The following is a 57,671-nucleotide window of genomic DNA, read 5'->3' as shown; positions in this document are numbered from 1 at the left end:
GATCCCAGGGCTCGCCGGCAAAGCGCGCCGCCAGGAAGTCCACCAGCAGGCGCAATGCCAGCGGCTGGTGCTGGCGCGACAGGTAGATGGCATGGATGCCCATCACCTCGGGCTGGTAGTCGGGCAGCAGCGGCACCAGCCGGCCCGTGTGCAGATCATCGCCCAGGTAGTAGGTCGGCAGCATGCCCACGCCGGCGCCGGCCAGCACCGCGCGGCGCAGCACGGCGGTCTCGTTGGTGTGCAGGCTCCAGTTCACCGGCACGGTGATGAGCTCGCTGCCGCGCAGGAAGCGGTACTGCCGGCCGATGCCGAAGGCGTGCGCCACGCAGCGGTGCTGGCGCAGCTCGTCTGCCGTGCGCGGCGTGCCGTGCTGCTGCAGATAGCCCGGCGACGCGCACAGCATGGAGCGGCAGCGTGCCAGCGGGCGGGCAATCATGGCCGGGTCCAGGGTGTTGGTGATGCGCACGGCCAGGTCCACCCGCTCGGCCACCAGGTCGGCCGTCTTGTCGGCCACCGACAGCATCACCTCCACCTGGGGGTGCTGCTGCTGGAAGTCCACCAGCGCGCTCGTCAGCTGGGCCTCGGCGAACGAGCCCGGCGTCGTGATGCGCAGCAGGCCGGCGGGCTCGCGGCTGCGCTCGGCGGCCAGGTGCTGGGTCTCCAGCGCCAGGTCCAGCAGCTGCCGGCAGGCGGGCAGGGTGGCGCTGCCGGCATCCGTCAGGCTGACGCGGCGCGTCGTGCGGTGCAGCAGCCGCGCGCCAAACCAGTCCTCGGCCGCCGCCAGATAGCGGCTGACCATGGCGGTGGACATCTCCAGGTGCTCGGCCGCCTGGGTCAGGCTGGCCCGGTCAGCCACCTCCACGAAGACGCGCAAAGCAGTCAGGCGATCCATGTGTGTCCCGAATTGCGACGGATAGTGAAATAAACAGTCAACCGAAGCGAACTTTATCAACCATATCGCAAAACCTAGAGTTCGCTCCACACCCTGCCGACGGCAGTCCACCTCACCCCGGAGATGCTCATGTTCCCTCTCAGCCAACTCGCCCGCCGCCTGTTTCCCGCCCTGGCCCTGGGCATGGTTGCCACCGGCGGCGCTCAGGCGCAGGCCCCGCTGGCCGTCAAGGTCTACAACGCCGATGGCAACAGCTTCCACGTCAACGCCGTCGTCGTCAGCGGCAAGACCGAGGCCCTGGTCATCGACAGCGGCTTCACTCGCGCCGATGCGCTACGCGTGGCCGCCAACGTGCTGGACAGCGGCAAGACGCTGAAGATCATCTTCATCAGCAACGCCGACCCCGACTACTACTTCGGCGCCGAGACGCTGAAGAGCGTCTTCCCCCAGGCCCGCGTGCTGACCACGCCCGCCGTGCGCGAGAAGATCCAGGCCAAGCTGGCAGGCAAGCTCGCCTTCTGGTCGCCCAAGATGGGCGCCAACGCACCCCAGCAGCCCATCGTGCCCGAGGCGCTGCAGGGCAACAGCCTGACCGTGGACGGCGAGACCATCGATGTGCGCGGCACCACCGGCGTGCTGGCCCACCGGCCTTACGTGTGGATCCCGTCCATCAAGACCGTCGCTGGCAACATCGCCATCTTCGGCAACCTGCATGTCTGGACGGCCGACACCCAGAAGCCCGCAGAGCGCCAGGCCTGGTTCGCCCAGCTCGACGAGATCGAGGCGCTCAAGCCCGCCACCGTCGTGCCCGGCCACATGGCCGCCGGCACCGCTCTGGACGCCAGCGCCATCCGCTACACCCGCGACTACCTGCACCGCTTCGACACCGAGGCCGCCAAGGCCAAGACCGGCGCCGAACTCATCGAGGCCATGAAGCAGGCCTACCCCCAGGCAGGCCTGGGGCTGGCGTTGGACATCGGCGCCAAGGTCAACAAGGGCGAAATGGCCTGGTGAGCACCATGACGAGCCCTGTCCTCCACTACATCTACGACCCCCTGTGCGGCTGGTGCTGGGGCGCCGCGCCGCTGGTGCGCGCGGCCCGCGCCGTGCTGCCGGTGCGGCTGCATGCCGGCGGCATGATGGCCGGCGCTCAGCGCCAGCCCGTCACGCCCGAGCTGCGCGCCTTCGTGCTGATTCACGACCAGCGCATCGCCGAGGCCACTGGCCAGCCCTTCGGCGACGCCTACCGCGATGGCCTGCTGCGCGACCCACAGGCCGTGTTCGACTCCGAGCCGCCCACGGCCGCCATCCTCGCTGCCGACGCCCTCGGCGGCCGCGGCCTGGACCTGCTGGCCGAGCTGCAGGCCGCGCACTACGTGCAAGGGCGGCGCATCGCCGAGCCGGCCGTGCTGGTCGAGCTGGCAGGCGCCATCGGCCTGACCGAGGCCGATTTCGAGGCCGAACTGGCCCGCCAGAGCGCCGGCCCGGTGCAGGCCCACATCCAACAGACCCGCGCCTTCATGGCGCGTGCTGGTGCGCGAGGCTTCCCGAGCTTCCTGCTCGAAACCGCCGCGGGTCTGACCCGGGTGGACGCAGCCGCCCACCTGGGCCGGCCACAGGGTTTCGCGGCCGCGCTGCAGGGTCTGGCTGCCCAGCCGCCGGCTGAGCCGGGCGGAACGGCGGCGCTGTGCGATGCCGACGGGTGCGCGCTATGAAAAGCAACCTGCAGATCGTGTCCGACCACTACGCCGCCTCGGCGCGCGGCGACGTCACGGCCATGATGGCCGACATGGCACCCGACGTGGCCTGGACGGAGATGGCCGGCTTCCCCTGTGCCGGCACCTGGGTGGGCCCGGAAGCAGTGGCCCGCCACGTCTTTGGCGTGCTGGGCCGCGACTGGGACGGCTACCGCTTCACGCTGGAGCAGCTCATCGACGGCGGCGAGCAGGTGGTGGGCATCGGCCACTACAGCGGCCGATGCCGCGCCACGGGCAAGGACTTGCACGCGCGCGTGGCGCATGTGTGGCGGCTGGCGCAGGGGCGGGTCGTCGCGTTCGAGCAGTTCACCGACACCTTGCTGGTGGCGAGGGCGATGGAGGTGTGAGGCGCGCAGCGGCGCCGTCCTCGGTGCGGCCTAGCGCCGGAACTTGCCGCTCTGGTCGATGATGGCCAGGTCCACATAGTCCAGGCCGCTGTGGTCCTTGGGGCCGTAGCCCACCTCGATGCCGCCCACGTCGAAGCGGCCCATGTTCTCCAGCGCATCGCGCAGGCTCTGGCGGGTGGGCTGCTTGCCGGCGCGCTTCAGGCCTTCCACCAGCACCTTGGCCGACACATAGCCCTCGACGACGGTGGGCGTCAGGTCCACGCCGGCCTTCTGGGCGGCCTCGGAGATCTCCTTGATGATGGGCTTGGCGATCGAGCGCTCATAGGGGAACACCTGGCTGACGATGACGCCGTAGCCGATGTCGCCCAGGTCCTTGATGAAGCCCATCGAGGCGTTGTTGGACAGGGTCACCAGCTGCGCATTCGAGCCCGCGGCGCGCACCGCCTTCATGCCCGCCACGACGGCCGTGCCTGAGCCGATGAACATCACCGCCTGCGGCTGCTTCTCCAGCAGCTTGGGCACGATGGCGCTGAAGTCGGGCTTGGCGCGGTCGTACTTCTCGTGGGCCACGGGCTTCTTGTTGGTCTTGTTGAGGCCGGCCATGGCGCCCTGCACGGCGTCGTCGCCAAAGGAGTCGTCCACCTGCACGATGGCGATGCGCTCCATGCCGATCAGGCTCAGGTGCTCGATGGCCCGCTCGGCCTCGCGCTGGTAGGTGGCGCGCACATTGAACAGCCAGGGGTGCACGGGCTTGTGCAGCACCATGGCGCCCGTGGACGGCCCCACCAGCGGCACCTTGTGCTCGGTCAGCAGCGGCATGATGGCCTGGGTGTGGGGCGTGCCGCGGTTCAGGAACAGCGAGATGACGCCCTGGTCGATCAACTGCTTGGCATTGGTGACGGCGATCTTGGGGTCGAACTTGTCGTCCAGCGACACCAGCGTGATCTTCTGGCCATTGACGCCGCCGCTGGCGTTCACGATGTCCAGGTAGAGCTTGGCGCCCTTGGTTGCCTCACCCACGCTGGCCGCCACCTGGCCGGTGTGGCCGGCGGTCTGGCCGATGGTGAGGTCGGCGTGGGCGAGGGTGGTGGCGAGGGCGGCTGTTGCCGTGACGGCGATGGCGAAAAGGCGGCTGGCCTGCTGCCGAAGTGTGGTCATGGTTTGTCTCCTGGCTGCCCCTGGCTGCGGCGGGCTCTGGTTGTTGGCGGCCTGCGCGCGGGAGCGCTCATTCAAGCATGTGCGGGCGGCGCTTTGGAGGTTGCCGCGATGTGGATAGTGCTTATGTCGCAGGAGCACCTTGTCGCGTGAGGCCCAGCCGGGAGTTCGCCCCGGCGGGCGACCTACTTTCTTGGACGCCCAAGAAAGTAGGCAAAGAAGCCGCCCCGGTTCCGCCGCCCCTCGCGGTGCGAGGGGTTCCCTGCGCTTCTCGGTCGCCGAGGCCCGCGCAAAACTCCCGCCGCTACGCTCTGGTCAAACAGTTGCGCGGAGTCAGTTCACGAAGCGTGCTGCGCACGCGCCTCGACGCCCTGCGATGCTCGGCGGCTCCAAAGGGGTAGGGCGAAAGCAGCCAACAGCCGAATACAAAGCCAAGGGCCGGTCGAGGCGACCGGCCCTTTGGTACCCTGGTACTTTAGATTTAAGACCTGACCCCGATCCGCGCTATGCAGTCCAACTGCTGTCAATCAATCGCCTCTAGTAGTTCAGCAATTGTTCCTTGTCGCCGGAGTTTGTCCGTGCTCAATTCGTTCAATGCGAGCACGGCGTTTACGCATTCAATTAGCACATCATTCACAGCCTGAGATTGGGTCTTAAAGACGCTAATTATCTTGTTGGCGTACAACTCCGCTTTTTTGGCATTGAGGCTTGGTATGTTTTTTCCGGCCAGCTTTGCTGCAACTAGGGGCAGAACATGCCATTTGTACTTGCGCACGGCGCTGGTGATTGCGCTGCTTGATGTGAGTACATGAATTCTGTATATAACAAGTGCACTTGCATAATAAAGGATTGCTTTGTTGCTCTCGGAGAAAAGCTGAGTCTCCAGTTGCTCATACATGGCCTGCGGATATTTGAAGGCCAAGTCTGGTCGCCGCAAATACATAGCCGCGAATGCGCGAGCAACCGTATCCAAATCAATGACCCTTAAAGCTGGAACGCTTTTCCCAACGTATTGTCGGAGTCTTCGCTCAAAATAGAGTCGGCCGTCTTCCCCTTCATAGGTGTTGAAATAGTTTTCAATCTCTCTGGCCATCGGGCTCAACGACAAGAACTGGCGCCCCTCCACTTGACTCTGTGAGTTCGTGGCTCTCACTAGGTCCGCATAGACATCTTCGTCCTCGGCTTCCACAACTTTGACCGTAATCATCATGTCGCTGCTAATGGAATTTCTGTTCTCAAACAGAACGTGCGACGTCTGGCATCCATTAACAATCTGTGGATCTCTAATGAATAACTTATTTGTCCGCACGACAACGTCTGGGCTGACGATGGTAATGCCGTTGTTTAAGACTGGAAACCTTGATCTCTTTAGTGGGTCTGCGATGGTTCGGGCAATTGAGGAATTAACATCGTTGCTTTCGCCTAGATAATGCCGGACATTGTCTTCGAAGAGTTGGGAGCGGATGTTTCCGTCATTCGAAACCAACAGCTTGTCCACGAACTCGCTTGCCTTGATTACGGCAAGGTATGACTCTTCGATTCCATCAATTTGCGGCAGGCCCGCATGAGAGTGCATTTCAAGATTCACCTCAATGCTGCTATAGGAAGCAACCCATTCCCTAATGAGTAGTTCGGCATTGGCAAACTCCAATGTGATGCTATTGAAGCACTTTGTCCTCTCGAGTTCATTTTTGGCGTTGCTCAGAGCCGAATTTTGGGGTTGTTGAGGTGTGTTGTTCCCCGCGGTGACAAAGAATGCCTTTATGTTGGGGCGGCCATTCCGGATTTTTGATACGTTTGCTATAACTACGTCCAATGCTTCGCGTGCATCTTTTTGTATTTGATTTGCAGCGCCGTAAGTTTCTTCTGAGATTAATCTAAGAATTGATTCCTTGAATTTTAGAAAGTCGCCAAGATCAATTGACGATGACGTTTTGGATTGAATGCAAACAAGCTGAACGTCGTTGTTCTTTCGGTCATTTGATAGCGCAGCGCTAGCCTCTTGCGCTCCCACGACGAGTTCTTCGTTAATAATAATGGCGACGCCGTCCGTTCCATCATCATCTTCACCTGTAGTGACTAATTCGACGTCAAGTCTTTTCGCAACCAGCGACTGCAAAATCGCAAAGTTGGCAAACTTTTCGAATCGAACGCTCTCCTCTTCAGATTCGATGGCTTGTTCCCTGGAAAATTGATCTAAATGAGCTTTGATTATTCTGTCCACACGTCTACCCTTTCGGTCTGAATAGTCAGCGGGGCCCCTGGTTTAAGGTCGGGAGCTAGACGCTGTTACATGATGATCTGAGAACGGTGGTGCGTGTCTAATTGGTGTTTGCACTGGGACGGGCCGTTAAATCATCGACATGTCAGTCGATCGAATCAAGAGGACGTCATGTGCATTACGGCGTAAAGGGCGCGCCGTTTGTCTTGTCGCTTTTGTCTCCCTGACTCCTCACAATCCCCACGCCACCCCAGCCGGACGATGCAACCTCCTTCGATCCCCACCCCGCCCCAGGACGCCCCCTCGGCTTCCCCCGCCTTCCTCTCCGCCGGCGGCGAAATGGGCGCACTGATGCGGGCGCACGACTGGGCTGCATCGCCGCTCGGCCCGCCCCAATCTTGGCCGCAGCCCCTGCGCGCCATGGTGCGATTGATGCTGAACACCGGCCACCCGATGTACATCTGGTGGGGTGACGAGAACGCCTGCCTCTACAACGACGCCTACCGCGAATGCATAGGCCCCGAGCGCCACCCGGGCTCGCTGGGCCGGCCGGCGCGTGAGGTGTGGGAGGAGATCTGGCCCATCATCGGCCCGCAGATCGAGCAGGTGCGCGCCGGCCGCGGCGCGACGTGGAATGTGAACCACCTGGTGCCGATCACGCGGCATGGCCGGCGCGAGGACGTGTACTGGACCTACAGCTACAGCCCCATCGACGACGAGGACAGCCCGCACGGCATCGGCGGCGTGCTGGTGGTGTGCACCGAGACGACCGAGCAGGTGCTGGCCAACCAGCGCATGGCCGCGGAGCGCGACCAACTGGGGCAGCTGTTCGAGCAGGCGCCGTCCTTCATGACGCTGCTCAGCGGCCCGCATCACCGCTTCGAGATCGCCAACCCGAGCTATCTGAAGCTGGTGGGCGGCCGCAACGTGGTGGGCAAGACGCTGGCCGAGGCGCTGCCGGAAGCGGTGGAGCAGGGCTACCAGGCCCTGTTGGACAGCGTCTACGCGAGCGGCGAGGCCTATATCGCCAAGGGCGCGAAATTCAGCTACCAGGGCAGCCCGGGCGCGCCCGGCGCCGAGCGCTTCGTGGACTTTGTCTACCAGCCGATCAAGGGCCGCGACGGCAGCGTGACGGGCATCTTCGTCGAGGGCGCGGACGTGACGGACCGCGAGACGGCCGATGCCGCGCTGCGGGCCAGCGAGGCCAAGTACCGCGAGCTGGCGCAGGCGCTGGCCCGGTCCAACCAGGCCAAGGACGAGTTCCTGGCGACGCTGGCGCACGAGCTGCGCAACCCGCTGGCAGCCATCCGCAATGCGCTGACGCTGCAGCGCCGCGCGCGGCACGACGAGCGCATCCTCGAGTCCAGCGGCGACATCATCGAGCGCCAGATGGCGCAGATGGTGCACCTCATCGACGACCTGATGGACCTGTCGCGGCTGACGCGCGGCAGCGTGGAGTTGAAACGCGAGCCGCTGTCGCTGATGGACGTGGTGCGGCAGGCCGTCGAGGCCAGCCATGCGGGCGTCGAGCAGGCCGGGCACCGCCTGGTGGCGCGTCTGCCCGAGCGCGATTGCGTGGTGGAGGCCGACGAGACGCGCCTCATCCAGGTGCTGTCCAACCTGATCAACAACGCCGCCAAGTTCACGCCGCATGGCGGCCACATCGAGGTCAGCCTGCAGGGCGAGGCCGAGGTGGCGGTGCTGTCGGTGCGCGATGACGGCATCGGCATCGCGCCCGGCATGCTGGAGAGCGTGTTCGACATGTTCGCCCAGGTGCAGCGCTCCCACGACCATGTGGGCGGCGGCCTGGGCATTGGCCTGACGCTGGTGCGGCAGCTGGTGGAGCGGCACGGTGGCAGCGTCGAGGCCCACAGCGCCGGCCTGGGCCGGGGCAGCGAGTTCGTCGTGCGGCTGCCGCTGGCCGGGCAGGCGGTGCTGGCGCCCCAGCCCGCCGATACGGTGCAGGCGAGCTTTGCGGGCACGGGCCTGCGGGTGCTGGTGGCCGACGACAACGCCGACGCGGCGGAAAGCCTGTCGGCGCTGCTGGCCCTGTGCGGCAACGAGGTGAGAACCGCCGTGGACGGCCTCTCGGCGCTGGCGATCGCGCAGGAGTTCCAGCCCCAGGCCATGCTGGTGGACATCGCCATGCCGGGGCTGACCGGCCACGAGCTGTGCCGCAAGGTGCGCGAGACGCCCTGGGGGCGCGGCGTGCTGATGATCGCGGCCAGCGGCTGGGGCCAGCAGAACGACCGGCAGCGGTCCATCGAGGCCGGCTTCGACCACCATCTCGTCAAGCCGGTGGACTACGCCGCGGTGGACGCGCTGCTGGCCGCCAAGGCCGGCCGCGCGCCGGGCTGAGGGCGCGGGCCCGCCGCCTACTTCACGGTGACGGAGAAGTTCTTCGACCCGAAGTTCATGCCGCCCGATGACGACGTGATCTCGAAGCCGTACTGCACGTCACCCACGACCAGGTCGGCCATCCACCCGAGGTTCCTCAGGTAGTTGAGGACGGCCAGCACGTCGATCGTCGTGTTGTTCGTCTTCGTGGTGCGCAGGAAGGAATAGACCATGTTGGCGCCGTTGTTGCCGCGGTAGACATTCCAGGTGGCGCCGCCCACGTTGACGTTGGTGTAGACGGGGATGGCGCAGCCCTGCGCGGTCCAGTTGTAGGAGATGGGCTTGACGTTGCCGCAGCCACCGGCCGTGCCGGTGTAGTTGAGCCACAGCATGATCTCGTGGGCGTTGTTGCCCACCCAGATGTCGAACGCCGACTCCCAGGCGCCGCCAGAGGGCGTGGTGGCGGAGATGGTGGACGACAGTTGCGACAGCGAGCTGATGGTGCGGTTGACCGTGTAGCCGATGTGCGGGTACGACTTGATCCCGCCGGTGTTGGGTTGGTCGGACCACACGCCCCAATCGGCATTCGTGTTGGCCCAGATCGTCTGCGCGCCGGCGGCCACGCCACCGCAGGGCGACCAGACGTCGTTGTTGAAGGTGTACTTGCCGTAGGTCCAGGTGGCGAACAGGTTGGTGGCTGAACAGGACGCCGTGGCAGGCGAGGAGGCGGCCCAGGTGGCGGCTCGGGCGCTCGTGGATGCGAGAGCCAGGGCGACGAAGGCGGCTGCGCCCAACGCGCGGTGAATTGATTTCATATGTCTCCGTTATGGTTGAAAGGGGTCATCGCCCGCGACCGCAGCCGTTGTGGATGGCAGCGTTGTCATGGGCGAATTAATTCGAGCCCCGAACAATTAGTTCGACCATCGGGCTTACCCGACCCCACCGAACCAGGCCGCCGGCGTGGCTTCATGCGCCACGAGGCGCACGGCGAGGGCTTGTGTGACTACCAGCTGCCCTGGAAAGAGTTCGGGCTGAACCGGCTGTCGCGGGTGATCACGCCCATGTCGACGAACTCGAAGTCCGAGGCGTGCAGGGTCTTGAGGTTGGAAATGGTGGCGTCCTGCCACTGCGCGCTGGGCTCACCCTGCACATAGAGGTCGGAGCCGATGTCGGCCACGTACAGGCCATAGCGCTGCATGGCCACCGCGAGGGCCTTGGCCTGGGCGCTCCAGGAGGCCGGCGGCACGAAGCTGGCCTTCAGGCGCAGCACCGCGCCAAAGGGCACGCCGCCCGCCGTGTCGCCGCCCGCGTGGTGGCGTGCCGGCCAGACATGGCTGCGGGCCAGCACGCTGTCGCGCAGCGTCACGCGCAGGGCATGGCGGATGTCGCCCGCGCTGGCTTCGGCGGCGCGCGCCAGCAGCGGCAGCATGGGCAGGCCCGCGGCGTCGCCTGAAGTCCAGGTGTCGGGCCGCATGTCGTTGCTCTTCAGGTTCCAGGCGGCCGTCGAGTAGCTGTACCACTGGCCATTGAGCTGGTAGCTGGCGTAGCTCTCCCACAGCCTGCAGATGCCTTGCTCGACGATGAGGACGTGGCGGTCGCCGCATTGCCGGGCGTCGTTGCAGGCGCCGGCCTCGGCCTTGATGAGGTTGTCGCGCGGGAAGGGGAAGCGGCGGTAGGGCTCGCTGAACGTCGTGCAGTTGCGCACGAGGGCGTAGTTGTCATCGCCAGCGGGTACTGCGCAGTCGCTCTCGTCGGGCGCGCTGTCGCCGCTGCCGGCGCGCGGGTCGGTGGGGTTGAAGGAGACCAGGGGCCAATACGTGGTGGCGATGGTGCCGTCGACGACGTTGTACGGAATGCCGTAGTAGTCGGCCGGCTGCTGCGGGTTGTCGTTCGTGCCCCAGTCGGGGTGGAAGGCGCGCGTGCCGCCGATGCTGGCGATCCACGTCGCGCTGCTGGCATGCACCGGGAAGCGCTGCGCGTCGTCGATGCGCGTGTTGAACACCGCCGTGGCTGGGAAGACATCGCAGCTGGCGATCTGCGGCGCGGCGCCAGGCGCGGGGGCGGGAGTGGGTGCCGGTGAAGGCGCGGGCGTGGGAGCAGGTGTGGGCTCCGGTGCGGGGGCCGACGCCGGGGGAGACGGAGCTGGCGCTGGAGCGGGCGCGGGTGCAGCCGAGCCGCCGCCGCCGCCGCAGGCCGTCAGGCCGATGGATGCGGCCAGCAGCAGGAGAGGGCCGGTGTTCTTGTTGAGGATGTTTTGCATTCGCCAACAAGTTACAACTTCCCGGCCGGGCGAGCTGCAATGGATGGTGACAAGTGCGGCCCGCCCGGGTCAGCAGGCTGTAGGCTGCCAGCGCATCTCAGGGCGCGCTACTGGCGGTCGAGGCCGGCATCGCGGCCAGGAACTGCTCTCTCAGCACGCCGGCCGAATCCTTGCGCCACGCTGCAAACACCGCCGACGCCTCGATGGCCTCAAGCAGCGGCCTGAACACCGCCCCCTGCACGCCCGCGCGCTGGAAGGCCGCCGGCACGATGCTCACGCCCAGGCCCTGGGACACCAGCGACACGACGGACAGCCAATGCCGGCCCTCGTGCTGCAGCCGCGGGTAGAAGCCGTGCTGGCGGCAGATCTCGACGATGCGCGCGTGGTAGTCGGGCGAGCCCTTGCGGGAGAACAGGATGAAGGGCTGGTCGCTCAGCGTGGCCAGCGGGATCTTCTTCAGTTTGGCGCTGGGATGGTTGGCCGGCAGGCAGGCGAGGAAGGGTTCGCTGTACAGCGGTTGTGAGGTGAGGGCGGGCGGCAGGCGGTCGGTGTGGACGAGGCCGAGGTCGAGTTCTTCACCCAGCAGCGCGTCGATCTGGTCCTGCGAGTTCAGCTCCACGACGACGACCTCGACCTTGGGGTGGCCGGCCTGGAAGGCCTGCAGCCAGGCGGACAGGCCGTTGAACAGCGTAGAGCCGACAAAGCCCAGGCGCAACCGCCCCACCTCGCCGGCCTGCACCTCGCGGGCGAGGGCGCAGGCGTCCTCGGCGCGGTCGAGCAGGGCTTGCGCGCTGCTGCGGAAGGTGTCGCCCGCGGGCGTGAGGCGCACGCCCTTGCTGTCGCGGTCGAAGAGGCGGGCGCCGACGCTGGCCTCCAGTTGCTGGATGGCGACCGACAGCGGCGGCTGGGAGATGGCCAGGCGCTGGGCGGCGCGGCCGTAGTGCAGCTCCTCGGCCAGCGCGATGAAGTAGCGCAGATGGCGGAACTCCAGTGAGCGGGCGGTGTCCCTTGTCTTTGCGATAGGCATGGCGAATCGTCGAAGTCGTTTCTTGAATTGGACACGAATCGCGCTCGGAGGAATACTGGGCGCCATACGCGCCCTGGCTCATCGCCTGGCCGAACCCAATCAACGAGGACACCACCATGGCCACCAAGGCAAGCTTCCACTGGGACGACCCGCTGCTGCTGAACGAGCAGCTCACCGACGATGAACGCATGGTGCGCGACGCCGCCGCGGCCTATTGCACCGACCGCCTGCGCCCGCGCGTGCTGGAGGCCTTCCGCAACGAGAAGACCGACGCCAGCATCTTCCGCGAGATGGGCGAACTGGGCCTGCTGGGCCCGACCATCCCCGCCGAGTACGGYGGCGCCGGCCTGAACTATGTGAGCTACGGCCTGATCGCCCGCGAGGTGGAACGCGTGGACTCGGGCTACCGCTCGATGATGAGCGTGCAGTCGTCCCTCGTGATGGTGCCCATCAACGAGTTCGGCAACGAGGCCACCAAGCAGAAGTACCTGCCCAAGCTGGCCAGCGGCGAGTGGATCGGCTGCTTCGGCCTGACCGAGCCCAACCACGGCTCCGACCCCGGCTCCATGATCACCCGCGCCCGCAAGGTCGACGGCGGCTACGAGCTGACGGGCAGCAAGATGTGGATCACCAACAGCCCCATCGCCGACGTGTTCGTCGTCTGGGCCAAGGATGATGGCGGCCAGATCCGTGGCTTCGTGCTGGAGAAGGGTGCCAAGGGCTTGAGCGCCCCAGCCATCCACGGCAAGGTCGGTCTGCGCGCCTCCATCACCGGCGAGATCGTCATGGACAAGGTGTTCTGCCCCGAAGAGAACGCCTTCCCTGAAGTTCGTGGGTTGAAAGGGCCATTTACCTGCCTGAACAGCGCCCGCTACGGCATCGCCTGGGGCGCGCTGGGTGCGGCCGAGGACTGCTGGCACACCGCCCGCCAGTACACGATGGACCGCAAGCAGTTCGGCAAGCCGCTGGCCGCCAACCAGCTGGTGCAGAAGAAGCTGGCCGACATGCAGACCGAGATCACGCTGGGCCTGCAGGGCTGCCTGCGCCTGGGCCGCATGAAGGACGAGGGCACGGCTGCCGTGGAGATCACGTCCATCATGAAGCGCAACAGCTGCGGCAAGAGCCTGGACATCGCCCGCATGGCGCGCGACATGCTCGGCGGCAACGGCATCTCCGACGAGTTCGGCATCGCCCGCCATCTGGTCAACCTCGAAGTCGTCAACACCTACGAGGGCACGCATGACATCCATGCGCTGATCCTGGGGCGTGCGATCACGGGGATCGCGGCATTCTGATGACTTTGCGGGATGGACCTGGCTGTCAGGCCAGCTCCGTCCCCAACCGATTCAGCGGGTTACTTGAGGCAGGGGCGGCGGCGCGAGGCATGCTGACGGTCTTCCAACCTAGGAGACCGCGATGACGACCCGCCGCAACGCCCTGCTCGCCGCCGCCACGCTGCCTGCTGCTGCCGGAACGGCCTCCGCGGCCTCAGCGGCCTCCTGGCCGAGTGCCGATGAGATCGCCAAGCGCGTGGCCGAGGTGTCGGCCACCGAGACGGCCTTTGCCGCGGCGTTCGCGGCGCGCGATCTCGCGGCCTTCCGCAGCTTCCTGGCGGCGGACACCGTCTGGATGGGCAAGGAACCCCTGTATGGGCCCGATGCTGTCATGAAGGCCTGGAACGCCTGGCTGACGGCGCCCAAGCCGCCCTTCAGCTGGGGGCCCGACCTGGCCCTGGTGCTGCCCAGCGGCGACCTGGCCCGCACCACCGGCCCGGTCAAAGACCCCGAGGGCAAGCAGGTCGGCCGCTTCCAGTCGACCTGGCGGCGCAAGGCGGCCGGCGGGTGGGAGATCGTGTTCGACTTCGGGACTTGAGCGTTGAAGCTCAGCGCTGCCTGGTGAGCTGAATCTCGAACAGCTTCGGCCACAGCTTGCCCGTCACGAACAGGCGCTTCTTCTTCGCGTCGTAGGCGATGCCGTTGAGCACGGCATCCGGGCTGCTGCGCAGGTTGTCGGGCAGCAGGCCGCCCAGGTCGATCCAGCCGGTCACGCGGCCGGTCTTGGGGTCGATGCGGGCGATGCGGTCGGTCTGCCAGATGTTGGCCAGCACCTCGCCCTCCACCCATTCCAGCTCGTTGATCTGGTCGACAGGCTTGCCGTCGGCCGTCACGCGCACGCGGCGCAGCTCCTTGAAGGTCAGCGGGTCGAGGAAGCGCAGCTCGGGGCTGCCGTCGCTCATGACCAGCTCCTTGTCGTTGTGCGTCAGCCCCCAACCCTCGCCGGGGTAGCTGAATTTGCGCCAGAGCTTGAAGGTCTTGAGGTCGAGCACATAGGCGGTCTGCTCGGTCCAGGTGATGCCGATCAGGCGGTCGCCCCATTGCGAGATGCCTTCGCCGAAGACGTCTTGCGGCAGGTCGACCTGCTGAACCACCTTGCCGGTCTCCAGTTCGACCTTGCGGATGCTGGAGCGGCCGCGCAGGCCGGTGCCTTCGAACAGGAAGCCGTCGTGGAAGAAGAGCCCTTGGGTGAAGGCGTCGGCGTCGTGCGGGTAGGTCTTGATGACCTTGAAGCCCTGCACGGGCGTGGCGGCGAAGACGGGCGCGGCGAGTGCGGTAGCCAGCAGGACGAGGGCGGCGCGGCGCGGCAGGAGAGACGAGAGATGAACACGCATGGTCGTCAGCCTAGCCGAAGCCAAAGAGACGGAGCTTTCAGCAGCAGTTCTTTGCTTTCGTCGTTTACGCGCCGCCGAGCGACTTGAACAGGGCCGCTTGCCTGACCCACTGCTGCAGGCGCAGGCCGATGCGGGTCTGCTCGGCGTCGAGCACGGTGCTGCGGATCTGCAGCCAGTCGGCGCGCGAGATGGCACCGACTTCGTAGCGCAGCTTGGCCAGGCGTTCGTTCTCCACCGCTTCCTTCAGGCGGCCGGCATTGGCCTGCAGCTGCTGGGCCGAGCGCTCGGCCTCGATGCGCTGGGTCTCGATGTCGGCCAGCGCCTTCTGCAGCGTGTCGCGCAGGGCCAGGGCCGCGCTGTCGAGTTCGGTGCGGGCACCGTCGCGCTGCAGATTGAGGCGCTGCCAGTCGATCAGCGGCACGGCGAGGTTGGCGGCGAAGGAGGCCAGCGGCTGCGACAGCCAGTCGCTCGCCCTGGTGCCGCCCGTGCTCATGCCGGCGGAGAAGCTCAGGCGCGGGTAGCGCTCGGCCTCGCTGACGCGCAGGCGCGCCAGGGCCGTGTCCACGCCGAGGCGGGCGCGCTGCACATCGGGCCGCTGGGCCAGCACGTCGGCGGGCTCGGCCAGGCGCCAGCGCGGGGGCGCGTTGCCGGGCAGGGCGGCCTCGGGTGAGGGGCCGGGCAGGGCTTCGTCGAGCAGCAGGGCCAGGCGCTGGCGCTGCAGGAGCTGATCGGCGGCGAGGTCGGCCAGGCGCGTTTCGGCGGCCTGCACGTTGACGGCGATCTTGTCGAGCTCGATGGGCAGCAGCTTGCCCTCGCGCACACGCGCACGGGTCAGCTCCAGCGTCTCGCGGGTCAGCGCGAGCTGGTCCTCGGCCAGAGGGCGCTGTGCGCGGATGGCGGCCAGCGTCCAGTAGGCCTCGGCGACCTGGCTGCGGATGAGCAGGCGGGCCGCGGCGATGTCGGTGCGTGCGGCTTCGGCCTGGGCGCGCTGGGCGGCGGTGGTCTGGGCCAGGCGGTCCCACAGGTCGAGCTCGTAGCCGATGCCGACGGAAGCGCCGTAACTGCGGCTCCAGCCGGTGGACGTGGTGACGGGCACCGTGACGCCGCCGATGTCGACATTGCGCGTGCTGCTCTGCGTCTCGAGAGGGCGGCTGGCGTTGGCCGACACGCCGGCGCTCGGCAACCAGCGCAGGGCGCTCTGCTCGGCCAGCAGCTCGGCCTGGCGCCAGCTGTACGCGGCGCGGGCGATGTCGCGATTGGCCTCCAGCGCGCGCGCCTGCAGCGCGGCGAGCTGGGGGTCGAGCAGGCCGGCCCAGTCGGGCGTGGCGTCGCCGCTGGCGAGGCTCCAGGCCACGGGTGTGGCGACTTCGGGAGCCTTGACGGTCGGGCCAAGCGCGCAGCCGGCGAGCAGCAGCGCGGTGGCCAGGGTGATGGCGGTCAGTTTCATGTCTTGCTCACTCTCGGGCCAGCGCGTCCACGGGGCTCAGGGCTGCCGCACGCCGGGCCGGCAACGTGCCGAACACCAGGCCCACGCCGCTGGACACGGCAAAGGCCACGCCCAGGGCCGCCCAGCTGATGACGACATGCAGATGCTGCTGGGCCGCGTTGACGGCCTGCGCCGCCAGCCAGCTCAGGAACACGCCCACCAGGCCGCCCAGGATGCACAGCACGATGGCTTCGATGAGGAATTGCAGCCGCACATCGCCCTGGCGCGCGCCCACGGCCATGCGGATGCCGATCTCGCGGGTGCGCTCGGACACCGACACCAGCATGATGTTCATGACGCCCACGCCGCCCACCAGCAGCGAGATGGCCGCGACGCCGGCGAACAAGGCCGCCATCGCGCTCGTCACGCTCTGGAACTTGCGGAACTCTTCTTCGCCGTTCCAGGTGCCGAAGTCCTCGCGGCCGTGCAGGGCCTTCAAGCGGTGGATGATCTGCTCGCGCACCTGCTGGGGCGGCACGGTCAGGTCCAGCAGCACGTCGAAGTTGTCGACGTCGGGGCGGGCGTCCAGCTTGCGCGAGAAGGTGGTGTGGGGCAGGTAGAGCTGGCCCAGCCAGCTGCCGAAGCTGAAGGCGCCACCTTCGGGTGCCACGACGCCGACGACGGTGAAGGGCAGGGCGGCCGTGGGCGGTGGTGGTGCGCCGGGCAGGGCCTGCTGGGCCGCGTCGGGCGCCATGCCCGGGTTGATGAAGACGAGCTGGCCCAGCGGCGACTCGCCCTTCTTGAACAACGCGTCGCGCGATTTCTCGTCCAGCACGACGACCTGGCTGCGCGTCTCGTAGTCGATCGTGCTGAGGTAGCGGCCCTGCACGATCTTGAGCTTGCGCGCCTTCAGCGTGGACGGGTCGCCGCCGATGGCCTCCAGCATCGCGTCGCGCGACTGGTGGCGGGCAGTGAGCTGGATCTGGCGATTCAGCGTGATGCTCTTGACGCCGGTGAGGGCGCGCAGCGAGTCGATCTCGTGCGGCCGGAAGGGCTGGGGCACGGCGCCTGGCGGCAGGCTGGGGTTGCCGCGCCAGACCGGGATGCGGCCGGAGATCAGGCTGCTGAGGTCGGTCTCGATGGACGCTCTCGCGGCCGTGGTCAGCGCCACGATGCTGACGACGGAGGCGATGCCGATGCTGATGCCGAGCATGGACAGGGCCGTGCGCAGGCGGTTGCCCTTGAGGGCCAGCAGCGCCGTGGCGACGGCTTCGCGCCATTGCACCTGCAGGCGGCGCAGTCTTCCACCCTCCTTGACCGGCGGCGCGTCGCTGGGCAGTTCGGTGGGCGCGACATGGCCGGCCGGTGTGCCGTTGTCGGCGACGACCTTGCCGTCCTTCAGCTCGATGACGCGGCGCGCATGGGCGGCGACGGCGGCATCGTGGGTGACCAGGATGATGGTGTGGCCGCGCTGGTTCAGCTCTTCCAGCAGGCGCAGCATCTCTGCGCCGGAGGCCGAGTCCAGCGCGCCGGTAGGCTCGTCGGCCAGGATGATCTGGCCGCCATTCATCAGCGCGCGGGCGATGGAGACGCGCTGCTGCTGGCCGCCCGACAGTTCGTTGGGCCGGTGGTGCAGGCGCTCGCCCAGGCCCAGGCGCTCCAGCAGCGCGCGGGCACGCTCGCCACGCGCGCCGGTGCCGACGCCCGCGTACACGGCGGGCAGGGCGGCGTTGGCGCGCGCGTCCAGGTGGGGCAGCAGGTGGTAGCGCTGGAAGATGAAGCCGAAGCGCTCGCGGCGCAACGCGGCGAGCTGGTCGGGGCCGAGGGTGCTGGCGTCCCTGCCGTCGATGACGAAGCTGCCGCTGGTGGGGTTGTCCAGGCAGCCGAGCACATTCATCAGCGTGCTCTTGCCCGAGCCCGACTGGCCCATGATGGCGACGAATTCGCCGGCCTCGATGTCGAGGCTGACGCCGTCCAGCGCAGGCACGTCGATTTCGCCGAGCTGGTAGTGGCGGGCGACGTCTTTGAGTTGGATCAGAGGCATGGGATTGCCTCCGCTGCGGTGGTGTTTATGGTGAGGCCCATGCCGGGACGTCGCCCCGGCGGGCGACCTTCTTTCTGAGCGACCAAAAAGAAGGCAAAAAGTCGCCCCCGATCCGCCCGGCCCTTAGCTTCGCAGCGGGCTGCCCTGCGGTACTCAGGCCTCGAGGCCCCGCGCAAAACTCCCGCCGCTACGCTCTGGTCAAACAGTTGCGCGGAGTCAGTTCTTGAAGCTCGCTGCGCTCGCGGCCTCAAGGCCCTGCGTTCCTCGGCGTGCTCAAAGGGGGGGTGAGTGAACAGCCGGCACCAGCCGGCTTTCGGGTTTGGCTGTTGGCTGTTCGGCTGTTTGGGGGCTCCCCTTCTAAACCGCCGAGAAGCGCAGGAGCCCGGGGCGCGAGCGTAGCGAGCCTCAAGCTCTGACTTCGCGCCCCTTTGTCTGAACGGAGCGTAGCGAAGTGAGTTGGGCGCGGCCCCGGGTTCCGAGCATCGCAGGGCAGCCCGAAGGGCCGGTTTTGCAGGGGTGATTTCTTTGCTTACTTTCTTGTTCGCACAAGAAAGTGAGTCGGCCGCCGGGACGAAATCCCGGCTGGGCCTGGGCGTCAAGCCGCCGTCAGCCGAAGCAACGATGCCCATGTCAGTTGCTTGCTGCGCTGCTGGCGGATGCGGCGGCATCCGCCGCACTCGGCGGCGCCAGCAGCACCTTCTCACCGGCCTTCAGGCCTTCCAGCACCTGCACCTTGGCGCCGTCCTGCAGGCCGACCCTGACCTGGCGCGGCGTCTGCTTGTTGGCAGCGTCCAGCACCGTCACCGTGAAGCGACCGTCCTTGCCGCGCTCGCCCAGCGCGACGACCGGCATGGCCAACACCTGCTTGACCGAGCCGGTCTCGATGTCGACCTGCACCGTCATGTCGCTGAACAGCGAGCGGTCGCGGTTGTCGACCTCGAAGAGCACGTTGTAGAAGACGGCATTGCCGGCGCGCTCGGGCACGGGCTGGATGACGCGGATCTTGCCTTCGTAGCGCTTGCCTTCGCCCGACAGCGTCGAGAAGCGCGCCGTCTGGCCCACCTTGATGGCCTGGATGTCGGCCTCGGGCACCTTGGTGCGCACGGTGATGGTGTCGAGATCGGCCAGCGTCAGGATGACGGGCGTGATCTGCACGGAGATCAGCGTCTGGCCCACCTGCACCGGCAGGTTGACGACGGTGCCGGTCATGGGCGCCGTGATGCGGGTGTAGGAGAGGTTGACCTTGCGCTTGTCCAGTTCGGCCTGCAGGCGCGTCAGGTTGGCGGCCTGGCCGCGCAGGTCGGCTTCGATCTTGGCGAGTTCAAACTCGGCCTTCTCGGCCTCGTTGCCCGACGTGGCCTGGCCTGCCAGCAGGCGCTGCTGGCGCTTGAGCTCGCGGCGGGCGGCGTCGGCGTCGACGCGGCGGCTGTCGATGGAGGCGCTGGCCTGGACCACGGCGGCTTCGGCCTGCGCCACGTCACTGCGCGCCAGCTCGGGGTCGAGGCTGACGAGGAGGTCGCCCTTCTTGACCTGCTGGCCCAGCTCGATGTGGATGGTCTGGACCTGGCCGCTGACCTGGGCGCCGACGTCGACCTTGGTCTTGGCCTGCAGCACACCGGCGGCCTGCACGCTCTGCGTGACGTCAGCGAGGGCGACGACGCCGCTGGGTGGCGGGGGCGGTGCAGGCGGCGTGCGCGTGAACCACCAGGCCGCGCCACCGGCGGCGAGCACGGCGATGACGATCAGGCGCACGCGCCAGCGTTTCAGAAACGAAGCTTTCTTCATGTCCCTCCCAGGACTTCGGGGTCTTTTCTTTCGCCCCTTCTGGCCGGCGTCGGCGTGATGGGTCGGCTAGCGTAGCAGTCGAACGGAGCCCAAAGGCTCCACTTCAGTCATCGTCGTGAGTGAAGGGCGGTTTGGCAAAAGTCATGTGGGGTCAGGACTTGCGCCCTTCAATGCCCTTCATCAACGGCTGTGCGACGTCAGTCGCGCCAGCGGCGAAGCCATGCTGACGCCGGGTGCGGCCGTGCTGGCGCCGCGGCCGGGCTTGGCGTCGTCGTCCTCGCCACCCGCCGTCAGTGCGGCGATGCTCTCCGGGTTGCGGCGCATGGCCACGCCCACGGCGAGGATGTCGATGACCAGCAGGTGCAGGATGCGGCTGACCATGGGCAGGTGGGTGGCGATGTCCTCGATGTGGTCGACGATCAGCGTCGCATCGGCCTTCTTGGCCAGCGGGCTCTGGCTGGCCGTGATGGCCACCACCTTGGCGCCACGCTCCTGCGCCTTCTCGACGACCGAGAGCAGTTCCGGCAGGCGGCCGCCGCTGCTGATGACGACGGCCACGTCGCCCTCGCGCAGCACGTCGGCCGCGAGCAGTTGCAGGCGCGGGTCGGTGTAGGCGCCGCAGGGCATGCCGAAACGCAGGAACTTGAACTGCGCGTCCAGCGCCACGACGCCGTAATGGCCCAGCGCGAAGAACTCGATGCGGCCGGCGCCCAGCAGCATGTCGATGGCGCGGTCGATGGTGTCGCGGTTCAGGTGGCTGCGCACCTGCAGGATGGCGCTGGCGGTGTTGCCCAGCACCTTGGCGCCCAGCTCCAGCATGGAGTCGTTGGTGTTGACCTGGGTGTGGGTGACGGGCACCGTGCCGGTCAGGCCCGAGGCCAGGCGCAGCTTGAAGTCCGACAGGCCCTCGCAGCCGAGCGAGCGGCAGAAGCGGATGACGGTCGGTTGGCTGACGCCGGCGGCGCGGGCGATCTCGGCGATGGGGTCGTTCAGCACCGAGCGCGGCTGGGCCAGCACCAGGTCGGCCACGCGCAGTTCGGCGGGCGAAAGCTCGCTGCGGGCGCGGCGGATCTGGCCCAGGATGGCCGAGCCGGGCGAGGCCTGCAGATTGCGCAGCTGGTTCTCGAGGATGGCCGAGGCGCCCTTGAAGGTGGCGTGCTCGGCGGTGATGACGAAGGTCGGGATGGCCGACACGTAGTCGCGAAAGCGCCCCTTGTCCTCGAAACGCTCGCGGAAGGGGCTGCGGTCGAAATACTCGCCCAGGCGCGGCACGATGCCACCGCCGATATAGATGCCGCCGAGCGAACCGAGCGTGACAGCCAGGTTGGCCGCCGCCGTGCCGAGCAGGCCGCAGAAGACCTCCAGCGTCTCCAGGCAGAGGGCGTCGCCGTCTTCCAGCGCGCGCTGGGTGATGGCGGGGGCGAGCAGGGCTTCCGCGTTGGCGACGCCATTGCGGTCGGCCAGGGCCTTGTAGATCAGCTCCAGGCCGGGGCCGGAGATCAGGCGCTCGTAGGAGACATGACCTGCGATGGGGTCCAGCGTCTTCCAGGCGAATTTCAGGATGTCCATCTCGCGTTCGTCGCGAGGGCCGAAGTTGACGTGGCCGCCCTCGGTGCCCAGCGCGATCCAGCCTTCACCGGCCGGGATCAGCCCGGACACGCCCAGGCCGGTGCCGGCGCCCAACAGGCCGATGACGCTGGGCCGCCTCGCCTGGCCGCCGCCGACCTGGTGCACATCGACCTCCGCCAGCCGGGGCAGGGCCATGGCCAGCGCGGTGAAGTCGTTGACGACGACGAGGGTGTCCAGGCTGAGGCGCTGGCGCATCTCGTCGATGGAGAACTGCCAGTGGTAGTTGGTCATGCGCACCCGGTCGCCCTCGACCGGGTTGGCGATGGCGATGGCTGCGTGGGCAATCTGCTGCGGGCCACCGTCCTGCCAGCTCAGGCCGGCCAGGTAGGCGCGCACGGCGGCGTGGAAATCGGCGTGGTCGGCGCAGCGCAATGAAGCCATCTGCGTGAATTCGCCCGGGCCGATCTCCAGTGCGAAGCGGGCATAGGTGCCGCCAATATCGGCAAGCAGGCGGGGGCTGTCGAAACGGGGCATGGGCGCTGGCTGACCTGGAAAAGGGGACGGGCGATTATTCAGCAGGCCCAAAGGCCCTCACGACAGGCACGCCCCAGGGTAGGGCGGGCCTGCTCCAAAACTGGTTGTAGCTTCACTACAGCCCCTCGGCAATCGAGTTTCCCCAGGGCGAGGTGCGGGTTGTCGATATTTGAAAGCGTTTTCGTCGCCGTAAATCGAAACCTGGGGTGAGCTTGTATTGTCGTTTGTATGTAGTTTTGCTACCGTCCGCCGCGACCGTCATTTCATCTTTTTGAGCCCTGTGTTTGCCATTGCCCGACTCCTGAATATCCGCAGACTTTCGCCCTTCCTTGTTTCGGGAGTTCTCGCATGAGCGCCGCCTACCCCTGGCTGGTGGCCGATGTGGGCGGCACCAACGCCCGTTTCGGCACGGTGGCCGGCCCGGGTGCGCCGGTGGAAGACGTGCGGGTGCTGTCGGTGGCGGGCCATGCCGGCCCGGCCGCGGCGGTGCGTGCCTATCTGGAAGGCCAGCCCGCCGGCCAGGCCAAGCCGCAGAGCGCGGCCTTCGCGCTGGCGACGGCGCTGGATGGCGACCACATCGAGCTGACCAACGGCGCCTGGAGCTTCTCGCGCGCTGGCACGCAGGCCGAGCTGGGCCTGAAGACGCTGCTCTGCCTGAATGACTTCGAGGCCCAGGCCCTGTCGCTGCYGCGCTTGCGGTCTGACCAGCTCCGCGCCTGGGGCGCGCCGCCGCCGGCGACGGGTGATGTGGCCGTCGGCACCGTCATGGCCGTCATCGGCCCGGGCACCGGCCTGGGTGTGGGTGGTGTCGTGCGGGCGCCGGGCCGCTGGCTGGCGCTGCCGGGCGAGGGCGGCCATGCCACGCTGGCGCCGGCCGACGATTTCGAGAGCGCCGTGCTGAGCCACGCGCGCCGCGAGTTCCCGCATGTGTCGGCCGAGCGCTTCCTGTCGGGCATCGGCCTGCCGGTGCTGTGCCGCTGTGTCGCCGCCGCGCTGGGGCAAGGCGAGGACGTCAGCGCCTTGCCGACCGAGCAGATCGTGGCCCGCGGCCTGTCGGGCGAGTCGCCGGCCTGCTCGCGCACGCTGGATGTGTTCTGCGCCATGCTCGGTGGCTTTGCCGGCAGCGTCGCGCTGACGCTGGGTTCGCGCGGTGGCGTCTTCATCGGTGGCGGCATCGTGCCGCGCCTGGGCGAGCGTTTCTTCCAGTCGGAATTCCGCAGCCGTTTCGAGGCCAAGGGCCGCTTCCAGTCCTTCCTGGCGGGCATCCCCACGGCCCTCATCACCGACACGCTGGCAGCCCTCTCCGGCGCCTCGCTGGCGCTCGAGCAGGCCGACGCCTGATCCGCCGCGCGCGGGTCCGCGCGCCGGCTTTCTCCTCCCGTCCCGACGCCACGCCGGCCGCATTCGCGGCCGGTGCGCCTGCGCCTGGCCCGCTCTCGCCATGCATACCAGTGGGCGGCCTGGAGGCTTCGCTGGGGCTGTCGTGCGCATTTCGTCACGCTGCCCGACCCTGTTGTTAACCCCTAAGTTGATGGTGTAGTTGCGCTACAAGTTTTGACTTCTGATGAGGTTGCCAAACAGGGAGGTTGGCCAGAAGTATCAATTCCATGCTGGTTTACCCGTGGATTTGGGTCGAAATCAGGTCGCTTCTGCGCAACGTCTAGGGTTTACGCAGGTGCGGAAAAAAATCTAGTTTTGATACAAACACGGTCGAGACGTTGGGTTCTCGCCCACGAGACGCAGGCCGCTCACCCCGGCAGCGCCGTTCGGGCCAACCGTTTTCCAATGAACTAGAGGAGACATTCATGACCATGAGCCAAGACAAGCGCGGGTCGGGCACCGCGGCGTCCTTCCGCATCAATCCGGTCGCCATCGGCTGCACCCTGCTGATCGCCGCCACCGGCGCGATGGCACAGCAGCCCGCCGCCCCGCAATCGCTGGAGACGGTGGTCGTCACCGGCATTCGCAAGGGCATCGAGGACGCGATTTCCGTCAAGAAGAACAACGACTCCATCGTCGAAGCCATCTCGGCCGAAGACATCGGCAAGCTGCCGGATGCGAGCGTTGCGGAATCGGTGTCGCGCCTGCCCGGTGTGACCTCGCAGCGCAACAAGTCCACCGGCAAGGCCAGCAACGTCAGCGTGCGCGGCATGTCGCCCGACTTCAACGGCGCGCTGCTGAACGGCCGCGAGCAGGCGTCCAGCGGCGACAGCCGTGGCGTCGAGTTCGACCTCTACCCGGCCGAGCTGCTGGGCTCGGTGGTCATCTACAAGACGCCTGACGCTCAACTGGTCGGCCAGGGTCTGGCCTCCACCATCGACCTGCGCACCGCACGCCCGCTGGACTTCGGCAAGCGCGTCGTCGCCGTGAACTACCGCAAGCAGCGCACGGGCGTGGCATCGGGCGCCGGCGAGGGCACGGGCGACCGCGCTTCGCTGTCCTACGTGGACCAGTTCTTTGACCGCACCGTCGGCGTGGCACTGGGCTTCGTGCGCTTCAAGGAAGAGGGCGCGGACCAGCAGAAGTTCAACTCCTGGGGTGGCTGGAACGTCGATGACTGGGTCACGACCAACGGCACGGGCTCGCCGCTGATGCGCGCCGATGCCTGCGCCAAGCAGACCGGCGTGGTTTGCGGCACCACCAAGTACAAGGTGCAGGGCGGCTTCACGGCAGACACCGAGAGCAGCACGGCCGAGCGCGATGGCGCCATGGCCACCTTCCAGTTCAAGCCGAACAAGAACTTCGAATCCACGCTGGACTTCTTCCGCTCCAAGGGCACCTTCGGCCTGAAGAAGACCGGCCTGGAAGGCGCCATCGGCGGCGACGAGAACGGCGCCTACGACCCGGCAGGCCGGATCACCAACTACACGCTGGGCAACGGCTTCGTGACGGCCGGCACGCTGTCCAACTACAAGGGCGTGGTGCGCAACCACGTCGAGGGCGGCGACGACAAGCTGACGTCCTGGGGCTGGAACAACAAGCTCCGCGTTGCCGACTGGACGCTGGTGGCCGACGTGGCCCAGTCCAAGGTGACTCGCGACAGCTCGCGCTACGAGACCACGGCCGGCCAGCCTGGCCCGCTGAACAACCCCAACCTGGGCTCCATCAGCTGGACCGGTTTCGACGGCGGCAACTTCACCGACGTGAAGTACTCGACCAGCCTGAACTATGGCGACCGCGCCGTGGCCAAGTTGACCGACGTCGACGGCTGGAGCGGTGGCGCAGCCTCGCCGCAGGCCGGCTACGTGGCCTTGCCGCACGTGGAGGACAAGGTCAATGCCCTGCGCTTCGCGGCCAAGACCGAGCTGGGCTGGGGCCCGCTCGCGGCCGCCGAGGTTGGCGTCAACTACACCAAGCGCGACAAGACCCGCACGACCCAGGAAGGCCGTCTGGTCATCAAGGGCGGCAACCCCTACGGCGTGGCAGACGTGCCCGGATCGGCCACCTCGCTGGCCGGCACCACCGGCCTGAGCGTGGTGTCCTGGGACCCCAAGGGTTCGCTGGGCAGCATCTATGAGCTGGGCCAGAAGATCGACGCCGACATCCTGAACAAGGACTGGACGGTGCGCGAGAAAGTGACCACGGGCTACGTCAAGGGTGACCTGGATGGCGAGCTGTTCGGCCTGAACTACCGCGGCAACGTCGGCCTGCAGGTCGTCAACGCCGACCAGCAATCCACCGGCTTCAACGTCGACCGCGCCAGCTGCACCGGCAACACGGCCGCCACCTGCCCGGGCGCCACCGTCGGCCGCGGCACGAGCTACACCGACGTGCTGCCCAGCCTGAACGTGGGCTTCGATCTTGGCAATGACCAGGTCGTGCGCCTGGCCGCGGCCAAGGTGCTGTCGCGCCCCAACATGGGCGACATGCGCGCCAGCCTGGGCTTCAGCCTGAACAACTCCGGCACCCAGGTGCTGACCGGCAGCGGCGGCAATCCCGACCTGAAGCCCTTCAAGGCAACGGCCCTGGACGTCTCCTACGAGAAGTACTTCGGCAAGAAGGGCTACTTCAGCGCCGCGGGCTTCTACAAGAAGCTGGATACCTACATCCTGCGCGTGCCGACGGTGTTCGACTTCAAGCCCTATGTCGGCCCGACGACGCCGCTGCCCACGACCGGCCCGAATGCAGGTTCGACGGTCGGCCTGCTGGACCAGCCGATCAACGGCAACGGCGGCAACATCAAGGGCATCGAACTGGCGTTGAACGTGCCGCTGTCGATGGTCAGCTCCTGGCTGGACGGCTTCGGTATCCAGGTGAACCACTCGAGCACCAGCAGCTCGGTGCAACTGCCGACCTCGGGCTTCTCGACCGAGAGCGTGACGCCGATCAGCATCCCGCTGCCGGGCCTGTCCAAGAAGGTGACCAACCTGCGCTTCTACTACGAGGCCCATGGTTTCCAGATCGCGGTCGCCCAACGCAAGCGTTCGGACTTCCTCGGCGAGGTCAGCGACTTCCAGGACAACCGTCAGCTCACCTTCATCAAGGGCGAGTCCATCGTCGACCTGCAGATCTCCTACGAGTTCGACTATGGCTGGCTGAAGGGCCTGTCGCTGCTGGCTCAGGGCAACAACATGACGAACTCGAAGTTCCAGCGTTATTCGTCGTCGCCCAACGAGATCACCGAAACCATCAAGTACGGCAAGACCTACCTCTTCGGCGTGAACTACAAGTTCTGATGCCGGCCCCGGGTTCGGCCTCCTTCGCCGAACCCTGGGAGATGGGTTAGAACCAAGGCCCCGCAGCGTCCGCGCCGGCGGGGCCTCTTTCATTTCAGATACAGCCCAGCATGTCCGAACCCCTGATCCAAGACGTCGTCATCGTTGGCGGCGGCACCGCCGGCTGGATGGCCGCCGCGGCCCTGTCCACCGTGCTGCGCGGCCGCTACCGCATCCGTGTCGTCGAGTCCGACGAGATCGGCATCGTCGGCGTCGGCGAAGCGACCATCCCGATGATCCAGCGCTTCAACCGCGTCGTCGGCATCGACGAGAACGAGTTCGTGCGCGAGACGCAGGGCAGCTTCAAGCTCGGCATCGAGTTCGTGAACTGGGGCAAGCTGGGCGACCGCTACATGCACGGCTTCGGCCGTCTCGGCCAGGACCTCTGGACCGTGCCCTTCGACCAGTACTGGCACCGCATGCGGGCCCAGGGCAAGGCGCAGGCGCTGGAGCGCTACTCCATCACGCGCATGGCCAGCCAGGCCAACAAGTTCATGCCGGCGCGCACCGACATCGGCAACTCACCGCTGGCGGACATCACCTATGCCTACCACTTCGATGCAAGCCTCTATGCACGCTACCTGCGCCGCATCAGCGAAAGCCGCGGCGTGCAGCGCACCGAAGGCAAGATCACCCACGCCACGCGGCGCAGCGAGGGCGCGCATGCCGGTCATGTCGATGCCGTCGTGCTCGAAAGCGGCGAGCGCATCGAGGGCGACCTCTTCATCGACTGCTCGGGCTTCCGCGGCCTGCTGATCGAGCAGACGCTGCAGACCGGCTTCGAGGACTGGACCCACTGGCTGCCCTGCGACCGCGCGCTGGCCGTGCCCTGCGAATCGGCGCCGGTGCTGACGCCCTACACGCGCGCGACGGCGCATGGCGCCGGCTGGCAGTGGCGCATCCCGCTGCAGAACCGCATCGGCAACGGCCATGTCTATTGCAGCAGCTACATCAGCGACGACGAGGCGGCCGCCACGCTGCTGGCCAACCTGGACGGCAAGCCCCTGGCCGACCCGCGCCCCATCCGCTTCAAGACCGGCATGCGCAAGCTGGCCTGGAACCAGAACGTCGTGGCCATCGGCCTGTCCAGCGGTTTCCTGGAGCCGCTGGAGTCGACCTCCATCCACCTGATCCAGTCCGCCGTCCAGCAGCTGATCGACTTCTTCCCGGATCGCGGCTTCAGCGCCACCGACATCGCCGAGTTCAACCGCAGCAGCCGCTTCCACTACGAGCGCATCCGCGACTTCATCATCCTGCACTACCACCTGAACCAGCGTGACGACGCCGAGTTCTGGAAGGCCTGCGCCCACATGGACGTGCCGCAGACCTTGAAGCAGAAGATGGACCTCTTCCGCAGCCATGGCCGCGTCGTGCGCACCGACAACGAGCTCTTCACCGAGGTCGGCTGGTTGCAGGTCATGGAAGGGCAGAACCTGCTGCCGCGGAACCATCACCCGCTGGCCGCCCTGCAAAGCGACGCGGAGACGCACGAATACCTGGAAAGCGTGCGCGACGTCATCGCCAAATGCGTGGCCGTCATGCCCGACCATGCGGCTTATATCGCCCAGAACTGCGCGGCCAAGCCGATGTGAACTCCCGAAAGAGACCCCCATGCCTGATCGCCGCACCGTGCTGACCGCAGCCGCCTCCCTCGCCCTGCCCGCCATGAGCGCCCCCACCGCCGCCCCTGCCAAAGACATGCCCCATCTGCCCTGGTCCCGCCAGGCCGTCATCTACCAGATCAATGTGCGCCAGTTCTCGCCCGAGGGCACGTTCAAGGCGGTGCAGTCGGACCTGCAGCGGCTGAAAAGACTGGGCGTGGACATCCTGTGGCTGATGCCCATCCAACCCATCGGCAAGCTCAACCGCAAGGGCACGCTGGGCAGCTATTACTCGATCAGCGACTACACGGCCGTGAATCCGGAGTTCGGCACGCTGGCCGACGCCAAGGCGCTGGTGAGCGCGGCGCATCAGCTGGGCTTCAAGGTCATCCTCGACTGGGTCGCCAACCACACCGCCTGGGACCATGGCTGGGCCACGGCGCACAAGGATTGGTACAAGCTCAACGCCAAGGGCGAGATCTATCCCGTCACCTTCAACGAAGGCCAGCCGGGCGAGGAGCATTGGGACGACGTCGTCGCGCTGAACTACAAGAGCGCGGGCCTGCGCACCGCGATGATCGACGCGATGAAGTTCTGGGTGCGCGAGACCGGCCTCGACGGCTTTCGCTGCGACGTGGCCAGCCTGGTGCCGACCGAGTTCTGGGTGCGCGCCCGCAAGGAGCTGGACGCCATCAAGCCGATGTTCATGCTGGCCGAGTCCGATGCCGTCGACCTGCACACCAGCGGCGCCTTCGACATGACCTATTCCTGGGACCTGGCCGACCAGGTGTTCAAGAAGATCGGCAAGGGAGAGGCGGGTGCGCCACTGTTGCGCGAGTGGCTGGCCAAGCAGCAGAGCCCGGCAAATGGCTACCCGCAGCATGCCTACCGCATGCGCTTCACGAGCAACCACGACTTCAACTCCTGGCACGGCACCGACGCCGATCTCTACGGCGACGCCTACCCGGCGCTGGCGGTGCTGAGCTTCACGCTGCCCGGCATGCCGCTGATCTACAACGGCCAGGAGTCGCGACTCACGAAGAAGCTGGAGTTCTTCGAGAAGGATGCCATCGACTGGAAGATCTACGAGCTGAGCGAGTTCTACGCCAGCCTCGCCGCGCTCAAGCACCAGCACCCGGCGCTGGCGGCCGGCCAGTACGGCGCGCCGGTCAAGCTGGTGGAGAGCCCGCCCGACATCGTCGCCTTCGAGCGCCGCCTCGACCAGGACCTGGTGCGCGTGGCCGTCAATCTGTCCAACACCGAACAGCTCTGGCAAGGCCACAAGCTGCGGCCGTGGGGATGGCAGCTGTCGTGAACGACCCGCTCGGCTATCGGCCCGGCTACCACTTCGCCGCGCAGAAGAACTGGATCAACGATCCCAACGGCCTCGTCTTCGACGCGACCACGGGGCTCTACCACCTGTTCTTCCAGCACAACCCCTTCGGCGACGAATGGGGTCATATGAGCTGGGGCCACGCCACCAGCCGCGACCTGCTGAACTGGACCGAGCTGCCGCTGGCCATTCCCGAGGACGAGCGCGCCTCCATCTTCTCGGGCTCCATCGTCATCGATCACGGCAACACGGCCGGGTTTGGCGTCGGGGCCTGGGTGGCCTGCTACACCGGCTGCCTGCGCCGCGCTGAAGTCTCGAACACGGGCGGCCAGGCCCAGGAGATCGCCTACAGCCTGGACCGCGGCCTGACGTGGACGAAGTACGCCGGCAACCCGGTACTGGACCTGGGCCTGCGCGAGTTTCGCGACCCCAAGGTGTTCTGGCATGAACCGAGCGGACGCTGGACCATGGCCGTCGTGCTGCCCGAGGAGCGCTGCGTCGCCTTCTACGCCAGCGCCAACCTGCGCGAGTGGACGCTGCTCAGCCATTTCGGCCCGACCGGCTGCACCAGTGCGATCTGGGAATGCCCCGACCTCATCCACTTTGCCGCGCAGGGCGAAGCGACGGGCCGCTCCCTAGCTTCGCCCACCCCCTCGGGCGGCGGCGCATTGCATGGCAATGCGCCTGGGGGCGCCACGTCCCTGTGGCTGCTCAAGGTCGACACCTTCGAGGGCCACCCGGCCGGCAGCGGCGCGCAGTGCTGGGTCGGGCGCTTCGACGGTGAGAGCTTCACGGCCGAGACCGAGGCCTTCTGGGCCGACCATGGCAGCGACTTCTATGCGGCGCTGTCCTTCGCCGGTCTGCCCGCCGGCCGCGCACCCGTCTGGCTGGCCTGGATGAACCAGCATGCCTATGCCAGGCACACGCCCACTTCGCCCTGGCGCGGCGCGATGAGCCTGCCGCGCGAGCTGTCCCTGGTGCAGACGCCGGCGGGTTGGCGCCTGGGCCAGGCGCCGGTGGCGACCGACAGCTTGCGCGGCCAGGCGCGCCACCTCGTCGGTGCCGGCCTCGTTGCCGAGGCGGGTGCGAGTTGCGAACTGCTGTGGGAGATGGACCCCGGCGAGGCCGAGGCTTCGACGCTGAGCGTCCGTTGTGGCGCGGGCGGTGAATGCACCGAGATCGGCATCGATCACCGCCGTGGCGTGATCTGGATAGACCGCAGCCGCAGCGGCACCGTGGTCGATGCCGAACACTGGGCCGGCCGGCGCGAGCAGGCCTGGGCGGGTGCGCGCGGGCCGCTGGTGCTGCGCGTTCTGGTCGATCGCTGCTCGGTTGAAGTCTTCTCGGGCGATGGCCTGGTCGCGCTGACGGAAGTCGTCTACCCGGCCAACACAAGCGGCGACGTCGCGGTGCTGGCGCTGGGCGGCGCCTGGGCGCGCTCCGTACTCACTTGCTGGAAATTGAACGCATGAAGATCCTCATCACCGGCCTGAACGGCACGCTGGCACCCCGCCTGGCCGAGGCCGCGCGCGCGGCGGGGCACGAGGTCATCGGCTGGGACCGCGCCGCGGTGAATCCCGACGACGAGAAGCTGTCCGCCGCCTGGCTGTCGGCGCAGGCCGTGGACGCCGTGGCCCATTTGGGCATGGCCTCGGCGCGCTTCGCCGGCTGGCTCGCATCGCGCTGCCCGAACTTCCTGTTCACGAGCTCCGTCATGGTCTTCGACCACCTGCCCGACGGCCCTCATGACGTGGCCGACGCCCGCAATGCCAAGGACGACTACGGCCGCTACAAGGCCGAATGCGAAGACGCCGTGCTGCTGGCCAACGAGCGGCCCGTCATCGCCCGCATCGGCTGGCAGATTGATGAGACACGGCCCGGCAACAACATGCTGGCGACGCTGGACGAATGGCAACAGCGCGATGGCCGCGTGGCGGCGAGCCATGCCTGGACGCCGGCCTGTTCCTTCATGGCCGACACGGCGGCGGCGCTGCTGACCTTGATCGAGCGGCCCTTGCCCGGCGTGCATCACCTGGACAGCAACGCGGAGGAGGCCTGGCGTTTCGACCAGGTGGCGCGCGCCCTCGCGAGCCGGTTCGGGCGCGACTGGCGCGTCGAGGCGAACGAGGACTACCGCCACGACCAGCGCCTGGTCGGTGRCACCAGCCGCCTGCCGCCGCTGTCGGCGCGCTTGCCTGGATTGACCCGTGATTGAGCGCTGGCCCATCAATGGCAGGGGGCGCAGCCGGACCGTCGCCTATGGCGGCCTGGTCTGGACGGTGGCCAACGCGACCGACTTCACGGCCGGCTTCGACGTCCAGGTCAGCCAGAGCCTGCAGATGCTCGAAGCGCATCTGCAGCAAGCCGGCTCGGCGCGCACGCATCTGCTGTCGCTGCAGGTCATCCTGACCGACATCGCCAACCGCGACGCCTTCGACCGGCAATGGCAGGCCTGGATAGGGCCCGATCCCGCGCATTGGCCGCAGCGGGCCTGTTTCCAGTCGGGCCTGGCGCCGGGGCTGCAGGTCGAACYGGTCGCCGTCGCGGCGCCGGTTTCGGCGGGGCATCGACAATGGGGCGATGAAAGCACCCGTCCGCCTGCAGGCACTGATTGATGAAGGCCTGATCGACAGCGTCGTGCGGCAGTTGAAGAGCGGCAAGGAAGCCGACGTCTATGTCGTGCGCTGCGGCGACGACACCTGCGCCGCCAAGGTCTACAAGGAAGCCAACAAGCGCGGCTTCCGCCAGGCCGTCGACTACACCGAGAACCGCAAGGTCCGCAACAGCCGCCAGGCGCGCGCCATGAGCAAGCGCACCGCTTATGGCCGCCAGCAGCAGGAAGCCGCCTGGCAGAGCGCCGAAGTGGATGCCCTCTACCGCCTGGCCGCGGCCGGCGTGCGCGTGCCGCAGCCGGGCAACTTCCACGACGGCGTGCTGCTGATGGAACTGGTGGCCGACGGGGACGGCGACGCCGCGCCGCGGCTGAACGATCTGAGCTTCACCGAAGCCGAGGCGCGGCAGCACCATGCGACGCTGATCGACGAGGTGGTGCGCATGCTCTGCGCCGGCGTCATCCATGGCGACCTGTCCGAATTCAATGTGCTGCTGGCCGCCGACGGGCCGGTCATCATCGACCTGCCGCAGGCCGTGGATGCGGCCGGCAACAACCACGCGCCGCGCATGCTGATCCGCGACGTGAACAACCTGCGCAACTTCTTCGGCCAGCACGCGCCAGCCCTGCTGGCCACGCAGTACGGCCCCGAGATCTGGGCCCTTTATGCCGCCGGTCGGCTGGTGCCCGACATGCCGCTGACGGGGCGCTATGAACACAAGCCCGGCGAGGTGGACCTGTCGGCCGTGCTGCGCGAGATCGAGGACGCGCAGCGCGAAGAGGCGGATCGCCTGCTGCGCATGAGCTAGGCCTCTCCGGGTTGTATCCACAACTCCTTGCGCTGGATCGGCGTTTCGGGCGGCAGCAGCGGGTTGCTCAGGCGCAGCACGCGGTCGGGCGAGATCGGATGGGCCTTGAGCACGGCGCCATAGAACTCGCGGTGCAGACGCTGGAAGCTGCCGTCGGCCACGGCCGCCTCCAGCCCGGCCTTCAGTTCGGCCGCCAGGTCGGGGCGGCTGGGGCTGACGAAGAGATAGGCCGCCGCCGGGTAGTGCAGCATCAACCCGGGCGCGATGGCGAGCTCGGGGTAGCGGCCGCCCGCCATCTCGGCGTCGATCTCGAGGATGGAGCGCGGGAAGTAGTCGATGCGGCCGGCGGCCAGCATGCGGAAGAGGGCGTCGTAGCCGCTGCTGGTGCCGACCTGCAGGCCGTTGGCGCGCAGGATGGCCGTATCGGGCCAGTCATGGCCCTGGCCGGCGAGGCGCTCGCCGAGGTCCTTCAGCGTGCGCACGCGCTGCCACTGCGCCAGCTCGCTGCGCCTCACCAGCAACAGCCGCCAGCCCAGCAGGCCGCGGTCGATGGGGACGCGCACCGGCAGCAGGCCACTGGACTCGCGCTGCGTATCGGTCATCGTCCACATCAGGTCGATGGGGGCGTGGCCGGCGGCCAGCTCGACGAGGGTGCGGCCCTGCGTCATGTCGAGGTCGACCGGCTGGATGAGGGGGCGGTTGCCGCCACGGTTCAGGGCTAACTCGACGATGCGGCGCACATAGACCAGCTGCGGGTCGGGCATGGTGATGTGGCGCGGCAGGCGCACAGTCTCGCCCGGTTGGGCCAGCAGCGGCCGCGCCGCCAGCAGCAGGGGCAGGCTCAGCAGGGCACGGCGCCGGGTCGGCGTGGGGAAAGCGCGCATCGGCCCGCATCATGAAGCAGCCGGTGAAACGTCGGGTTATCCCTGGCTCAGAGCTGGTGGCGCTCGGCCTCGAGTTCGCGCTCGCGCAAGCGGGCCAGCAGGGTGTCGTCGTCCAGCGCAGCGTCCTCGGCTGCGAGCGCGCCGCAGTCGCGCAGGGTGCGGCCATGCTCGCGCAGTGCCTGTTGCAGCCATCGGGCACGCCGGAGCGTGCGCGGCGTGCAGGAACGGCCGCGCAGGTCATCGTCGAGGTCGCTGCCGTGGGCCTGCCAGGCATCGGCCAGATAGAGCTGAGCCGGCGCATGGGCGAGTGCATGTCGCCAGCGGGCGGCCAGGCCGCGGTAGTGATGCAGCACGCGCTCGGTGGCGCCGCGCGCCGCGAGGCGGTCGGCGAGATCGTCATAGGCCTGCGCAGCCAGCCGCTTGAAGGCGAGGAAGTGCGGCAGGGCTGCGTCATCGCTGCCGGCATCCAGCAGGGCGCCGAAGAGGTGGCGGCCTTCGATGCGCTCGGCCAGATGGTGCTGGGGAGCTTCCAGGCCATGGCCGGCGCTGTTGTACTGCGTCAGCGGGTCGAAGCGGTAGCAGTAGCCGAAGTCGTAGAGCCAGAGGCGTTCGCCATCGTCCAGCAGATTGCCGGCGCTGTAGTCCCATTCGAAGAAGCCGTGTTCGATCAAGGCGCAGCCGGTTTCGAGCAGGGCGCGAGCCTGGCGCTCGTCCAGCACGCCGGGGTGGCGGCCGCTGATCCAGGGCGACACGACCAGGCCGGCACACAGCGAACCGTAGATGGGTGCGATGACGCCGGGCAGGGCCAGCGGCGCCAGCTCGGCGTGGCGTTGCAGCTCGTTGAGGAAGGAGGTCTGGCCGTCGGGGTTGCGCACCCGGCATTCGGCGCGGGCGCGCTTGACGGCCCAGCGGCGGCCCGCGTGGTGCAGGCAGATGACCTCGGCGGTCAGGCCACCGTTGTGGACGGCTTCGACGCCCGGGCTGGCTGCAGTCAGCGCTTTCAACTCGGCCACGGGCAAGGGCAGGGCGGCCGCATCGCCAAAGGCGAATTCAGCGCCGCTGGCGATGAAGGCCAGGTTGGCCTGCTGGCGCCGGGCGTCCAGCGTCAGATCAGGCCCGGCCATGCGTCGGCGTGGCGGTCGAAGCCGGCGCGGATGCTGACGACGAGTTCGGCCGGCAGCGGGCCGCGGGCGATGGCGTCGAGGTTGCGGCGCAGATTGGCCGGCTTGGCCGTGCCGACGATGGCGCTGGCTGCTCCCGTGTGGAAGGCGGCGAAGCGCAGCGCCACGTCCGCCCAGTCCTCGGCACCGGTAAGGCCCATGGCCTTGAAGCGATCCCAGTACTGGCCTTCGGCGAAGTCGCCAGGCCGCTCGGCATGGCGCCAGACGGCACCGGCCAGCGGGCGCTTGGCGATGACGCCGATGCCGGCATGGTCGGCCCGCGCGGCGCGGGTCTTCAGATGGGCCTGGTCGCAGAGGCTGACGGAGGTCTGCAGGCTGCCGAAGGCGCCGCTGTCGATCGCGAAGTCGATCTCGGCGTTGTCGCCCGAGTAGGCGGCAACGCGCAGCTTGCCGGCGGCGCGGCAGTCGTTCAGCGCACGGGAGACCTCGCCCTGCTGCAGCACGGGCAGCGGGCAGGAGTGCAGATGGACGATGTCCAGCCAGTCGGTCTTCATGAGCTTCAGCGCGCGCTCGACGCCCTGCGCGATGCAGTCATAGGTCCAGTCCGGCACGCCTTCGACGCCATAGCCGACCTTGGTGGACAGCACGAAGTCCGTGCGGCGGTGGGCGATGTGGCGACCGATGCGCTCTTCGCTGAGGCCATAGCCGCGGGCGGTGTCGATGAGGTTGATGCCCTGGTCGAGCACATGGTTGAGCAGGGTGCCGGCTTCGGCTTCGGACGTGCGCTCGTCGTTGATGTGCATGGCACCGAAGCCGAGGGCCGAGACGCGCAGGCCGCTGTGGCCGAGGGGATTCAGGATCATGGGGTGATGAGGACGCGGCCGAACAGGGGCGGCACGGTGAGTTGGATCCAGCCTTCCTTGACGGTCACGGCGTCGCCGCCGAGGGCGTCGCTCAGCTTGTCGGCCGGGAAGGGCAGGCCCACCTTGACGGTCCGGGCCTGGGGGCTGTTGTTGGTCGCCGTGACGGCCCAGCTCTTGCCGTCCTGGCGGGCCAGCACGACGACGTGGTCGTCCACATGCAGCGGTTCGCTCAAGCGACCGTGGCGCAGCACAGGCAGCTCGTGGCGCAGTTTCGTCAGGCGCTTGAAGTCGGCCAGCAGGGACTCGTCGGGCTTGCCGCCTTCGTCGGCCCAGGGGTAGGGCGCGCGGTTGTAGGGGTCGTCGCCACCGCCCAGGCCCACCTCGTCGCCGTAGTAGATGGTGGGCGAACCGGGGTAGGTCATCTGGAAGAAGACGGCCAGGCGCAGGCGCTGCTTGGCCAGGGCCAGATCGCGGTCCTCGCCGAAGTGGTGCAAGGCGCGCGGCTGGTCATGCGTCGACAGCAGGTTCATCAGCGCCGAGAAGGCCTGGGGCGGATAGGCCTCGCGCATCAGCTCCAGATTGGCGGCCATCAGCTTGCCGCTTTTGCCCGCGGCGTAGTCCAGCACGGCATTGCGGAAGATGTAGTTCATCGTGCTGTCGAACATGTCGCCGAGGAAGTACTTGCTCGAATCGAACCAGGTCTCGGCCACCGTCAGCGCATCGGGCTTCTTGGCTTTCACGGCCTGGCGCCATTCGCGCCAGAAGTCGTCGGGCACCCAGGGCGCCACGTCCATGCGCCAGCCGGCCGCGCCGCGGTCCAGCCAGAGGTTGGTGACCGAGTCCTTGTCGCGATAGGCATAGGCGCGGAAGGACGGGTTGTTCTTGTCGATCTCGGGCAGGTCGCTGACGCCGACCCAGCCCTGGTATTGCTTGTTCGGATCGGTCTCTTCCGGCTTGAACTTGAACCAGCCGTAGTAGGGTGAGGCGGGGTTGGGCTTGCCGTTGTCGAAGGCACCGCCGGCCGGGAAATTGCCGTAGCGGTTGAAGTAGGGCGAGTCCGCGCCGACATGGTTCAGCGAGGTGTCGGGGATGACGCGGATGCCGCGCTTGGCGGCTTCGGCGCACAGGCGCGTGAAGTCGTCGTTCGTGCCGAAGGCCGGGTCGATCTGCTTGTAGTCGGCCGCGTCGTATTTGTGGTTGCTGGGCGCGCGGAAAACCGGCGTCAGGTAGATGGCGTTGGCGCCCAGGCTCTTGATGTAGTCGAGCTTGGTCGTGATGCCGGCCAGGTCGCCGCCGAAGAAGTCGTTGTTGTAGAGGGCGTCGGAGCCGTCGCCGGTGTTCGGCTTGAAGGGCCTCTCGTTCCACTGGGCGTGGCGCTCGACGTCGCGGTCCTGGTAGCGGTCCTGCGGCCGGCCGCCGCCGGGGCGCGGGTCGTTGGCCTTGTCGCCGTTGCGGAAGCGCTCGGGGAAGACGTAGTAGTAGACGACGTCCTGGGCCCAGGCTGGCACCTGGAAGCCGGGCGCATAGACCGTCTGGCGGTAGCGGCGCACGCGGTTCAGGTTGGACGGCAGGCGCTCGACCGAGGCCCCGCCCATCGACCCTTTCTCACGGGTCCAGTAGATGGCGTCCTTGTTGTTCTGCAGCGCGTATTTGCCCTGGGCGGTCTCGATCTCGAACCAGTAGCCGTAGACGCCGGTCGCGCCGAAGCGGTAGCTGGCCATGAAGCCGGTACCCAGGCCGTGCGATTGTGGCGTCATGGGGATGYGGGCCAGCGGCTCGTAGCTGAGCTGCTCCTGGTTGCCGCTCATCTGCCGGCGCTCGATCACGAGGGTGGCCTGCTTCAGACCGGGCACGTCGTTGCCGATGCTGAACTTCACTTCGGTGCCCGCCGGCTGGGCGCCGAAGGGCGACTTGAACTCGGCGTTGCGCGAATCGAAGTGGGTCGTCAGCGCGGCCTTGTCGGTCAGGGGTTTGGGCGGCGTGGGCTTGAAGCGCTTGGGGCCGACGTCCAGTGTCGGGCGGCCATCGGCGGCGAAGCTCAGGCGCAGGGTGTGCTCGCCGCTGAGCTCGCGTTTGATGTTGCCGGCAGCACCTCGCGCGGGCTGGCCCTTGGCGTCGCCTCCGATGGTCAGCGCGGGCGTCCAGTCCTCGTCGGCGAGCTTGAACTCCTGCGCGCCCTTGGCCTTGAGGTTCAGGTAGTAGGCGTCGCAGTGGTACTGGAAAGCCTGCTCGTCCTGGGCGGCCCAGTTGTTCAGGCCGCCGCGCAGATAGAGCGTGGCTTCACCGAGCGGGGGCTTGGTGCAGGCTGCGTAGGAAGCGGGGACGAACGAAAGCAGCGCTGCGCACAGCGCGAATGACTTCAACATATGAACCTCAGCCTTTGACGCCGCCAGCGGTCAGGCCGGACACGATCCAGCGCTGAGCGAGCAGGAAGACCAGCGTGATGGGCAGGCCCGACAGCACGGCCGCGGCCGCGAAGTCGCCCCACAGAAAGCGCTGGTCGTGCAGGAAATATTTGGAACCGACGGCCAGCGTCAGATTGCCCTCTTCACGCAGCAGGATGGAGGCCACCGGGTACTCGATGATGGTGCCGATGAAGGCCAGCACGAAGACCACCATCAGGATGGGCACGGCCATGGGCAGCAGCACGCGCGAGAAGGCCTGCCAGTGCGTGGCGCCGTCGACCTTGGCGTTCTCCTCGATCTCGACCGGGATGGTCTCGAAGTAGCCCTTGATGGTCCAGACATGCGTGGCAATGCCGCCGAGATAGGCCAGCACCAGGCCGGCATGCGTCTCGACGCCCAGGGCCGGTACATAGGTGCCGATGGTTTCGAAGATGGCGAAGATGGCCACCAGGGCCAGCACCGGCGGGAACATCTGCAGCAGCAGCATGCCGTTGAGCACCGGCTTGCTGAAGCTGAACTTCAGCCGCGCAAAGGCATAGGCCGCGGTCGTCGAGATGGCGACGATGAGGAAGGCCGAGGCGGTGGCGATCTTGATGGAGTTCCACAGCCAGGTCAGCACCGGGAAGGGCGGCTGCACCAGGCTGCCGTCGGCGGCCTGGTAGGGGATGCCCAGGGCCAGCTTCCAGTGCTCCAGGCTGATCTCCGTCGGGATCAGGCTGCCGGTGGCGAAGTTGCCGGGCCGCAGCGAGATGGACACGACCGCGAGCAGCGGGAACAGCGTGATCGCGATGAAGATCCACATCACCGCGTGGGCGCTGAAGGTGCGCCAGCGGGCTTGTTTGCCGAGGACGATGGCCATTACTTTTGCGCCTTTGCGGAGAGCCGCAGGTTGATCAGCGACAGCGCCGCGACCAGGAAGAAGATCAGCGTCGAGATCGCCGCGGCCAGGCCGAAGTCCGAGCCCGAGTCGCGGAAGGCGATGCGGTAGGTGTAGCTGACGAGGATGTCGGTCTGGCCCGCGGGCAGCTTGGTGGACAGGAAGTCCGGCCGGCCATCGGTCAGCAGCGCGATCAGCACGAAGTTGTTGAAGTTGAAGGCGAAGGCGCTGACCAGCAGCGGCGCCAGCGGCTTGATGATGAGCGGCGCGGTGATCTTGAAGAAGTTGGTCGCCGGAGAAGCGCCGGCGAGGGCTGAGGCCTCGTACAGGTCGGCGGGAATCGCCTTCAGCAGCCCCGAGCACAGGATCATCACATAGGGGTACCCCAGCCAGACGTTGACGATGACCAGCATGGTCTTGGCCAGCAGCGGGTCGGCGAACCAGGCCGGCTTGACGCCGAACAGCGCGTTCAGGATGGCGTTGATCTCGCCGAAGTTCTGGTTGAACAGGCCCTTGAAGACGAGGATGGAGATGAAGCCCGGCACCGCATACGGCAGGAAGAGCAGGGTGCGGTAGGTGGTTCGGTACTTCATGCCCTCCCAGTTCAGCATCACCGCGAACAGCATGCCGATGGCCGTAGCGAAGAACACTGTCAGCGCCGAGAACAGCACCGTCCACGTGAAGATGGACAGGAAGGGTCCGCGGAACTCGGCGTCGAACAGCATGCGCGCGTAGTTCGCCACGCCGATGAAGGCCTTGAAGCCGGGCTGCAGCACCTCGCCCGAGGTGGCCTCGAAGAAGCCGGTGTCGCGGTTGGGCTTGAAGGCGGTGTTGTCGGCGGTGCGCGTGAGGCTGCCATCCGCATTGGCCGTCCACTGCGGCTTGACGGGGCCGAACTCGCGCAGGCCGAGGTAGTGCAGCTCGGTCTTGTCGGGCATCACCAGCACGAGCTTGGAGAGCGCGTCGCGATGCTTGATCAAATCGGGCAAGGGCAGGGCGGCGTCGGTCGGCGTCGTTGCAGCGTCCGATGTGGCGACGTCAACGCGCAGCTCCTTGCCCGCACGCAGCGCCAGCGGTGGCGACACCCAACGCGGCGCGGCCTCGCCATCGGTGCGCAACACCAGGCGGTACTCGGCGCCGCTGGCATGCAGGCTGTAGGCCAGCACCTGGTCCTCGACGGCGTCGTGCTGCTCCAGCAAATACTCGCGCACGCGGCTTTCGCTGAGCAGATGGGTGCTGGAGTAGTTGGTGAAGCCTATCTGCGCCGTGTAGACGAGCGGAAAGGCGATGAAGACCAGCATGCCGGCGATGCCGGGGAAGAGATAGCGCCAGGCAAAGCCGCCACGGCTCAGGTAGACATAGAAGCCGGCCGTGAACAGCACGAGCAGGCCCGCGGCCCAGGCGGCCTGGCCGGTGGTGTAGACGACAAAGACGAGATACAGCGCGGCCACGATGGCAGCCACAGCCAGCGGCCAGTGCAGCCACTTGGCGAGCTTCTCGGTCAGCGTGGGCGGCAGCGTCGTGTAGCTGCCCTGGCCCAGGGTGGAGGTGGCAGCGTTCATTTGTTCAGCAGCATCCGTGCGGCGGCGCCGTCGAGCGCGTCCTTCGGTGATTGCAGTCCGTTGGTGATGGCTTCCAGCGCCGCGTCCATCGCGGTCCAGAAGCGGCCCACCTCGGGGATGTTGGGAATCGGCGCGCCGTTGCGGGCGTTGGTCATGCTCGCCGCGATCAGCGGATTCACCGACAGCTCGGCATAGAAGGCCTTGTTGGCCGGCACACCGATGGGCACGTTGGCGTCCAGGATCTTCAGGGCCTCGGGGCGCATCAGGTGGTTCTCGATGAACTCCTTGGCGATGTCCTTGTTCTTGCTGGGCGCCGAGATCATGCAGCCCAGCACGCCGACGAAGCTCTTGCTGGGCTTGCCGGCGACGACGGCGGGAATGGGCGCCACGCCGATGTCGATCTTGGCCTTCCTGGCGTTGTCCCAGGCCCAGGGGCCGGAGATCATCATGGCCACCTCGCCGCGCGCGAAGGCCGCTTCCATCTCGGAGTAGCGCGCGCCCTTGGGCATGTGGCCGTCCTTGATGAGGCGCTCGATCATCTGCGCACCGGCGAGCGCGCCTTCGTTGTTGACGTCGACCTTCTTCGGATCGAAGTCGCCCTGGGCATCGCGGCCGAAGATGACGCCGCCGGCGCCGGCAATCATGGGCCAGCTGAAGAAGCTCTTGTTGTAGTCCCACAGCACGGCATGCTTGCCGCTGGCCTGCAGCTTCTTGTCCAGCGCGATCAGTTCGTCCCAGGTGGCGGGCGGCGTGGGCACCAGGGCCTTGTTGTAGATGAGGCCGGTGGTCTCGATGGCGATGGGGTAGCCCCAGATGCGGCCGCGGTAGCTCAGCGCTTGCCAGGCTGTCTCCTCGGACTCGGCCTTGAGCTTGGCAGAGGGGCGCAGTGATGTCAGCAGGCCGGCCTTGGCCCATTCGCCGACGCGGTCGTGCGGCCAGCAGAAGATGTCCGGGCCCTTGCCGGCACCGGCGGCCTGCTGGAACTTGTCGGTGGGGTCGACCGGATGCTCGACGACGACCTTGACGCCCGAGACCTTCTCGAAGGCATTGCCGACGGTCTGCAGGCCGCCATAGGCCTTGTCGCCGTTGATCCAGACGAGCAGCTTCGGGCTCTCGGCCAAGGCCGGCGCTGCAGCGAGTGCGGCCACGAGGGGGAGCCACTTCATGCGTACAGCTCCGGCGCGGCCAGGCGGCGCAGGGCGAGGCCATTGGCGTCGAACACATAGAGGGCCTCGGCCGGCAGGTGCAGGTCCAGGGCCTGGCCGTTGCGCAGGCGGTCGCAGCCGTTGCGGCCCTCGAACTGGCAGGTCAGCGRCTCTTCCAGGCCGGGGTAGGGGCAGTAGGCAAAGGTGATGCCGCCCAGCGACTCGACGAATGCCACCGTGCTCTGCAGCAGATTGCCTTCGCCGCCCTGGCGGATGTGCTCGGGCCGCACGCCCAGGGTGACCTTGTCGCCTACCTTGGCGGCGTTGCCGTCGACCTTGGCCTGCAGCACCACGCCGCTGCCGTCCAGCTTCACATCCACATGGCCGGCCTCGATGGCGACCAACTCGCCGGCGATGAAGTTCATCTTGGGGCTGCCGATGAAGCCGGCCACGAACAGGTTGCGCGGGTGCTCGTACAACTCCAGCGGCGACCCGACCTGCTCGACCTTGCCGGCCGACAGCACGACGATGCGGTCGGCCAGCGTCATGGCCTCCACCTGGTCGTGGGTCACATAGATCATCGTGGTCTTGAGGTCCTCGTGCAGCTTGGCGAACTCGTAGCGCATGCGCACGCGCAGGGCTGCATCCAGGTTGGACAGCGGCTCGTCGAACAAAAAGACCTCGGGCTTGCGCACGATGGCGCGGCCGATGGCGACGCGCTGGCGTTGGCCGCCGGAGAGGTCCTTGGGCTTGCGGTCCAGCAGGTGTTCTATATGCAGGATCTTGGCCGCGTTGCGCACGGCGGTCTCGATCTCGGCCTTGGGCACCTTGGCCAGCTTCAAGCCGAAGGCCATGTTGTCGAACAGATTCATATGCGGGTAGAGCGCATACGACTGGAACACCATGGCGATGCCGCGCTCGCTGGGTGGCACGTCGTTGACGACGCGCCCGCCGATGGTCAGTTCGCCGCCGGTGATCTCTTCCAGGCCGGCGATGGAGCGCAGCAGCGTGGACTTGCCACAGCCCGAGGGGCCGACGAAGACCATGAACTCGCCGTCGCGGATCTCCAGGTCGATGCCGTGAAGGATGCGGATGTCGCCATAGGCCTTCTCCACGCCGGTCAGTCGAACGTCTGCCACTTCTAACCTTTCAGTCGCCGGGGGTCCTGTCGTCGAACTGCGCCGGCTTGTCTCGTCGGGAGACGGCTAAATTTCTCTTGTTTGGCCGTCTTTGTAGACAATATACATTTGCGGCGTCGCGGCAACAACAGCGACTTCCCGGTTGAATCTTCATGAAACCCTTATGGATCAACGGTTTGCAAAACGTCGCGGGTTTTCCCGATGTAGTCAAACTACACAACGGGTCGGAGCTGTCCGATACTTCATCCAGCGCTGCCCTTCGAGTAGCATTCTTGCCCCCGTCGCTGGGGGTCGGCACTGATGAACACCCCAACCCGCCTTCCCGTTCAACGCAAGCCCAGCCCCAAGGCCTCCACCGCGATGAAGAAGCCGTCCGCCCTCTCTGCCGAAGACAAGGCGCTGCGCGCCGCCTTCGAGACCGCCTACGAGCGTGAGCTGTCCCAATCCAGCCATGGCGCCACGCCCCAGGCGGCCCTGCATGCCGCAGCCATCGCCTGCCGTGAGACGCTGGCGCGCCGCTGGGCCAAGACGCAAGCCGACGATGCCCAGCGCGGCGACAAGGCGCCCGTGCGCCGTGTGCACTATCTGTCGATGGAATTCCTGATGGGCCGCGCGCTGTCCAATGCGCTCGCCGCCCTGAAGCTGACCGAGCCTCTGGAAGCCAAGCTGGCCGAACAGGGCGTGGCCCTGGGTGACGTGCTGGAGCGCGAGCCCGATGCGGCGCTGGGCAATGGCGGCCTGGGTCGCCTGGCGGCCTGCTTCCTGGACAGCTTCGCCGAGCTGGAGCTGCCGTCCTTCGGCTACGGCCTGCGCTACCGTTATGGCACCTTTGCCCAGGTCATCAGCCAGGGCCGCCAGCTGGAGCAGCCCGACGACTGGACGCGCGATTCGCCCGCCTGGGAGCTGCCGCGCCATGACGTGCGCTTCCATGTCGGCTTCGGTGGCCGCGTCGAGGCCGACGCCTCCGGCGTGCGCCGCTGGATGCCGGCCGACAGCATCGAGGCCCAGGCCTTCGACTTCGTCGTGCCCGCCCACCACAGCGACCGCGTCTCGACGCTGCGCCAGTGGCAGGCCACGGCCGCGCCCATCGCCTTCAAGCCCTTCTGCGAGGGCGACTACGCACGCGCCGCCCGCCACCAGGTGCTGGCCGATGCGTTGAACTGGGTGCTCTACCCCGACGACAGCACCGAGCAGGGCCGCGAGCTGCGCCTGAAGCAGGAAGCCTTCCTCGTCAGCGCCTCGCTGCAGGATCTGATCGCCCGCCATCTGCGCGAGTTCGGCTCCTTGCACAACCTCGGCAAGACCAACGCCATCCATCTCAACGACACGCATCCGGCGCTGGCGCCTGCCGAGCTGATGCGACTGCTGCTGGACGAGCATGGCCTGGGCTGGGACGAGGCCTGGAAGATCACGCGCCAGGCGGTGGCCTACACCAACCACACGCTGATGCCCGAGGCGCTGGAGACCTGGCCCGTGCGCATGTTCGAGAACCTGCTGCCGCGTCATCTCGAGATCATTTACGAGATCAACCATCGCTTCCTTGAAGAAGTGCAGGCGCGCTTTCCCGGCGATCACGCCTTCGCCGCGGGCGTGTCCCTCATCGATGAAGGCAGCCACGGCAGCGAGCGCCGCGTGCGCATGGCGGCCCTGGCGCTGGTCGCGTCGCACCGCGTCAACGGCGTGGCCGCGCTGCACTCCGAGCTGATGGTGCAGACCATCTTTGCCGACTACGCCCGCATCTGGCCCGAGCGCTTCCACAACGTCACCAATGGCGTCACGCCGCGGCGCTGGCTGCAGCAGGCCAACCCGGCCCTGTCCGCGCTGCTGGACAGCCGCATCGGCGAAGGCTGGCGCAAGAACCTGGCCGAGCTGGGTGAGCTCAAGGCCCTGGCTGCCGACCGCGAACTCGGCGAGGAGTTCCTCGTCGTCAAGCGCGCCAACAAGGAGAGCCTGGCCGCCGTCATCCGCCGTGAGCTGGGCATCTCGGTCAATGTCGACAGCCTGTTCGACATCCAGATCAAGCGCATCCACGAGTACAAGCGCCAGCTGCTCAACCTGCTGCACGTCATCAGCCGCTACCAGGCCATTCGCGACAACCCCGACGCCAACTGGGTGCCGCGCACCGTCATCATTGCCGGCAAGGCCGCTTCGGCCTACCAGATGGCCAAGAGCATCGTGCGCCTGGCGCACGACGTCGCCCGCGTCATCAACAGCGACCCGCGCGTGGGCGACAAGCTCAAGCTCGTCTTCCTGCCCAACTACAGCGTCACGCTGGCCGAAAGCATCATCCCGGCGGCCGACCTGTCCGAGCAGATCTCGACGGCCGGCACCGAGGCCTCGGGCACCGGCAACATGAAGTTCGGCATGAACGGCGCGGTCACCATCGGCACCTGGGACGGCGCCAACATCGAGATGGCCGAGGCCATGGGCGTGGAAAACATGTTCGTGTTCGGCCTGCGCGCCGATGCCGTCGCCAAGATCAAGCAGCTGGGCTACGACCCGCGCCTGTATGTCGAAGAGAATCGCCAGCTCAAGCGCGTCATCGATGCCATCGCGGCGGGCGTCTTCAGTAACGGCGATACCGAGCGCTACCGCGGCCTCGTGGACAGCCTGTTGCACCGCGACGTCTACCTGCTGATGGCCGATTTCGCCGATTACGTCGCCACCCAGGCCAAGGTCGATGCGCTGTTTGCCGACCGTGCCGCCTGGGCTGAACGCGCCTTGCGCAATATCGCCGGCATGGGCCCGTTCTCGTCCGATCGCACGATCAACGAGTACGTGGACCGTGTCTGGTCCGTGAAGAGTTTGAACAGCTGACGATGCTCACTGACGCCGACGTTGATTCCCTGCTGGCGGGCCGCCATGCCGATCCCTTCGGCCGGCTCGGCCTGCACGCGGATGACAACGGCCGGCTGTGGGTGCGCGTGCTGCTGCCTGGCGCTGACGAAGTCGCGCTGCTGGATGCCGGCAGCAAGAAGCACATCGTCGACCTCGAGCAGCGCCGCGGCGGCTTCTTCGAGGCCCAGGTGCCGCGGCGCAAACATCGCTTCGACTACCGGCTGGCCGTGCGCTGGACCGGCGGCGGGGAGGGCGTCTATGCCGACCCCTACAACTTCTACCCCCAGCTCGGCGACGAGGAGCTGAAGGCCTTCGCCGAGGGGCGCAACTTCCGGCCCTGGCTGAGCCTGGGCGCGCACGTCGTGCAGTATGGCGACGTCGGCGGCGTGCGCTTCGCCGTCTGGGCGCCGAACGCGCGGCGCGTCAGCGTCGTCGGCAACTTCAACAACTGGGACGGGCGACGCCACCCCATGCGGCTGCGCCACCAGGCCGGCGTGTGGGAGATCTTCGTGCCCCACGCCATCGAAGGCGATCTCTACAAGTTCGAGATCGTCAACGGCAATGGCGCGCTGCTGCCGCTGAAGGCCGACCCCTATGCTCGCCGCGCCCAACTGCGGCCCGAGACGGCCAGCATCGTCGCGGCCCTGCCTGAACCCACGCCGCTGCCGCGCCAGCGCGAGCGCGCGAACCGGCGCGAGTCGGCCATCAGCGTCTACGAGGTGCATGCCGCTTCCTGGCGCCGCGGCGTGTCCGGAGAGTTCCCGACCTGGGACGAACTCGCCGAGCAGCTGCCCGCCTATGTGGCCGACATGGGCTTCACGCATGTGCAGCTGATGCCCATCACCGAGCATCCCTTCGACGGCTCCTGGGGCTACCAGACGCTGGGCATGTACGCGCCCAGCGCCCGCTTCGGCCCGCCCGAAGGCTTCGCGCGCTTCGTCAAGGCTTGCCATGAGCAGGGCCTGGGCCTGCTGCTGGACTGGGTGCCGGCCCACTTCCCCGCCGACGCCCACGGCCTGGCCGAGTTCGACGGCACGCGCATCTACGAATATGCGGACCCCAAGGAAGGCTTCCACCGCGACTGGAACACGCTGATCTACAACTTCGCCCGCACCGAGGTGCGCGAGTTCCTGGTCGGCAGCGCCACCTACTGGATAGAGCGCTGGGGCGTGGACGGCCTGCGCGTGGACGCCGTCGCCAGCATGCTCTACCGCGACTACTCGCGGCCGGCCGGCGAATGGATTCCCAACATCCGCGGTGGCCGCGAGAACCTCGAAGCCATCTCCATGCTGCGCGAGATGAACGAGCATGTCGGCGAGATCGAGGGTGCCATCTCGGTCGCCGAGGAGAGCACCAGCTTTCCCGGTGTCTCGGCGCCCACCTACACGGGCGGCCTGGGCTTCCACTACAAGTGGAATATGGGCTGGATGAACGACACCTTGCGCTATATGGCCGAGGACCCGATCAACCGCCGCTGGCATCACGACAAGATGACCTTCGGCCTGATCTATGCGTTCAGCGAGAACTTCATGCTGCCCATCTCGCACGACGAGGTCGTGCACGGCAAGGGCTCCATGCTGGCCAAGATGCCGGGCGACGACTGGCAGAAGTTCGCCAACCTGCGCGCCTACTACGGCTTCATGTGGGGCCACCCGGGCAAGAAGCTGCTCTTCATGGGCCAGGAATTTGCCCAGCGCCAGGAGTGGAACCACGCCGAGAGCCTGCCCTGGGGCCTGCTGGAAGACGACCGCCACGCCGGCGTGCAGCGCCTGGTGCGCGACCTCAACAAGCTCTACCGCGAGCACTCCGCCTTGCACCGGCTGGACTGCGAGCAGGGCGGCTTCGAGTGGATCAGCGCCCACGACGCCGAGCATTCCATCTATGCCTGGGCGCGCCGTGACGGCACCGGCCGCATGGTCATCGTCGTCTGCAATATGACGCCGGTGCCGCGCGAGGGTTACTCGCTGGGCGTGCCCGACGGCGTGACCGCCTGGCGCGAGGCGCTCAACACCGATTCGGCCTATTACGGCGGCAGCAATATGGGCAACGGCGTCGCCGCCGCCGGCCTGCCGGTGCAGGCGCTGCCGGCGCATGGCCGACGCCTGTCCATCACGATCAACCTGCCGCCGCTGGCCACGCTCTTCTTCGTTCCGATATGACGTGCCCCTCGCCCGGCCTCGCGTCGCTGCACGCGAGCGAGCCCAGTCGGTCCCCCGAGGGGACGGCGATGCGTGCAACTTCGAGTCGCACGCACATCGCCAGGGCGGGCCGGCTTGGGAGCGGCCCGGCGCTCGGCCCGCAATGCAGGGATAGCTGATGGCCCACCTACCCGACCTCCAACCCGGCTGGCACGAGCCGCTGGGTTCGCTTGCCCGCGATGGCGGCGTCAACTTCGCCGTCGCCAGCGACAACGCGACGCGCATCGAGCTCTGCGTCTTCGACGGCGAAGGCCAGCGCGAGCTGCGCCGCTACACGCTGGATGGCCCGCATGACGGCGTCTTCCACGGCTTCCTGCCCGGCGTCGGCCCTGGCCTGGTCTACGGCTTGCGTGCCCATGGCCCCTATGTGCCGGAGCAGGGCCACCGTTTCAATCCGCACAAGCTGCTGCTGGATCCCTGGGCCAGAGAAATCATCGGCCACTTCGGCTGGCGCGCCGAGCACCATGGCTACGAGCTGGGCCACCCGGACGGTCCGCGCTCGCTGGATGTGCGCGACAACGCGACGCAGGCGCTGAAAGGCCGCGTCGCGCCTCCGCCCGTCGCTCACGCACGCGCCCACCGGCCGCGTCGCGCTGCGGCCGACGTCGTGCTCTACGAGGTCCACGTCAAGGGCTTCTCCAAGCTGCTGCCCGGCGTGCCCGAAGACCTGCGCGGCAGCTATGCCGGCCTGGCCCACCCCGTCTCCATCGCCCACTTCAAGCGGCTGGGCATCACGACGCTGTCGCTGCTGCCGGTGCACTACTGCATCGACGAGCCACACCTCGCCGAGCGCGGCCTGCACAACTACTGGGGCTACAACACGCTGGGATTCTTCTGCCCCGACCCGCGCTGGGCGCATGCCGCCCATCGCCACGACCCGACCGCCGTGACGGCCGAGTTCCGCCAGATGGTGAGCGCCTTGCACGAAGCCGGCCTGGAGGTGGTGCTGGACGTCGTCTACAACCACACGCCCGAGGGCAACGAGTTCGGCCCGACGCTGTCTTTCCGCGGCCTGGACAACAAGACCTGGTACCGGCTGGTGGCCGACGACAGGAGCCGCAACGAGAACCTGACCGGTTGCGGCAACACGGTCAACTGCGCCCACCCGCGCGTGACCCAGTTCGTGCTGGACTCGCTGCGCTACTGGGTGGCCGAGATGGGCGTCGATGGCTTCCGCTTCGACCTCGCGCCCGTGCTGGGCCGCACGAATCACGGCTACGACGCCAATGCCGCTTTCTTCACCGCGCTGCGCCAGGACCCGGTGCTGGCCGGCGTGCACCTGATCGCCGAGCCCTGGGATGCGGCCTACGACGGCTACCAGGTCGGCCGCTTTCCGGGCCGCTTCCTGGAGTGGAACGATAAGTTCCGCGACGCCGTGCGCGGCTACTGGCTGGGCGCTGGCCCGGGCGTGGGTCGTGGCGAGCTGGCGCGGCGCTTCATGGCGTCCAGCGATGTCTTCCACCACGGCCAGCGACTCCCCACCGCCTCGGTCAATTTCGTCGCCGTGCACGACGGCTTCACGCTGGCCGACCTGACGAGCTATTCGACCAAGCACAACCACGCCAACGGCGAAGAGAACCGTGACGGCCGCGACGGCGAGCTCTGCGCGAACTTCGGCGCCGAGGGGCCGACCGAGGACGCCGCCATCAACGCCACCCGCGAGCGCGTGCGCCGCGCGCTGCTGGCCACGTTGCTGCTGGCGCAAGGCACGCCCATGCTGTGCGCGGGCGACGAGATCGGCAACGGCCAGGGCGGCAACAACAACGCCTATTGCCAGGACAACGCCATCACGTGGCTGAACTGGGACCAGGCCGAAGGCCGCACCACCGAGCTGGTCGCCGAGCTGCTGGCCCTGCGCGCCGCCGAGCCGCTGCTGCGCCACTCGCGCTGGTTTGCCAGTGGTCCTGGCGAGTGCAGCATCGCCTGGTATGCGCCCAGCGGCCACGAGATGACGCCGCATGACTGGCACGACGCCGGCCAGCGCGCCTTCGGGGCCCAGTTGCGCGAGGCCGATGCCGCCGCGCCGCGGCTGATGATCGTCTTCAACCCCGACCCGGCGCCCTTGCCCTTCCTGCTCTGCAACGGGCCCTGGCAGCTGGTGCTGGACAGCAGCGGCGAATCGGCCGCGCCCCTCGTTCTTCCCGGCCAGCCGCTCAATGTGCCGGCCCGATCTCTTCTTGTGCTGAGGCACCAATGAACCTGAACCAACGCTCCTCCGGTGTGCTGCTGCACATCACCTCGCTGCCCGGCCCGCATGGCATGGGCGACTTCGGCCCCGATGCCTACCGCTTCGTCGACTGGCTGCAGTCCGCCGGCCAGAGCGTCTGGCAGCTGCTGCCGACGACGCCCATCGGCCCCGGCGACAGCCCCTACCAGGGCGTGTCGGCCTTTGCCGGCAGCCAGTGGATGGTGGCGCTGGAGCCGCTGATCGCCAAGGGCTGGCTGGCTCAACCCCAGGTGCCGGCGTTCAACGGCGCGCTGGTCGACTACGGCTCTGTCACGCCCTGGCGCGAGCAGCAGCTGCGCGCCGCGGCCAAGGGCTTTTTCGCCAATGCGGCCGACGCCGACCGCATCGCCTTCGCCAAGTGGTGCCTGGAAGCGCAGAGCTGGCTGGACGACTACGTCCTCTTCATGGCCATCCGCTCACCGCTGAACGGCCAACCCTGGTGGGAATGGAGCGAAGGCCTCAAGAAGCGCGAGCCCGCGGCACTGGCGGCGGCTCGCAAGGAATACGCCGACGAGATCGCCTTCTGGCAGTTCGTGCAGTGGCAGTTCGACGTGCAGATCCAGGCGCTCAAGGCCTATGCCAACGAGCGCGGCGTCCACCTCATGGGCGACCTGCCCATCTTCGTGGCCCACGACAGCGCCGATTGCTGGTCGCGCCCCGACCTCTACTACCTCGACAAGGACTTCCAGACCACCGTCGTCGCCGGCGTGCCACCGGATGACCTGGGGCCGCTGGGCCAGCGTTGGGGCAACCCGCTCTACCGCTGGGACAAGATGGCCGAGGAGGACTACGCCTGGTGGACGGCACGCATCCAGCGTGCGCTGAGCCAGGCCGACGTCTTCCGCATCGACCATTTCCGTGGCTTCGCCGGCTATTACGAGATCCCCGCCAGCAGCCCCGACGCCAAGCAGGGCCAGTGGCTGACCGGCCCCGGCATGGCGCTGTTCGACGCCATCAAGAAGGCCCTGGGCCCGCTGCCCATCGTGGCCGAAGACCTGGGCTTCATCACCGACGACGTGCACGAGCTGCGCGACGGCTGCGGCTTCCCCGGCATGAAGATCCTGCAGTTCGCCTTCGGCGCCGAGGGCGATCACGAGTTCCTGCCGCATATGTGGCCCACCACGTCGGTGGCCTACACCGGCACCCATGACAACGACACCGTGCGCGGCTGGTGGGACCAGGCCAAGCCGCGTGAACGCGCGTTCGCGGGCTCCTACCTTCCCTGCAATGAACACGACGTGCACTGGGCCATGATCCGCGCCTGCGCCAACTCGGTGGCCAATATGGCCGTCTACCCGCTGCAGGACGTGCTCGGCCTGGGCAGCGCCCACCGCATGAATGTGCCCGGCGTGCTGGGCGGCAACTGGGGCTGGCGCTTCCACTGGGGCATGCTGGGCAGCGAGCCGGCGCGCGTGCTGGGCCTCATCACCGCGGCGTCCGGCCGTGGGCCTTTCGAGTTGTTGCGCCTGCCCTGAGCGTTTATTCCCCGGCCTCTCCCCGCGAATCGGGGGGCGTTTTCGCCCCCCTAGGATCATCATTTCTGCGGGGTGGATTGAATTTCTTCCGGTTACCTTGACTAGCATTGCCGGGTTTTCACGGAGCACACGCTCCCGGTCGTTTTTCAGGGGAAGTTCAATCATGCAAATCAAGACGATCGCCGCCGCAGCAGCCCTGCTGGTTTCCGGCCTCGCTTCGGCGACCACCACGCTCAACGCCGGTTCCTATTCCGTCACCTACGACGAAACCACCGCCGGATTCGGCTGGATCACGGACTGGTCGTCGGGCAGCTTCGAGTGGAGTCTGCAAGGCGCCGTGCAGGTTCAGTCCTTTGCCGGTGGTGCCGTGACGGCGACCTTCGTGCTGCCGAGCTTCACGCTCACCGCCAACCCGGGTTACACGCTGAGCGGCGCCCTGACCGGCAGCGTGGGCAATGTGACCTACTTCGAAGCCGGCCCTGCCGCCTCGACCAACATGGCTGCCGGTGCAACGCTGACCGTCGGTGCCAACCCCCCCGTCGTCATTCCCGTGGCGGCGCTGACGCAGAACCCGACGAGCGCGAACTCGGGCTGGTTTGCCGGCTCGGCCTCGGCACCGATCGGCACCGTCAACAGCTTGAGCGTCACTGGCGGCACCCTGGTGCTGACGGCGAATGCAGGTGCCGGCAGCTTTGCTGCCATCACCGGCCAGCCGCAGAACAAGCTGAAGTTCGAGTTCACGGCCCAGGCCGTGCCTGAACCCGAAACCTATGCGCTGCTGCTCGCCGGTCTGGGCGTTGTCGGCCTGCTGGCACGCCGCCGTCGCCAGTACTGATTGGCGATTGCCTCGGCAACAGACAAGGGCTCCGCAAGGAGCCCTTTTTTGTTCAGCGCGAGATTTCCAGGATCAGGGGGCTGCGCGCCGGCACGGACAGCGTGGCGCCGAGTGGGAAATCCCGGCCGCTGAGCACATCGCGGGCGCGGTCGCCGCTGGCCGCACGCTCGCTGAAGCGCGACAGCACGAGCTCGACCGGCTTGGTCCCCTTGTTCAACGCGACCATGACGGTGCGGCCACCGCCGTAGCGGAAGAACACATAGCAGCCCTCCAGCGGCGCGTACTGCATCAGGGCGCCATCGTGGACGACCGGCGCGGCCTTGCGCCAGTTGAACAAGCGGCGCGTCCAGTCCTGCATGTCGCGCTGCTCGGCGGTCAGGCCGGCGCCGGTGAAGGCGTTGACCTTGTCGCCGGGCCAGCCGCCGGGCATGTCGGCGCGCACGCGGCCGTCGTCGCGCTCCACCGGGCTTCGCATCAGCAGTTCGCTGCCGTAGAAGAGCTGCGGAATGCGGCGCGTCGTCGCGAGGTAGGCCAGCGCAATCTTGGTCAGGCCGACATCGTTCTTCAGCAGCGAGAAGATGCGCGGCGTGTCGTGGTTGCCGTCGAACAGCACGAGGTTGGCCGGGTCGGGGTAGACGAAGTCATGCGCCAGGCCCTCGTAGAGCTTGGTCAGGCCGGTGTGGGCGCCGTCGTCCTCGGTCAGCGCGGCCAGCAGATTGCCCTGCAGCGGGAAGTCCATCAGGCTGGGCGCGTACGACACATAGCCGTCATGGTTCTTCTTGCCGCGCTGCCAGTAGGACACGACGGCCGGGTGCGGGCTCCATTCCTCGCCGACGATGTTCAGGCGCGGGTACTCCTGCATGACGCGGGCCGACCAGCGGGTCAGGAAGTCGCGGTCGGAGTAGGAGTAGGTGTCGGTGCGGATGCCCGACAGGCCGTAGCGCTCAATCCACCACAGCGTCATCTGCGTCAGATAGGTGGCCAGCTCGGGGCGGCGCTGGTTGAGGTCGGGCATGCCGGGCACGAACCAACCATCGGTGAAGCGCAGGCGGTCGCTGGGCGAGGCGTAGGGGTCCTGCAGCGTCATGCGCGCGTGATGAGTCTCGGTGTAGCCCGCAGGCCACTGGTTGACCCAGTCCGGCGCCGGCAGGTCGGTCATCCACCAGTGCCCGCCACCGATGTGGTTGAGCACGATGTCCTGGATGACGCCGACGCCCAGGGCCCGAGCCTCGTTGGCGAAGGCGCCGAAGTCGTCATTGCTGCCGAAGCGCGGATCTACACGAAAGAAGTCCGTCGCCGCATAGCCGTGATAGCTGTACCTGGCGCTGTTGTTCTCGACCAGGGGCGTCGGCCAGACCTGGGTGAAGCCCAGGCCGGCGATGTAGCCCAGGTGCTGGCGCATGCCGGCCAGGTCGCCACCGTGGCGGCCGCCGGGGTCGTCGCGGTGGATGCCTTCCTTCATGTCGGCGGGCTTGCCGCTGCCGCCCTGGGCGAAGCGGTCCGGCACGACGAGATAGATGGCGTCCCTGGGGCCGAAGCCCTGGCGCTGCGCCGAGCCCGGCGCGCGGGCCAGCAGCGGGTAGCGCAGCGTCGTGCCGGCGACGTCCAGCACCAGTTCGCCCGGCTTGGCGTCGGGGCTCACGTCGAGGTCGATGAAGAGGTAGTTGGCGCTGGTGGCGCGGTGGCTGCCTTTCAGCATCACACCGGGGTAGGGCGCCAGCGTCGGCTGGGCGCCGGCAATGCCGCTGCCATGCAGCATCAGTTGCAGGGAGGTGTCGCGCATGCCGACCCACCAGTTGGGCGGTTCGACATGCTGCAGGCCGGCGGCCATCGTGTTCAGACTCATCAGCAGGGCAGTAGCTAGGGTGATCAGGGCTTTCATGGCGCTTGCAGTCGATAGACGCGCACGGACAGCGGCGGCAGCGTGGCGCCGCCGCCCTTGGGATGGAGCGCCCGGGCACGCGCCGGCAGTTCGATGGTGGCCGATGTGTCGCCGTAGTTGATGGCGACGAGGACGCGCTCCTTGCCCTGCACGCGCTGGAAGCTCCAGACGGCGCCGTCGACGCGGTCGGACTCGTAGCGGCCCGATGTCAATGCCGGCGACGCGCGGCGCAGCGCGATCAGCTCGCGGTAGAAGTTGAACAGGGAGCCCGCGTCGAGCTGCTGGCTTTCGGCGTTATGGGCGCTGCGGTTCAGGGCCAGTGGGCGGAAGGGCTGGCTGCTCGTCGTGAAGCCTCCCGCGGCTGTCCAGCTCATCGGCGAGCGCAGCGGATCGTCGCCCTTGCCGTCGATGCCGGCCTGGCCGATTTCCTCGCCGTAGTAGACGAAGGGCGTGCCGGGCAGCAGCAGATAGCTCGCGGCCGCGAGGCGGTAGCGGGCCTCGTCGCCATGCAGCTGATCCCAGACGCGCTGGCCGGTGAAGATGTCGTGGTTGTGCAGAAAGGTCGCCATCGTCGGCGACATGCTGCGGTAGTAGTCGGCGACCTTCTGCACCGCCGCAACCTCGCCCTTGGCGGCCTTGATGATTTCGTAGTTCTGGTTGAAGGCGAAGGCGCCGCCGCAGAGGTCGGGGTTGCCGTAGGCGATGGGCTCGGCTGTGGCCTCGCAGACGACGTAGCGGCCGGGGTAGCGCTTGATGAGGTCCTGGAAGTTCTTGGTCAGCACGCGGCTCTCGGGCTGGTCGTTCCAGTCCTTGGCGTTGTTCTCGATCAGGTGAGGCACCGCGTCCAGGCGGTAGCCGTCCAGGCCGCGGTTGAGCCAGAAGCGCAGCGAGTCCTCGTGGTACTGCACGACGGCGGGGTTGCGCAGGTTGAAGTCGGGCATGTGGGGCCCGAAGGTGCCGAAGAAGATGTCGGGCGAGCCGGGCGTGATGGCCGGCATGTCCTTCCATTCGCCGGTCCAGGTCCAGGGCTTGGCGGCCGCGTCGTACCAGGGATATTTGCCCCAGATGTCCCAGCCGGGGCCGGGATTCGTGTTCCAGACGAACCAGCTGCGCCAGGGGCTGTCGCGGTCGGCCACGGCCTGCTGGAAGGGCGGGAACTGCCAGGACGCGTGGTTGATGACGTAGTCCATCACGATGCCGATGCCGCGCTTGTGCGCCTCGCGGATCAGCTCGTCAAAGTCGGCCAGCGTGCCGTATTGCGGTTCGATGTCGCGGTAGTCGGTCGTCGCATAGCCGTGGTCGTGGTCGGAGCTGGCGGTGATGGGCATCAGCCACAGGCCGCTGACGCCGAGCTTCTTCAGATAGTCCAGCCGGCGCGTGAGCCCGCGCAGGTCGCCGATGCCGTCGCCGTTGCTGTCCTGGTAGCCGCGCACGAAGACTTCCATGAAGACACCGTGCTGCCAGTCGGCGGGCAGGGTGCTCGCCTGCGGCCGGGCAGGCACGGGTGTCGTGTCGATCTGTGCCGCTGCAGGCAGGGCCAGTGCAGTGGCGAGGGCGGTGCCGATGAGGGTTCTGATTTGCATGTTCAGCGAACGACGTAGACGCGCAGGCTTTGCGCGGGCATGGCGATGCGGACGGTGCCGGTGGCGTCGGCCRTGGTGTCGGCCGCGCCGAGCCTGCCCTGCAGCGCGGCGCTGGCCGGCAGGTCGGCGCTGCTGGCCTGGGCCGTGCTGCTGCCGAAGTTGATCGCAACCACGACCGTCTGGCCAGCACTGCGGCGTTGATACGTCAGCACCGTGTCGACGGCGCTGGCGTTGGTGTAGCCGCCATCGCGCAGCGCGGGCAGGGACTTGCGCAGGTCGAGCAGGGCGCGGTAGTGGTTGAGCAGGGAGTCGGGGTCGGCCTGCTGGGCGGCGACGTTGTTGCTGGCCGCGTTGGCGGCCAGGGCGCGGTAAGGCGCTGCGGTCGAGAAACCCGCATTGGCGGCCGTGGACCAGCTCATCGGCGTGCGGATGGCCGCGTCGCCGCTCAGCGAGGCGGCGCCGCGCATGCCGATCTCTTCGCCGTAGTAGATGAAGGGCGTGCCGGGCAGCAGCAGATAGGCGCTGGCCGCCAGCTTGAGCTGGGCGAGGTTGGCGCCCAGCTGGTCGGCCGCGCGCAGGCCGGCAAAGCTGTCGTGGTTGGACAGCATGGGCGCCATGCCCGGGGTGGCCGTCTTGAAGTAGTTCGCCAGGTTGGTGACCGCAGATGCCTGGCCGCGGGCCGAGCCCATCAGCGCGTTCTGCAGGTCGAAGGCGAAGGCGCCGCCGCAGGCCGCGGGCGCGCCAAAGCCCTGGGGGTCGGCCGGGCCCTCGCAGACCATGTGGCGGCGCGAGTAGCCGTTCAGCAGCACACGCATCTCGTTCATCAGCGTGTAGCTGCGCGGCTGATCTTCCCAGGCGCTGGGCCCGTTCTCGACGAGGTTGCCGACGGCGTCGAAGCGAAAGCCATCGACACCGCGGTTCAGCCAGAAGCGCAGCGCGTTCTTGTGGAAGTCGACGACCTCGGTCTTCAGCAGGTTGAAGTCGGGCATCTGGTCCCAGAAGGGTGCGTAGTAGGCACCGTTGGCCGTGCTGCGCCAGGGGTTGCCGCCGTAGATGCTCCAGCCGGTTGGGGCCGGGTTCTGCCAGACATACCAGTCGCGCCAGGGGTTGGTGGCTGAGTTGCTGGCGTTGACGAACAGCGGGTGCTGGCCGGCGCTGTGGTTCATCACGTAGTCGACGATGACGCCGATGCCGCGCGCATGGGCCTGCTTGATCAACTCGTCCAGGTCGGCCAGCTTGCCGTAGGCCGGCTCGATGTCGCGGTAGTCACTGACGGCATAGCCATGGTCGCCGTCCTGGCTCTTGGTGACGGGCATCAGCCAGATGCCGCCGACGCCGAGGTCCTTCAGATAGTCCAGGCGGCTGATCAGGCCGCGCAGGTCACCGATGCCGTCGCCGTCGCTGTCCTGGTAGCTGCGCACGAAGATCTGCATGAAGGCGCCGCGCTGCCAGCCTTCGGGCAGGGCGCTGCCGGGATCGGCCGCGGCGACGGTGCTGACGTCGGGCGCCGGCAGCGGAGCGGGCGCCGGTGCGGGCGCTGGAGCAG

The 57,671-nt window shown here is 67.5% G+C and carries 41 protein-coding genes (1 of these 41 running past the window's edge); 19 read left to right on the top strand and 22 right to left on the bottom strand.

Annotation, left to right across the window (positions count from 1 at the left end):
• A protein-coding gene (locus AC1DW3_RS11775) for a LysR family transcriptional regulator (RefSeq protein WP_477931495.1) crosses the window boundary here: on the bottom strand, positions 1 to 892 show its 5' portion. It extends 47 nt beyond the left edge of the window; 892 of the gene's 939 nt are visible here — the first part of the coding sequence; the start codon lies at positions 890 to 892; its stop codon lies beyond the left edge, outside the window.
• A gap of 183 nt (positions 893 to 1,075) precedes the next feature.
• On the opposite strand from AC1DW3_RS11775, the gene AC1DW3_RS11770 reads away from it, so the two are divergent.
• The 3 genes from AC1DW3_RS11770 to AC1DW3_RS11760 are packed head-to-tail and all read left to right on the top strand — an operon-like array spanning position 1,076 to position 2,996.
• The gene (locus AC1DW3_RS11770; protein WP_477931576.1) at positions 1,076 to 1,906 is read left to right on the top strand and encodes an MBL fold metallo-hydrolase; all 831 of its coding nucleotides are present in this window, start codon (positions 1,076 to 1,078) and stop codon (positions 1,904 to 1,906) included.
• A 5-nt stretch (positions 1,907 to 1,911) separates the two neighbouring features.
• Positions 1,912 to 2,607 carry a DsbA family protein gene (locus tag AC1DW3_RS11765; RefSeq protein WP_477931494.1) on the top strand — a complete coding sequence of 232 codons (696 nt, stop codon included), beginning with the start codon at positions 1,912 to 1,914 and terminating at the stop codon, positions 2,605 to 2,607.
• Entirely contained in the window at positions 2,604 to 2,996 is a 393-nt protein-coding gene (locus tag AC1DW3_RS11760) for a nuclear transport factor 2 family protein (RefSeq protein ID WP_477931493.1), read from the top strand. The genes AC1DW3_RS11765 and AC1DW3_RS11760 overlap by 4 nt, the downstream gene beginning before the upstream one ends.
• Before the next feature lie 30 nt (positions 2,997 to 3,026).
• Here AC1DW3_RS11760 and AC1DW3_RS11755 read toward each other — a convergent pair whose 3' ends face one another.
• Positions 3,027 to 4,154, bottom strand: coding sequence for an ABC transporter substrate-binding protein (locus AC1DW3_RS11755; protein ID WP_477931492.1), 1,128 nt, complete (start codon positions 4,152 to 4,154; stop codon positions 3,027 to 3,029).
• A gap of 520 nt (positions 4,155 to 4,674) precedes the next feature.
• Entirely contained in the window at positions 4,675 to 6,375 is a 1,701-nt protein-coding gene (locus tag AC1DW3_RS11750) for an AIPR family protein (RefSeq protein ID WP_477931491.1), read from the bottom strand.
• 417 nt (positions 6,376 to 6,792) lie between these two features.
• On the opposite strand from AC1DW3_RS11750, the gene AC1DW3_RS11745 reads away from it, so the two are divergent.
• The gene (locus AC1DW3_RS11745; protein ID WP_477931490.1) at positions 6,793 to 8,730 is read left to right on the top strand and encodes an ATP-binding protein; all 1,938 of its coding nucleotides are present in this window, start codon (positions 6,793 to 6,795) and stop codon (positions 8,728 to 8,730) included.
• Positions 8,731 to 8,747: 17 nt separating this feature from the next.
• On the opposite strand, the gene AC1DW3_RS11740 is transcribed toward AC1DW3_RS11745, so the two are convergent.
• The 3 genes from AC1DW3_RS11740 to AC1DW3_RS11730 form a co-directional block, all read right to left on the bottom strand.
• The gene (locus tag AC1DW3_RS11740) at positions 8,748 to 9,524 is read right to left on the bottom strand and encodes a GH12 family glycosyl hydrolase domain-containing protein (RefSeq protein WP_477931489.1); all 777 of its coding nucleotides are present in this window, start codon (positions 9,522 to 9,524) and stop codon (positions 8,748 to 8,750) included.
• Positions 9,525 to 9,712: 188 nt separating this feature from the next.
• Positions 9,713 to 10,969 (bottom strand): hypothetical protein, encoded by a 1,257-nt coding sequence (locus AC1DW3_RS11735; RefSeq protein WP_477931488.1) that lies wholly within the window; start codon positions 10,967 to 10,969, stop codon positions 9,713 to 9,715.
• 97 nt (positions 10,970 to 11,066) lie between these two features.
• Positions 11,067 to 11,960: a LysR family transcriptional regulator gene (locus AC1DW3_RS11730; RefSeq protein ID WP_477931575.1), complete on the bottom strand. Its 894-nt coding sequence runs from the start codon at positions 11,958 to 11,960 to the stop codon at positions 11,067 to 11,069.
• Between the two features lie 152 nt (positions 11,961 to 12,112).
• Between AC1DW3_RS11730 and AC1DW3_RS11725 the strand changes: the two genes are divergently transcribed.
• Both AC1DW3_RS11725 and AC1DW3_RS11720 read left to right on the top strand, forming a co-directional pair.
• Positions 12,113 to 13,291 (top strand): acyl-CoA dehydrogenase, encoded by a 1,179-nt coding sequence (locus AC1DW3_RS11725; RefSeq protein ID WP_477931487.1) that lies wholly within the window; start codon positions 12,113 to 12,115, stop codon positions 13,289 to 13,291.
• A 121-nt stretch (positions 13,292 to 13,412) separates the two neighbouring features.
• Positions 13,413 to 13,868: a DUF4440 domain-containing protein gene (locus AC1DW3_RS11720; protein ID WP_477931486.1), complete on the top strand. Its 456-nt coding sequence runs from the start codon at positions 13,413 to 13,415 to the stop codon at positions 13,866 to 13,868.
• A gap of 10 nt (positions 13,869 to 13,878) precedes the next feature.
• Here the strand turns inward: AC1DW3_RS11720 and AC1DW3_RS11715 are convergent, their stop codons facing one another.
• From AC1DW3_RS11715 to AC1DW3_RS11695, 5 genes are all read right to left on the bottom strand, one after another.
• Positions 13,879 to 14,664, bottom strand: coding sequence for a glutaminyl-peptide cyclotransferase (locus AC1DW3_RS11715; protein WP_477931485.1), 786 nt, complete (start codon positions 14,662 to 14,664; stop codon positions 13,879 to 13,881).
• 64 nt (positions 14,665 to 14,728) lie between these two features.
• The gene (locus tag AC1DW3_RS11710) at positions 14,729 to 16,111 is read right to left on the bottom strand and encodes a TolC family protein (RefSeq protein WP_477931484.1); all 1,383 of its coding nucleotides are present in this window, start codon (positions 16,109 to 16,111) and stop codon (positions 14,729 to 14,731) included.
• A gap of 7 nt (positions 16,112 to 16,118) precedes the next feature.
• Positions 16,119 to 18,134, bottom strand: a complete 2,016-nt coding sequence (locus AC1DW3_RS11705) for an ATP-binding cassette domain-containing protein (protein ID WP_477931483.1) — start codon at positions 18,132 to 18,134, stop codon at positions 16,119 to 16,121.
• 630 nt (positions 18,135 to 18,764) lie between these two features.
• On the bottom strand, positions 18,765 to 19,919 hold the full coding sequence (locus AC1DW3_RS11700; RefSeq protein ID WP_477931482.1) for an efflux RND transporter periplasmic adaptor subunit: 1,155 nt from the start codon (positions 19,917 to 19,919) through the stop codon (positions 18,765 to 18,767).
• 180 nt (positions 19,920 to 20,099) lie between these two features.
• Complete coding sequence (locus tag AC1DW3_RS11695; protein ID WP_477931481.1) at positions 20,100 to 22,022, bottom strand: glucokinase; 1,923 nt, start codon at positions 22,020 to 22,022, stop codon at positions 20,100 to 20,102.
• 348 nt (positions 22,023 to 22,370) lie between these two features.
• Here AC1DW3_RS11695 and glk point away from each other — a divergent pair, with 348 nt between their 5' ends.
• From glk to AC1DW3_RS11655, 8 genes are all read left to right on the top strand, one after another.
• The gene (glk, locus tag AC1DW3_RS11690) at positions 22,371 to 23,363 is read left to right on the top strand and encodes a glucokinase (RefSeq protein ID WP_477931480.1); all 993 of its coding nucleotides are present in this window, start codon (positions 22,371 to 22,373) and stop codon (positions 23,361 to 23,363) included.
• 464 nt (positions 23,364 to 23,827) lie between these two features.
• On the top strand, positions 23,828 to 26,698 hold the full coding sequence (locus AC1DW3_RS11685; protein WP_477931479.1) for a TonB-dependent receptor: 2,871 nt from the start codon (positions 23,828 to 23,830) through the stop codon (positions 26,696 to 26,698).
• Between the two features lie 110 nt (positions 26,699 to 26,808).
• A complete protein-coding gene (locus tag AC1DW3_RS11680) occupies positions 26,809 to 28,329 on the top strand; it encodes a tryptophan halogenase family protein (protein WP_477931478.1) in 1,521 nt (506 codons plus the stop codon).
• 19 nt (positions 28,330 to 28,348) lie between these two features.
• Positions 28,349 to 29,653 (top strand): alpha-amylase family glycosyl hydrolase, encoded by a 1,305-nt coding sequence (locus AC1DW3_RS11675; protein ID WP_477931477.1) that lies wholly within the window; start codon positions 28,349 to 28,351, stop codon positions 29,651 to 29,653.
• On the top strand, positions 29,650 to 31,143 hold the full coding sequence (locus AC1DW3_RS11670; RefSeq protein ID WP_477931476.1) for a glycoside hydrolase family 32 protein: 1,494 nt from the start codon (positions 29,650 to 29,652) through the stop codon (positions 31,141 to 31,143). Before AC1DW3_RS11675 ends, AC1DW3_RS11670 begins: the two co-directional genes overlap by 4 nt.
• Entirely contained in the window at positions 31,140 to 31,886 is a 747-nt protein-coding gene (locus AC1DW3_RS11665) for a sugar nucleotide-binding protein (RefSeq protein ID WP_477931475.1), read from the top strand. The genes AC1DW3_RS11670 and AC1DW3_RS11665 overlap by 4 nt, the downstream gene beginning before the upstream one ends.
• Positions 31,879 to 32,286, top strand: coding sequence for a Rid family hydrolase (locus AC1DW3_RS11660; protein WP_477931474.1), 408 nt, complete (start codon positions 31,879 to 31,881; stop codon positions 32,284 to 32,286). The genes AC1DW3_RS11665 and AC1DW3_RS11660 overlap by 8 nt, the downstream gene beginning before the upstream one ends.
• Entirely contained in the window at positions 32,252 to 33,091 is an 840-nt protein-coding gene (locus AC1DW3_RS11655; RefSeq protein ID WP_477931473.1) for a PA4780 family RIO1-like protein kinase, read from the top strand. The genes AC1DW3_RS11660 and AC1DW3_RS11655 overlap by 35 nt, the downstream gene beginning before the upstream one ends.
• Here AC1DW3_RS11655 and AC1DW3_RS11650 read toward each other — a convergent pair.
• Genes AC1DW3_RS11650 through AC1DW3_RS11615 form a run of 8 tightly spaced genes read right to left on the bottom strand, consistent with a single transcriptional unit; the run spans position 33,088 to position 43,087 of the window.
• Positions 33,088 to 33,975, bottom strand: coding sequence for a hypothetical protein (locus tag AC1DW3_RS11650; protein WP_477931472.1), 888 nt, complete (start codon positions 33,973 to 33,975; stop codon positions 33,088 to 33,090). The two genes, AC1DW3_RS11655 and AC1DW3_RS11650, sit on opposite strands and share 4 nt — an antisense overlap.
• 47 nt (positions 33,976 to 34,022) lie before the next feature.
• Positions 34,023 to 35,099, bottom strand: coding sequence for a hypothetical protein (locus AC1DW3_RS11645; protein ID WP_477931471.1), 1,077 nt, complete (start codon positions 35,097 to 35,099; stop codon positions 34,023 to 34,025).
• Positions 35,081 to 35,959: an aldo/keto reductase gene (locus AC1DW3_RS11640; RefSeq protein WP_477931470.1), complete on the bottom strand. Its 879-nt coding sequence runs from the start codon at positions 35,957 to 35,959 to the stop codon at positions 35,081 to 35,083. Before AC1DW3_RS11640 ends, AC1DW3_RS11645 begins: the two co-directional genes overlap by 19 nt.
• Positions 35,956 to 38,325 (bottom strand): glycoside hydrolase family 13 protein, encoded by a 2,370-nt coding sequence (locus AC1DW3_RS11635; protein ID WP_477931469.1) that lies wholly within the window; start codon positions 38,323 to 38,325, stop codon positions 35,956 to 35,958. The genes AC1DW3_RS11640 and AC1DW3_RS11635 overlap by 4 nt, the downstream gene beginning before the upstream one ends.
• A 7-nt stretch (positions 38,326 to 38,332) precedes the next feature.
• Entirely contained in the window at positions 38,333 to 39,223 is an 891-nt protein-coding gene (gene malG / locus AC1DW3_RS11630) for a maltose ABC transporter permease MalG (protein WP_477931468.1), read from the bottom strand.
• Entirely contained in the window at positions 39,223 to 40,803 is a 1,581-nt protein-coding gene (gene malF / locus AC1DW3_RS11625; RefSeq protein WP_477931467.1) for a maltose ABC transporter permease MalF, read from the bottom strand. Before malF ends, malG begins: the two co-directional genes overlap by 1 nt.
• Complete coding sequence (malE, locus tag AC1DW3_RS11620; protein WP_477931466.1) at positions 40,800 to 41,969, bottom strand: maltose/maltodextrin ABC transporter substrate-binding protein MalE; 1,170 nt, start codon at positions 41,967 to 41,969, stop codon at positions 40,800 to 40,802. Before malE ends, malF begins: the two co-directional genes overlap by 4 nt.
• On the bottom strand, positions 41,966 to 43,087 hold the full coding sequence (locus AC1DW3_RS11615; RefSeq protein WP_477931465.1) for an ABC transporter ATP-binding protein: 1,122 nt from the start codon (positions 43,085 to 43,087) through the stop codon (positions 41,966 to 41,968). The genes malE and AC1DW3_RS11615 overlap by 4 nt, the downstream gene beginning before the upstream one ends.
• A 360-nt stretch (positions 43,088 to 43,447) precedes the next feature.
• Here AC1DW3_RS11615 and AC1DW3_RS11610 point away from each other — a divergent pair, with 360 nt between their 5' ends.
• The 5 genes from AC1DW3_RS11610 (at position 43,448) to AC1DW3_RS11590 (ending at position 52,660) form a co-directional block, all read left to right on the top strand.
• Complete coding sequence (locus tag AC1DW3_RS11610) at positions 43,448 to 45,904, top strand: glycogen/starch/alpha-glucan phosphorylase (RefSeq protein WP_477931464.1); 2,457 nt, start codon at positions 43,448 to 43,450, stop codon at positions 45,902 to 45,904.
• A gap of 2 nt (positions 45,905 to 45,906) precedes the next feature.
• On the top strand, positions 45,907 to 48,084 hold the full coding sequence (gene glgB / locus AC1DW3_RS11605; RefSeq protein WP_477931463.1) for a 1,4-alpha-glucan branching protein GlgB: 2,178 nt from the start codon (positions 45,907 to 45,909) through the stop codon (positions 48,082 to 48,084).
• A 157-nt stretch (positions 48,085 to 48,241) separates the two neighbouring features.
• Positions 48,242 to 50,320 (top strand): glycogen debranching protein GlgX, encoded by a 2,079-nt coding sequence (gene glgX, locus AC1DW3_RS11600; RefSeq protein WP_477931462.1) that lies wholly within the window; start codon positions 48,242 to 48,244, stop codon positions 50,318 to 50,320.
• A complete protein-coding gene (gene malQ / locus AC1DW3_RS11595) occupies positions 50,317 to 51,825 on the top strand; it encodes a 4-alpha-glucanotransferase (protein WP_477931461.1) in 1,509 nt (502 codons plus the stop codon). The genes glgX and malQ overlap by 4 nt, the downstream gene beginning before the upstream one ends.
• Before the next feature lie 163 nt (positions 51,826 to 51,988).
• Complete coding sequence (locus tag AC1DW3_RS11590; RefSeq protein WP_477931460.1) at positions 51,989 to 52,660, top strand: PEP-CTERM sorting domain-containing protein; 672 nt, start codon at positions 51,989 to 51,991, stop codon at positions 52,658 to 52,660.
• A gap of 52 nt (positions 52,661 to 52,712) precedes the next feature.
• On the opposite strand, the gene AC1DW3_RS11585 is transcribed toward AC1DW3_RS11590, so the two are convergent.
• The 3 genes from AC1DW3_RS11585 to AC1DW3_RS11575 all read right to left on the bottom strand — a co-directional run.
• Positions 52,713 to 54,542, bottom strand: a complete 1,830-nt coding sequence (locus AC1DW3_RS11585) for a glycoside hydrolase family 13 protein (RefSeq protein ID WP_477931459.1) — start codon at positions 54,540 to 54,542, stop codon at positions 52,713 to 52,715.
• Positions 54,539 to 56,125 carry an alpha-amylase family glycosyl hydrolase gene (locus AC1DW3_RS11580; protein WP_477931458.1) on the bottom strand — a complete coding sequence of 529 codons (1,587 nt, stop codon included), beginning with the start codon at positions 56,123 to 56,125 and terminating at the stop codon, positions 54,539 to 54,541. The genes AC1DW3_RS11585 and AC1DW3_RS11580 overlap by 4 nt, the downstream gene beginning before the upstream one ends.
• A 2-nt stretch (positions 56,126 to 56,127) precedes the next feature.
• Positions 56,128 to 57,671, bottom strand: a 1,544-nt coding sequence (locus AC1DW3_RS11575; protein WP_477931457.1) for an alpha-amylase family glycosyl hydrolase, incomplete at its 5' end; no start/stop codon positions are given.

Source organism: Roseateles sp. P2_H4 (assembly GCF_056403315.1).
Note: the sequence above shows the minus strand (reverse complement) of the source record. Positions and strands in the feature narration are given on the sequence as shown.

Excerpts from the sequence above, each read along its gene's own strand:
- AC1DW3_RS11680 (WP_477931478.1), top strand. The coding sequence starts at position 26,809 with ATGTCCGAACCCCTGATCCAAGACGTCGTCATCGTTGGCGGCGGCACC.
- AC1DW3_RS11610 (WP_477931464.1), top strand. The coding sequence starts at position 43,448 with ATGAAGAAGCCGTCCGCCCTCTCTGCCGAAGACAAGGCGCTGCGCGCC.
- malF (WP_477931467.1), bottom strand. The coding sequence starts at position 40,803 with ATGAACGCTGCCACCTCCACCCTGGGCCAGGGCAGCTACACGACGCTG.
- AC1DW3_RS11675 (WP_477931477.1), top strand. The coding sequence starts at position 28,349 with ATGCCTGATCGCCGCACCGTGCTGACCGCAGCCGCCTCCCTCGCCCTG.
- malG (WP_477931468.1), bottom strand. The coding sequence starts at position 39,223 with ATGGCCATCGTCCTCGGCAAACAAGCCCGCTGGCGCACCTTCAGCGCC.
- AC1DW3_RS11760 (WP_477931493.1), top strand. The coding sequence starts at position 2,604 with ATGAAAAGCAACCTGCAGATCGTGTCCGACCACTACGCCGCCTCGGCG.
- glgX (WP_477931462.1), top strand. The coding sequence starts at position 48,242 with ATGGCCCACCTACCCGACCTCCAACCCGGCTGGCACGAGCCGCTGGGT.
- AC1DW3_RS11745 (WP_477931490.1), top strand. The coding sequence starts at position 6,793 with ATGGTGCGATTGATGCTGAACACCGGCCACCCGATGTACATCTGGTGG.
- AC1DW3_RS11685 (WP_477931479.1), top strand. The coding sequence starts at position 23,828 with ATGACCATGAGCCAAGACAAGCGCGGGTCGGGCACCGCGGCGTCCTTC.
- AC1DW3_RS11590 (WP_477931460.1), top strand. The coding sequence starts at position 51,989 with ATGCAAATCAAGACGATCGCCGCCGCAGCAGCCCTGCTGGTTTCCGGC.
- AC1DW3_RS11705 (WP_477931483.1), bottom strand. The coding sequence starts at position 18,134 with ATGCCTCTGATCCAACTCAAAGACGTCGCCCGCCACTACCAGCTCGGC.
- malQ (WP_477931461.1), top strand. The coding sequence starts at position 50,317 with ATGAACCTGAACCAACGCTCCTCCGGTGTGCTGCTGCACATCACCTCG.
- glgB (WP_477931463.1), top strand. The coding sequence starts at position 45,907 with ATGCTCACTGACGCCGACGTTGATTCCCTGCTGGCGGGCCGCCATGCC.
- AC1DW3_RS11710 (WP_477931484.1), bottom strand. The coding sequence starts at position 16,111 with ATGAAACTGACCGCCATCACCCTGGCCACCGCGCTGCTGCTCGCCGGC.
- AC1DW3_RS11755 (WP_477931492.1), bottom strand. The coding sequence starts at position 4,154 with ATGACCACACTTCGGCAGCAGGCCAGCCGCCTTTTCGCCATCGCCGTC.
- AC1DW3_RS11640 (WP_477931470.1), bottom strand. The coding sequence starts at position 35,959 with ATGATCCTGAATCCCCTCGGCCACAGCGGCCTGCGCGTCTCGGCCCTC.
- AC1DW3_RS11700 (WP_477931482.1), bottom strand. The coding sequence starts at position 19,919 with ATGAAGAAAGCTTCGTTTCTGAAACGCTGGCGCGTGCGCCTGATCGTC.
- AC1DW3_RS11770 (WP_477931576.1), top strand. The coding sequence starts at position 1,076 with ATGGTTGCCACCGGCGGCGCTCAGGCGCAGGCCCCGCTGGCCGTCAAG.
- AC1DW3_RS11735 (WP_477931488.1), bottom strand. The coding sequence starts at position 10,969 with ATGCAAAACATCCTCAACAAGAACACCGGCCCTCTCCTGCTGCTGGCC.
- malE (WP_477931466.1), bottom strand. The coding sequence starts at position 41,969 with ATGAAGTGGCTCCCCCTCGTGGCCGCACTCGCTGCAGCGCCGGCCTTG.
- AC1DW3_RS11580 (WP_477931458.1), bottom strand. The coding sequence starts at position 56,125 with ATGCAAATCAGAACCCTCATCGGCACCGCCCTCGCCACTGCACTGGCC.
- AC1DW3_RS11765 (WP_477931494.1), top strand. The coding sequence starts at position 1,912 with ATGACGAGCCCTGTCCTCCACTACATCTACGACCCCCTGTGCGGCTGG.
- AC1DW3_RS11655 (WP_477931473.1), top strand. The coding sequence starts at position 32,252 with ATGAAAGCACCCGTCCGCCTGCAGGCACTGATTGATGAAGGCCTGATC.
- AC1DW3_RS11720 (WP_477931486.1), top strand. The coding sequence starts at position 13,413 with ATGACGACCCGCCGCAACGCCCTGCTCGCCGCCGCCACGCTGCCTGCT.
- AC1DW3_RS11645 (WP_477931471.1), bottom strand. The coding sequence starts at position 35,099 with ATGGCCGGGCCTGATCTGACGCTGGACGCCCGGCGCCAGCAGGCCAAC.
- AC1DW3_RS11740 (WP_477931489.1), bottom strand. The coding sequence starts at position 9,524 with ATGAAATCAATTCACCGCGCGTTGGGCGCAGCCGCCTTCGTCGCCCTG.
- AC1DW3_RS11585 (WP_477931459.1), bottom strand. The coding sequence starts at position 54,542 with ATGAAAGCCCTGATCACCCTAGCTACTGCCCTGCTGATGAGTCTGAAC.
- AC1DW3_RS11715 (WP_477931485.1), bottom strand. The coding sequence starts at position 14,664 with ATGCGTGTTCATCTCTCGTCTCTCCTGCCGCGCCGCGCCGCCCTCGTC.
- AC1DW3_RS11650 (WP_477931472.1), bottom strand. The coding sequence starts at position 33,975 with ATGCGCGCTTTCCCCACGCCGACCCGGCGCCGTGCCCTGCTGAGCCTG.
- AC1DW3_RS11695 (WP_477931481.1), bottom strand. The coding sequence starts at position 22,022 with ATGCCCCGTTTCGACAGCCCCCGCCTGCTTGCCGATATTGGCGGCACC.